Here is a 56,421-nt window from a genome sequence, read left to right on the forward strand (position 1 = left end):
CTGAACGAACCGCTTGGCCGCCTCCAACCGCAACCGCTCACGAAACGCCCGGCGTTCGGCGGTCAGCCCGCCGCCCTGCGCATACCTCATGGAGACGGCATACCGCAGGGATCACCAGCCGTCAGCCTCCAACGACACCACGCATTCAAGGTCAGTAGTGCCTAGCAGCTGGCCGAGTACGCCGAACTGCGGGCCCAAGGGGTGCCCCATGAACAGATCGCGGATCGCTTCGGCGTCAGCCGGTACGGCCTGTATCAGGCGATCACAAGGCATCGCGAGGCGCGGCTGAGGCTGTGTCCGCCATAGAGCTGGGCGGGGCCTGCCGCGATCGACGTCAGCGGTAGCCCTCGCCCTTCCAACTCCCCTGGATCACGCGACCAGGTGGGTGGAGCACCGCTGGGGGGGGGGCACTCCGTCTACGGGTGTGGCGTGTAGGGAGCGGCAACGGACCGTCAACGTTATCGAAGCGGTCCGGCTCTCCGGAGATACCCCCGAGATGCGGAGGGCCGGGCCGCCCATGTACGAACCCATGGCGACCGATTCGGGTCAGGGTCGCAGACAAGAGCATATGGGGCATGCAGCTCGATGTCCGGCCGCTCCGCGCCTTCGGCGGTTCTAACGGACTGGCCGAAGAAGCGGTAGCCGCGTACGTAGCCAAGTACGTCACCAAAGGCGCGGGTGCTGCCGGATCCGCCGGCGGCACCGACCACCGCCTCACCAGTGCCGAGGACATCGACCACGCACCCGTATCCCCGCACGTCCGCACGCTCATGCACACCTGCTGGCGCCTCGGCGGACTCCCCGAACTCGAACCGCTCCACCTGCGCGCCTGGGCTCACAGCCTCGGATACCGCGGCCACATCCTCACCAAGTCGCGCCGCTACTCCACCACGTATGCGGCATTACGAGCAGAGCGCGCGGCGCATGAACGCGCCGGAGCAGTACCCGCTCATGGCCTCGACACCGTCACGGAGGCGCGCTGGCGCTACGTCGGCTCAGGCCACACACGCGGCGCGGCACTCATCGCCGCTGGCATCGCGGATGATCTCGCCCGCAACAGGGAGATCGCGCGTGAGGCTCTCGGCGCGGCGGGTGATGCCACACGATGAGCCGCGATGAGACGAGCGGACCCACAAGCGAGCGGGAGAAAGCGGAGGAGGCTGCCGTACGCGCCTGGATCGAGCGGTACGTACGGGAGTCTCCCCCGCTCTCGGAAGATCAACTGCGCAGCATGGAGCAGATACTGGGGTTGACGCTCACTCGGCGGACCGCCACACCGGCGTGAGGAGGTCGACATCGAACACCTTGTTCCCCTTGCCTCCGGGGAGGGCGACGATTGCGTGAACGGCCTTCTTGATCAGTTCACGTCGCTGAGTGAGGGTCTTCGACTTCCAAGACTTCGCGATGTCCTCCCGAGCAGCCTCGGCTTCGGCCTTTCTTGCCAGGTGCTGTGCCTGGTCGGCACGTAGATCTTTGATTCGTACTTCGAGGGGCGGGAGGTTCCGAAAGAACGTCTCGTCATCCACGTCGCCGTCCTGCCATCGCTTCTCCAGCGCTTTGCGGCTCTGGATCGCGCGTTCCAGGGCGTCGCCCTTGTCCCACTCGGGTACGTCGCGCTGGGCTGCCTCGGCCTCTGCCTTGAGTTTGGCAATCACCAGCCTTTGGATGTACTTGTCCGTCTTGTCGCCGCGCTTGTAGGTCTTGTTGCAACCGCCGTCCACGGTCTTCTTGCACATGTAAGCGTGCTCGTACTTAAGCCAGTCGTTCGCCTTGATCCCGATCATCTTGTGGTTGCACACGGTCCCGTCCTCCAGCACGTTGCCGCATCGGAGGATGCCGGTCAGCAGGTACTTGTGAACCAGGCCTCCACGGGGCAAACCGCTTCCGCGCCCGCGTTCGCGGATCTTGGCTGTCACGGCGTACCACTCCTTGGGAGTGATGATCGGCTCCCACTCCCCGACGATCGGCTGATCGTCGCCGTCGCGGACAAGCTCACCCTTGATCTCCCGGTAGCCACAGAGTCGGGCATTCATCAGGACTTGCTTAACCGTCTGGTATTGGAAGGGATTGCCACGACTGGTGAGGAATCCGGCTTCCTTCCACCTCTTGGTGATCTCCGAGATGGAGGCTCCGGCGAGTACGTCATGCACTGCCTTGCGGATCGCCTCAGCCTCTTTGGGGCGAAGGGCGGTCATGTCGTCGTCCCAACCGAAGGGGCGCCACGCTGACACCGGCTGGCCGCGAATCGCCCTGCTGCGGTGGCTGTTCCGCGATCGGCGCTGCTTCTTGCGTGTCTCGCTGAGCGACATGGCGACTCCGACCAGACCCTTGATCTCGAACCCTTCGGCGTAGAGATCCTGCACCCCGTTTGAGTCGTGATAGACGCGACCCTCGTGGGAGGTGAACGCCTTCAGGTAGCGCTCCCAGTCGCTCGGGCGACGGTAAAGGCGGTCGTCGTTGACGGCCATGACGCCGTGGATCGGATAACCCTCGGGCGTGGTGCCCGTGGTGAGGTCCGTGAGCAGCTGCTCGAAGTCGTCTCGTACGACGGTCTCCTTGGACGCGCTCTTGTCGTTGTCCGTGTAGCGGTACACGACCAACCACCGGAAATTGTCGGCGGTCTCGGTCATGTCGCGGTGTTGGTCTTCGATGCCGTGGGCGTCCTTCACCCGCCCGTCGAAGGAGATCCGCGCGTAGCAGACAACGCACTTCAGGTCGGGGTCCGCCGCGAGCATCGCCCGGACCTCCTCGACCGAGGGCAGACCCTCGGGCACTCCGCGCAGCCTGCTGACGACCTCTTCCCGCTTCTCCATCTGGAGCCCTCCCCTGTCCGGTGGTCATCCGGTACGACCACGGTAGCGGATGGTGCGGTATCTATTGATGCTCTACGGCATGAAGATCTCGCATGACATCCGGCGCGAGCACGGCGGCGCGATGGACGAGGTGGAGGCGGACGCCGAGGCCGGGATGCGGCAGAAGTCGGAGGAGTTCGCGGCGGCGGGGAACCGCGTGTACCTGCCGATCGCGGACTGAGCGCGGCGCGAGCGGGGTCCGGGGCCGCGGCGGTGACGCCGTGCTCCGGGCCCGCTCAGTCGTCGGGGCCCGATCAGTCGTCGAGCGCGCCGAGGGCGTTCTTGGCGGCGGCGAGTGCGCCCTTGCTCATCGCGTCCGCGCCCGGCGCCTTCTTGCTGTCGAAGTCGCTGCCGTTGTAGGTCACCGTGACCAGTGCGTTGGCCTTGCGTACGACCACGACGGCCTCGCGGGTCTGCTGGCCGTCCTCCTTGGTGAGCTTCGTGCCGACGGAGGCCTCGTCCCCGAGGCCGGGCGCGGCCGTGGGCTGCTTCCGGTCGGCGTAGGCCGAGCGGGCCGCCTGGTCGGCCGGGGTGGTCTCGAAGGTCACGTCGAGCCAGCGGTAGTCGAATCCGTCCAGCGCGTGCCAGGAGCAGCCCGTACGGCGCTTGGGGTCGGCGGTGTTGAGCTCCGCGCCTGCCGTCTTCGCGCCCGGGACGAGTTCCTTCACCGTCTCTGCGGGGATGGCGGGGCAGGGGGCGGGCGGCTTGGCGATCGCCGGGGCGACGGCCGTGCTCCGCGGCGGGTTCGGGGCGCCTGCCGGCTCGGAGCCGGAGTCCGCGGCGGGGCGCGACGTCATGGCCCAGCCTGCGGTGGCGAGCACGGCAACCGGCAGCAGGCGGGCGGCCAGCGTGAGAGGGAGAGACGGCACGTCGGCGTTCGCTTCGGTCGTGAGGGGGCGACGGAACGAGACTGCCATATGAATCCGGTCACGAACAGACGCGCCGGGTACGCGTCACCGCACTCGGTGTGCGCGGGGCCCGCCACATCGGTTCGCGGCCGGTCACGTCGGCTCGTGCTCGGGGCCGCCGTAGTCCGGGCTCGTGTAGCCGGGGCTCTTGAAGGACGGGCGCTGTGAGGTCTCCTCCTCGGGGCCGCCCTCCGTGCTGAAGCCGGGGCGCGAATAGCCCAGTTGGGGCGTACGGCTCTGCAGGTCCGGGTCGCCGCCGTACGCGCCCTTGCCCCCGTACGCGCCCTCCCCGCTTCGCTTGGCCGGGGCCGCGGGGCCGGCCAGCGCCTCGCGGAGGAAGGGCAGCACGCCGCGCTCCAGCAGCGCCAGCCGCCATGCATCTCTGGCCCGGTCGAGCTCCACGGAGCGCTCGTCACGCGCCGACGCGCGCACCGAGCTCGAGCCGTTGCGCATGGCGGTGAGCAGCAGCCCGGCCATGGCTATGACGATGCCCGCGGCGGTCAGGGCCACGAAAACCCAGCCCGCGTTGATGAGCGGTCCCGCGGCGGGCTCGTCCGGGGCGACGGCGTGCAGCAGGTAGCCGATCAGCAGGAAGATCACGGCGGCGGTGCCGGCCAGCACCGGGGCGAGCACCGAGAAGATGGCCAGCAGGCCCGCGCCCGGGGCCTCCGCCGTCCCGCCCGCGACCGCGGCCAGCCCCATCCCACCTCTGCCGCCCTGCCCGATGCCGCCCTGGGCCTCCGTACGGGACGAGGTCGCGGGCGGCGCGTCCCGCAGTTCGTCGCGGAGTTTGACGTACTGCTGGTACTCGGCGGCGGCGCAGGCGGAGATGGCGGCGGAGGCGGCCAGCGCCATGGTGCGCAGCTGCTCGATGTTGAGCCGCCGGCCGATTGCGGCCAGATCCGGCCGCTGATTCGCCGTGCGCAGCGCCTCACCGAGGATCCGCTCGAACTCCGGGCGGTCCTCGGGAAGCAGATGCGGAGCGCTGTTCATGTGCATCCCCCGATGCTCCGTAGGCCTGCATGCCGACTCTCACCGGGCAGTTGGGCGGAAACGGAGGAGAGCCTGCTACGGATAAGCCGATGGTAGAGCGCTTCCGGCGCGGGGTGACAGGGTGTTTCCGGAAAATGCCCGAGCCGACGGCGCATTCACCTGCCCGTACGCCTGCCCCGAGATTCCTCAGTCAGCCAGGGGAAGTTGGACGACCAGCAGCTTTCCGGCCATCGTCACGCCGCCGTCCATGGCGATCGCGAGCCCGTCGGCGTACACATGCGGCCCCTGTACGTCGGGTCCCTCGTCGTCCTCGGCGTCCTCCGAGCCGACCTCGCCCAGGAGGTACGGGATGGGGCTGTGGCCGTGGACGATGCGCCGTCCGCCGTACCGCGACAGCAGCTCGTGCACGGCGTGCGGTCCGGCCTCGTCGTCGCGGAAGGCGAAGCGCTTGGTGAACTTGCGGAAGAGGTCCCAGCACTCGTCGGCGTCGTTGCGCTGCAGGATCTCGGTGACCTTGTCGTTGACGGCCTCGATCGAGTCGCCGTACTCGAGGTAGGCGGTGGTGTCGGAGTGCACGAGCAGATGCCCGTCCTCCTCGGCGACGGCGTCGAGCCGCGACATCCACTGCAGGTGGTGGTCCTCGAGGCGCTCCATGTCGGTGCGCTGGCCGCCGTTGAGCAGCCAGGCGGCCTGGAAGGAGGCGGTGCCCGCCCCCGAGTTGACGGGGGTGTCGCCGAACCGCTTGGCGCCGATGATCAGCAGCTCGTGATTGCCCATCAGGGCCTTGCAGTAGCCGCCGGCCGCCGCGGCCTCGGCCGACAGGCGCATGACGAGGTCGATGACGCCGACGCCGTCGGGGCCGCGGTCGGTGAAGTCGCCGAGGAACCAGAGCCGGGTGGTGCCCGCGGCCCAGTGGTCCTCGGCGTCGATCAGGCCCTGGGTGCGCAGCGCCTCGCGCAGCTCGTCGAGGTAGCCGTGGACGTCGCCCACGACGTAGAGCGGTCCGGGGCCGCCCTCGGCAGCGGCGGTGCCGTCCGCCTCGGTCCCGGCGACGGGGCTGAGGGCGAGGGTCGCTCCGTCGTCCGTGCCCTCGCGGCCGATGACCGGGAGGTCGCGCTCGGTCGGTGTGTGCTCGGGCGGGAGGTCCGTCGGGACCGAGGTGCGCGGGGCGGCGGGGGAGGCGTACCGGTGCGTGGGGGAGGCGTGCGGGGGCTCCGGGGATCCGTGCGGGGGCGCGGAAGGCATGCCGTGCGTGGGGGCGGGCGAAACCCCCGCCGTGGCCCCTACCGCGGGTCCCTGACCGGCCCCCTGAGTCATCGACCCCTCCACCTTCGCGCCTGGCGTGCACCGGTCGGACCCCTTCCCCTGCCCGGTGCGGGGGAACCCCGGCGAAACGAGCGGGAGAACCCCTGGTCGACGGGCGGTCCGCAGTGTCGTGCGCCCATCATAGGAATGCTGCTCGCGGGTTGTGACGCACCAGGGGGCTGTCAATCACGGCGGCGTCGGCGATCGCCGGGCTTTTCTCCCGAAATTGCCTGGTAGCGCCCTGTGGAGAGGACGCCCCGAGAAGCCCGGCGAGCGGGTCAGCCGTGTGGGGCCGATCGTGGTGCGCTGACCGTCGTACGCGGCGGGCGGCGCTGGGAGGAGGTCCGCACGATCAGTTCTGTCGGTATCACCTTCTCGACCGTACGGCCGCCGTTCAGGCCCTCGATGGCGTCGATCAGCAGTTGCACGACGGCGGTTCCGATCCGGCGGGGCTTGAGGGAGAGCGTGGTGATGGGCGGTTCGGTGGAGGCGTAGACGGTGGACTCGCTGCAGCAGATCAGCAGCAGGTCGTCGGGGACGCGCAGGCCGTAGCGGCGGGCCGCGGCGAGCAGGTCGGTGCCGTTGGGGTCGAAGAGCCCGTAGACGGCGTCGGGGCGGTCCGGCCGGGCCAGCAGCCGGTCGGCGGCGACGGCACCGGCACACGGGTCGTGGGCCGGGTACTCCTCGTACACAGGGTCCTGGCCGACGCGTTCGCACCAGGCAAGGTACGCCGAGGTGGACAGCCGGGTGTACGTGTCGGTGCTGGTGCCGGTGAGCAGGCCGATGCGGCGGGCGCCGGCCTCGGCGAGGTGGTCGAGGAGGCCGAGAACGGCGGCCTCGTGGTCGTTGTCGACCCATGCGGTGACGGGGAGCGAGCCGGCGGGGCGGCCGTCGGAGACGACGGGGAGGCCCTGGCGGACGAGTTCGGTCACCACCGGGTCGTGGTCGGAGGGGTCGATGACGATGGTGCCGTCGAGGGCGACGTTCGACCAGACGTCGTGGCGGGAGGTGGCGGGCAGGATGACGAGTGCGTAGCCGCGGGCGAGGGCGGCGGAGGTCGCGGCACGCGCCATCTCGGCGAAGTAGGCGAACTCGGTGAAGGTGAAAGGTTCATCCCCGTACGTGGTGACGGTGAGACCGATGAGACCGGATCTCCCGGTCCTGAGGGTGCGGGCCGCTGCGGACGGGCGGTAGCCCAGCCGGTCGGCGACTTCGCGAACGTGGCGCCGTGTGGCGTCGGGGAGCCGGCCCTTGCCGTTGAGGGCGTCGGAGACTGTCGTGATTGAGACACCGGCGGCGGCGGCCACATCCCGGATGCCCGCGCGCCCCAGTCGACGGCCGGGCGACCGGCTCACCTGGTGCTTCCCTGCTGCTGTCATGGCGAGCCGATAGTAGGGCTCGGGTGGTCCATTCGCGGGACCCCTCGAATCGCCGACGACAGGCACGTTTCTGCATGACCATCTTCCCTCAACTGCCTTGAAATACAAGAGAGTTGGGGATTCCTGAGGAGAACTGGGGGGCGTTCTCGGGGGCTCACCTGCGCATTGGTCTTGGTCTCGAAGCGGTCTCAAGTCACCTTCACGAGGGATGCGCGCCAAGGCGTACGCCACGGGCGCGCGCTACGAGAAAGGGCGCTCCCCCCGGCCCTCACGCCCAGCACGGCAATCCTCATAAGGTGTGGAGTATTGCTGTTGTGCCGGACGGTCGAGGAGGACCCGCGGTGACTGAAAAGACCCCGAAGCTGCGCGATGCGCTGAACGGCATCCCGACGTACAAGCCGGGCCGGCCCGCAGCTGCCGCGGGCGGCCGCGTGACGTACAAGCTGTCCTCCAACGAGAACCCGTACCCGCCGCTGCCCGGCGTCATGGAGACCGCGCTGGCCGCGGCGGCCGACTTCAACCGCTACCCGGACATGGCCTGCACCGTGCTGATGGCGGAGCTCGCCGAGCGCTTCGGCGTTCCCGTGGAGCACCTGGCGACGGGCACCGGCTCGGTCGGCATCGCGCAGCAGCTCGTCCAGTCGACCTCGGGACCGGGCGACGAGGTGGTCTACGCCTGGCGGTCCTTCGAGGCGTACCCGATCATCACGCAGATCAGCGGGGCGCGGCCGGTGCAGGTGCCGCTGACCGCGGGCGAGGTGCACGACCTGGACGCCATGGCGGACGCCGTCACCGACAGGACCCGGCTGATCTTCGTCTGCAACCCGAACAACCCGACCGGGACGGCGGTGCGCCGGGCCGAGCTCGAGCGCTTCCTCGACCGGGTGCCGACCGATGTGCTGGTGGTGCTGGACGAGGCGTACAAGGAGTTCATCCGCGACCCCGAGGTGCCGGACGGCCTCGAGATCTACCGGCAGCGGCCCAACGTGTGCGTGCTGCGCACTTTCTCGAAGGCGTACGGCCTGGCCGGGCTGCGGGTCGGCTTCGCGGTGGCGCACGAGCCGGTGGCGGCGGCGCTGCGCAAGACCGCGGTGCCGTTCGGGGTGAGCCAGCTGGCGCAGGACGCGGCGGTCGCCTCGCTGCGCTGCGAGGACGAGCTGCTGGGACGGGTCGGCTCGCTGGTCGGCGAGCGGAAGCGGGTGGAGGAAACGCTGGCCGAGCAGGGCTGGACGGTCCCCGACTCGCAGGCGAACTTCGTATGGCTGCGGCTGGGGGAGCGAACGGTGGACTTCGCGGAGGCGTGCGAGAAGGCCGGCGTGGTCGTACGGCCGTTCCCGGGGGAGGGCGTCCGGGCCACGATCGGGGAGAACGAGGCGAACGACCTGCTGCTGCGGGTGGCGGCGGAGTTCCGGCTGGGGCTGTAGGACCGGCCTGCCGGGGCCGCAGGGCGGCCGGGGACCCCCGGCCGCCGGCGGCGGATTTGTATGTGCCATCATGGCTTGTGAATGTGAACGCGTTCACAAGCTCGCTTTCGAAGGGCAGTGTGCGAGCGTGGCCGCAACGACGTAAGGAGAGGGCGGCATGGACCTGGCTTTGGCGCCAGAAACCCTGGCCCGCTGGCAGTTCGGCATCACCACCGTCTACCACTTCCTCTTCGTTCCCCTGACGATCTCCCTCGCCGCGCTGGTCGCGGGCCTGGAGACGGCCTGGGTGCGGACGGGCAAGGAGAAGTACCTCCGGGCGACGAAGTTCTGGGGCAAGCTCTTCCTGATCAATATCGCCATGGGTGTCGTCACCGGCATCGTGCAGGAGTTCCAGTTCGGCATGAACTGGTCCGACTACTCCCGCTTCGTCGGCGACGTCTTCGGTGCGCCGCTCGCCTTCGAGGCGCTGATCGCGTTCTTCTTCGAGTCCACCTTCATCGGGCTGTGGATCTTCGGCTGGGACAAGCTGCCCAAGAAGATCCACTGTGCGTGCATGTGGACGGTGGCGATCGGCACCATGCTGTCCGCGTACTTCATCCTGGCCGCCAACTCCTGGATGCAGCACCCGGTGGGCTGGCGGTTCAACGAGGCCTCGGGCCGCGCCGAGCTCACCGACTTCTGGCGCGTCATCAGCCAGGACACCACCCTGGTCGTCGTCTTCCACACGCTGACCGCGGCCTTCCTCACCGGTGGCGCCTTCATCGTCGGGATCGCCGCCTATCACCTGATGCGCGGCAGGCACATCCCGGTCATGCGCACCTCGCTCCGCCTCGGCCTGGTCACGCTCGTCGTCGCAGGCCTGCTCACCGCGGTCAGCGGCGACCGGCTCGCCAAGGTCATGTTCGAGCAGCAGCCGATGAAGATGGCCGCGGCCGAAGCCCTGTGGGAGAGCGAGGCGCCGGCACCCTTCTCCCTCTTCGCGTACGGCGATGTCGAGAAGGGCCACAACACGGTCGCCCTCGAGATCCCCACGCTGCTGTCCTTCCTCGCCAACGACGACTTCACCTCCGAGGTCCCGGGCATCAACGACGTGAACAGGGCCGAGCAGGAACGGTTCGGGCCCGGCGACTACCGGCCCAACATCCCCGTCGCGTACTGGGGCTTCCGCTGGATGATCGGCTTCGGCATGACGTCGTTCGCCATCGGCGTCGCCGGTCTCTGGCTCAGCCGCAAGAAGCGCTGGCTCGCGCCCGCGCTGCGCACGGGCGAGGACCAGGTGCCGCGGCTCGCGCTCACCAAGGGCAGGGCGCTCGGACCCAAGCTCACCACCTGGTACTGGCGGATCGCCCTGCTCACCATCACGTTCCCGCTGATCGCCAACTCCTGGGGCTGGATCTTCACCGAGATGGGCCGCCAGCCGTGGGTCGTCTACGGCGTCCTGCGCACCGCCGACGCCGTCTCCCCCGGCGTCTCCCAGGGCGAGGTCCTCACCTCGATGATCGTCTTCACCGCGCTCTACGCGATCCTCGCCGTCGTCGAGGTCAGGCTCCTCCTGAAGTACGTGAAGGCCGGACCGCCCGAGCTCACCGACGCCGACCGCAACCCGCCCACCAGGATCGGCGGCGACGCGGACGCCGACCGCCCGATGGCCTTCTCGTACTGAGGCCCGGAGAACACTGAGAGGAGCGAGGCATGGAACTCCACGACGTATGGTTCGTCGTCATCGCCGTCCTGTGGACCGGCTACTTCTTCCTCGAGGGCTTCGACTTCGGAGTCGGTGTGCTGACCAAGCTGCTGGCCCGGGACCGGAGCGAGCGCCGGGTGCTCATCAACACCATCGGGCCGGTCTGGGACGGGAACGAGGTGTGGCTGATCAGCGCGGGCGCGGCGACCTTCGCCGCCTTCCCCGAGTGGTACGCCACCCTCTTCTCCGGCTTCTACCTGCCGCTTCTGCTGATCCTGGTCTGCCTGATCATCCGCGGTGTCGCCTTCGAGTACCGGGCCAAGCGCAGCGAGGAGCGCTGGCAGACCAACTGGGAACACGCGATCTTCTGGACATCGCTGCTGCCCGCCGTGGCGTGGGGCATCGCCTTCGGCAACATCGTGCGCGGGGTGAAGATCGACGCGGACAAGGAGTACGTCGGGAATCTGCTCGATCTGCTCAATCCGTACGCGCTGCTGGGCGGTCTGGTGACGCTGGCCCTGTTCACCTTCCACGGGGCGGTGTTCACGGCGCTCAAGACGGTCGGTGACATCCGGGGGCGGGCGCGGCGGCTCGCGACCGGGCTGGGTCTTGTGTCGGCAGTGCTCGCGCTCGGCTTCCTCATCTGGACCCAGCTCGACAAGGGGGACGGATCGAGCCTGATCGCGGCCGCCGTCGCGGTGGTGGCGCTGGTCGGAGCCATCGGGTTCAACCTGGCGGGGCGCGAGGGCTGGTCGTTCGCGATGTCCGGCGTGACGATCGTCGCCGCTGTGGCGATGCTCTTCCTGACGCTCTTCCCGAACGTCATGCCGTCGTCGCTGGACCCGCGGTGGAACCTGACGGTCGCCAACGCATCGTCCACCCCGTACACGCTGGAGATCATGACGTGGTGTGCGGGCATCGCCACTCCGCTGGTGATGCTCTACCAGGGCTGGACGTACTGGGTCTTCCGCAAGCGGATCGGTACGCAGCACATCGCGGATGCTTCGCACTGAGCGCGGCGCAGTGAAGGCGGTGGACCGAATGCGGTGGGCTGAGATGCTCTGCATGCTCGACCAGGGATGTTTCACGTGAAACCCATCGACCCGCGACTGCTCCGGCACGCCCGCGCCACCCGCGGTTTCCTGGCCGCGGCCGTGGCGCTCGGGCTGGCCGGGGCAGGGCTGGTCGTCGCCCAGGCGATGCTCATCGCCGAGGTGGTCGTCGGGGCTTTCCAGCGGGACCTGACGGCCGGCGATCTCGGCAGGCCGCTGCTGCTGCTCGCCGCCGTGTCGGTGGGGCGGGGGCTCGTATCGTGGCTCACCGAGCTGGCCGCGCACCGGGCGAGCGCATCGGTCAAGTCGGAGCTGCGGCTCCGGCTGCTGGAGCACGCCGTACGGCTCGGTCCTGCATGGCTGAGCGGGCAGCGGACCGGCGAGCTGACCGCGCTCGCCACGCGCGGCGTCGACGCGCTGGACGACTACTTCGCGCGCTATCTGCCGCAGCTCGGGCTGGCGGTGGTGGTGCCGGTGGCGGTGCTGGCGCGGATAGTGACGGCGGACTGGGTGTCGGCGGCCGTCATCGTCCTGACACTTCCGCTGATCCCGCTCTTCATGGTGCTGATCGGCTGGGCCACGCAGGCCCGGATGGACCGTCAGTGGCGGCTGTTGTCCCGGCTGTCCGGGCACTTCCTCGACGTCGTCGCAGGGCTGCCGACCCTCAAGGTCTTCGGGCGGGCCCGCGCCCAGGCGGAGTCGATCCGCGCGATCACCGGTGACTACCGGCGGGCCACGCTCCGGACCCTTCGGATCGCCTTCCTTTCGTCGTTCGCGCTGGAGCTGCTGTCGACGCTGTCGGTGGCGCTGGTCGCGGTCGGGATCGGTATGCGGCTGGTCCACGGGGACCTGGATCTGTATACGGGCCTCGTCATCCTGGTCCTGGCTCCCGAGGCGTATCTGCCGCTGCGGCAGGTGGGCGCGCAGTACCACGCCGCGGCGGAGGGACTCGCGGCGGCGGACGAGGTGTTCGCGGTGCTGGAGACCCCGCCGCGCGAGGACGGCACCGCGGCCGCGCCGGACGCGCGCGGCGCGGCGATCCGGGTGGAACGCCTGGTCGTACGGCATGCAGGGCGTGCGGAACCGTCGCTTCCCGAGACGTCGTTCGTGGTGGCTCCCGGCGAGACGGTCGCACTCACCGGGGCGAGCGGGGTGGGCAAGTCGACGCTGCTCGGGGCAGTGCTCGGCTTCGCCGAACCGTCGTCGGGGCGGGTGCTCGTCGGCGACGCGGACCTGGCGGGCGTATCCCGCGAGAGCTGGCGGCGGCAGATCGCGTGGCTTCCGCAGCGGCCGTACCTCTTCGCCGGGACGGTCGCCGAGAACGTACGGCTGGCGCGGCCGGACGCGGACGGCGCCGCGGTACGGGACGCCCTGCGAGCCGCGGGTGCGCTGGACTTCGTAGCCGAGCTGCCGGAAGGCCAGGACACCGCACTCGGCGAGGACGGTGCGGGCCTGTCGGCGGGCCAGCGCCAGCGGATCGCCCTGGCCCGCGCCTTCCTGGCGGACCGGCCGGTGCTGCTGCTCGACGAGCCGACGGCGAACCTGGACGGCGAGACGGAGTCCTCGATCCTCGATGCCATCCGCCGCCTCGCCGCCGACCGCACGGTCCTCATGGTCGCCCACCGCCCGGCCCTCCTCCCGCTCGCGGACCGGGTGATCGCCCTGTCCGGGGCAGCGGGCGCGGCTGCGACCGGGACCGCCACCGAGGCGGGCGCGGCCGCTGCCGTCGGCGCCGCTCACCGCACCGCGGCTTCGGCGCGGGCTCTTCCCACCCACCCGCCCCAAGACGGGTGCGAAGCGCCCGTTCAAGCGGGTGGGTGGGGAGGGAACTCCCGCCCGGAGCGCGGGGGTCCGCTGGGGTGGGTGCGCCGGATGGCGCGGACGCGGCGCGGCCGGTTCGGGCTCGCGCTGCTGCTCGGAACCCTCGCGCTCGGCAGTGCCGTCGGCCTCATGTCCGTATCCGGCTGGCTCATCTCGCGGGCCTCCGAACAGCCGCCCGTGCTCTACCTGATGGTCGCCGTGACGGCCACCCGCGCCTTCGGCATCGGCCGCGCCGTCTTCCGCTACGCCGAGCGCCTCGTCGCCCACGATGCCGTCTTCCGCATGCTCGCGGACCTGCGCGTGGCGGTTTACGCGCGCCTGGAGCGCCTCGCCCCCGCCGGTCTGAAGGAGACCCGCCGCGGCGACCTCCTCTCCCGGCTCGTCGCGGACGTCGACTCGCTCCAGGACTACTTCCTCCGCTGGCTCCTCCCCGCAGGAGCCGCCGCACTCGTCGGTGCCGGATCCGTCGGCTTCACCATGTGGCTCCTCCCGGAGGCCGGTGCCGTACTCGCCGCCGGCCTGCTCGCCGCCGGAGTCGGCGTGCCGCTGCTCTCCGGGGCGCTCGCCCGCCGCGCCGAGCGGCAGCTCGCCCCCGCCCGCGGCGCGCTCGCGACCCGGGTCGTCGACCTCCTCACCGGCGCGGCAGAGTTCACCGTCGCAGGCGCGCTCACGGCCCGTACGGACGACGCTCGCGCCGCGGACCGCGCGCTGACCCGGTCCGCGGCGAGGTCCGCGGCCGCCGCCGGGGCGGGCGCCGGGCTGTCCGCGCTGGTCTGCGGCCTGACGGTGGCGGCCGCCGCGTGGACGGGCGTGCAGGCCGTGCACGACGGCCGCCTCTCGGGTGTGGCCCTTGCGGTCGTCGTGCTGACCCCGCTCGCCACGTTCGAGGCGGTCGCGGGTCTCCCCCTCGCCGTTCAGTACCGGCAGCGCAGCCGCCGCGCCGCCGAGCGGGTGCGGGACGTGCTGGACGCGCCGGCGCCCGTACGGGAGCCCGCGCACCCGGCCGAGCCGCCCGCCGGTCCCTTCCCCCTGGCCGTACGGAATCTGACCGCCCGCCACCCCGGGCAGCAGGCCCCCGCGCTGCGCGGCCTCGACCTCGACCTGACCCCCGGCCGCCGTATCGCCGTCGTCGGCCCCTCGGGCTCCGGCAAGACGACGCTCGCGCAGGTACTGCTCCGGTTCCTGGACGCCGAAGCCGGTACGTACACCCTGGCCGGGACCGATGCCTCGGCGCTCGACGGCGACGCTGTACGGCGGCTGGTCGGCCTCTGCGCCCAGGACGCGCACATCTTCGACAGCTCGCTGCGCGAGAACCTGCGGCTGGCCAGGCCGCCCGCGACGGACGCCGACCTGCGGGAAGCCCTCGCCCGGGCCCGGCTGCTCGACTGGGTCGACGGCCTTCCCGACGGCCTCGACACGCTCGTGGGCGAGCACGGCGCCCGCATGTCCGGCGGCCAGCGGCAGCGGCTCGCGCTCGCACGCGCCCTGCTCGCCGACTTCCCCGTCCTCGTCCTGGACGAGCCCGCAGAGCACCTCGACCTGCCGACCGCCGACGCGCTCACCGCGGACCTGCTCGCCGCGACCGAGGGCCGTACGACCCTCCTGATCACCCACCGCCTGGCCGGGCTCGCGTCCGTGGACGAGGTGGTCGTGCTGGAGCGGGGGCGGGTCGCGCAGCGCGGGAGGTACGGGGAGCTGGCCGCGGCGGACGGCCCGTTCCGGCGGATGCTGGACCGGGAGGAGGCGGCGGAGACCCACCTGACCGCCCTGAGTGCCTGACTGCCCTGAGTGCCTGACTGCCCTGAGTGCCTGACCGCCCCGCCCCCTGACCGCGCCGCCCCCCTGACCGCCCGAGGGACTCATCGGGCTCGACGTCAGCCGCAGAGACGACGACCGGAAGCCCTAGGCGCCGTTCTGCTGGGCCGCAACGATCCGCTCGATGACGATCGCGACGCCGTCCTCGTTGTTGGCGACCGTACGGGCCGAGGTCGCGGCCAGCACGTCCGGGTGCGCGTTGGCCATGGCGTACGAGGTCCCGGCCCAGGCCAGCATCTCCACGTCATTGGGCATGTCCCCGAAGGCCACGACCTCCTCGGGCGCGATGCCGCGCGCCGCACAGCACCGCTCGAGGGTGGACGCCTTGCTGACGCCGAGGCCGCTGATCTCCAGCAGGGCGGTGGGGCTGGAGCGGGTGAAGGAGGCGTGCTCGCCGACCACCGTACGGGCCAGCACGAGGAATTCGTCCGGGGCGAGGGCGGGGTGGTGCGCGAGCAGCTTGAGCACGGGCTGGTCCGCGGTCGCCCACTCCGGCGAGAGCAGCTTCTCGGCGGCGGCGACGTCGGAGCCGGGATCGAGGTGGAAGGGCGGGTAGTCCGGCTCGTAGTGGATGCCGTTGGTCAGCTCGACGGCGAAGGAGGTGCCGGGCGCGGCGGCGCGCAGGGCCTCGACGACGGTGAGAGCGTCGGGCCGCTCCAGGGGCCGTACCTCCAGGACGAGACCCTCGCGGTGCAGGTCGACGACCGCGGCGCCGTTGGCGCAGATGGCCAGGCCGTGGCCGTGGACGTGGTCGCTGACGACGCCCATCCAGCGGGCCGGGCGGCCGGTGACGAAGAAGACCTCGATTCCGGCCCGCTCGGCGGCGTCGAGTGCCGCGACCGTGCGGTCGGAGACCGATTTGTCGTCCCGCAGAAGCGTTCCGTCGAGGTCGGTGGCGATCAGCCGTACGCGGCGGGGGAACGGCGCCGAGCGGTCGGATTCCGGCGTCTGCGGCTCAGGCCGCTCGGTAGCTGAAGTCACAGGGCCATCTTCGCGCATATGCGGACACAGCCGTGCGACGGGGTGCCCATAGGAGCGCCTCGGCGAGGCGTGGACGGCCCGCCCTGGGGCCCGCGGCGCCGGGGGCGGGTTCGCCTCGCCCCGGGCGCAGAGCGCCGGGCGGCCGGTCAGCGGGGTGCGGGCGGGTGGTGGCGCTGTCACCGGCGGCGCATACGCTCGTGGGCATGGCGTCTTCTCTGCGACTGAGCACCGTGATCCTGCCCGTCCGCCGCTGGCACGAGGGCGGGCAGGAGGTCTGGCGGCAGGCCGAGGAGCTGGGCTTCCGTACGGCCTTCACATACGACCACCTCTCCTGGCGCGGCAACTTCCGCGACGGCCCGTGGTTCGGCGCCCTGCCGACCCTGACCGCCGCCGCTGCCGTGACCGGACGCCTCCGGCTCGGCACGCTCGTCACCTCCCCGAACTTCCGCCACCCCGTCGCGCTCGCCAAGGAGCTGATGTCCCTCGACGACATCACCGGGGGGCGCGTCACCCTCGGCATCGGGGCCGGGGGCAACGGCTTCGACGCGACCGCGCTGGGGCAGGAGCCCTGGTCGCCGCGTGAGCGTGCCGACCGCTTCGGCGAGTTTGTGCCGCTGCTCGACCGCCTCCTCAGCGAGGACGTCGTGACGTACGACGGCGAGTTCTACTCCGCGCACGAGGTCCGCAACATCCCCGGCTGCGTCCAGCGGCCACGCCTCCCCTTCGCGGTCGCGGCGACCGGCCCGCGCGGGCTGAAGCTCGCCGCGCGCCACGGCCAGGGGTGGGTCACGACCGGTGACCCCAAGACCTCCAAGAGCGGTACGCCCGCGGAGTCCCTGGCCGCCATCGGCCGGCAGCTGGAGCGGCTCTCCGAAGCCTGCGCCGAGATCGGCCGCAGCTCCGACGAGCTGGAGAAGATCCTGCTCACGGGCTTCACCCCGGACCGCCCGCTGGACTCCTTCGACGCCTTCGTGGACTTCGCGGGCGCGCACGCGGAGCTGGGCTTCACGGAAATTGTCCTGCACTGGCCGATCCCGGACTCGATCTTTGCGGCGGACCAGAAGATCTTCGAGCGCGTCGCGACGGAGGGCCTGGCGCAGCTGGGCTGAGCACGCGGGCGGCCTCTCCCCCTCTTTATCCCGCCTATAGGTGCGAAAGGAGCACAATCGAGACGTAGGCGCAGGACGACAGTCGCGTCTGGAGGGTGTCAGATGCCAGGGACCCGGACTCGTTCCCGATACGTCCCCGACCAGGGACTCACCACTCGCATGGTGACGACGATGTTCCTGATCGGGCTGCTCTATGTGGTGTTCGTCGGCGTCCTGATGGCCTTCCTCAGGGGAGCCTGGCCGATCATCCTCATCATCGCGGGCGGGCTGTTCATCGCCCAGTTCTGGTTCAGCGACCGGATCGCGGCCTACAGCATGGGCGCTCGGGAGGTCACGCCCCGGCAGGCACCCGAGCTGCACGGGGCGGTCGACCGCATCTGCGCGCTCGCGGACATGCCCAAGCCGCGCGTCGCGATCTCCGAGAGCGACGTGCCCAACGCCTTCGCCACCGGCCGGAACGAGCGCACCGCCCTCGTGTGCGCCACGACCGGCCTGCTCCGGCGCCTGGAGCCGGAGGAGCTGGAGGGTGTCCTCGCCCACGAGCTGTCGCATGTCGCACACCGCGATGTCGCGGTGATGACCATCGCGTCGTTCCTGGGTGTGCTCGCGGGTGTGATGACCCGTATCGCGCTGTGGGGCGGCTTGAGCCGGGCGGGCGACAGCAGGGACAGCAACACCGCCATCGCCATGATCCTGATACCCCTGGTCAGCGCCGTTGTCTACGTGATCAGCTTCCTGCTCACCCGGCTGCTCTCGCGCTACCGCGAGCTGACCGCCGACCGCGCGGCCGCGCTGCTGACCGGGCGCCCGTCGGCGCTCGCCTCCGCGCTGACGAAGGTGACCGGCCAGATGGCGAAGATCCCCACACAGGATCTGCGGAAGGCGGAGCCGTTCAACGCCTTCTGGTTCGCGCCCGCCTTCTCCTCCAAGGCGAGCCTGAGCCGGCTGCTGTCCTCGCACCCGACGCTGGAGCAGAGGCTGGAGCAACTGGGCCGCATCTCGGCGCAGCTGGGCCGCCCGTGACGACGATGAGGACGACGACGATGAGGGCGATGAGGACGATGAGGACGACTGTGACGGCGACAGACGACACGAGGGGCTGATGTTCCGTGGGTCTTCTCGACACCATCCTCGGCCGCAGCAAGCCGGTGCGCCCGGACCTCGACCAGCTCTTCGGCCTGCCCGCCGCGGCGATCACGCTGCAGGCGGGCGCCGGTTTCACCCCGACGGGTGTCGGCTCGGTGTGCTTCGCCAGCGTCGAGGGCGGCGCCTTCGCCCAACTCCAGCGGGACGTACGGGAACTGCTCGACGCGGATACGGACCGGGGCGGCGTACCGGTCGAGTTCAGCCGGGACGCGTACGGCTACACCTGGCTCCTGGCCCGCCACCCGGCCGACGACACGGCCTCGCTGGTCAACGACCTGCACGCCGTCAACACCATCCTCCAGGACGGCGGCTTCGGCCCCCAGCTGCTCTGCTCGCTGGTCGGCTTCCGCGAGGCCGCGGGCGACCGCGCGCTGGCGCTCGTCTACCTCTACAAGCGCGGCACCTTCTACCCCTTCGCGCCTCTCCCGGGCGTCACCGAGAAGCGCGACAACGCCCTGGAACTGCAGGTCAAGGCGCTTCTCGCGGACGACCTGCGGATGGAGCAGGATCTTGCGCGCTGGTTTCCGGTCTGGGGCGCACCGGGCCTGGGCGGGGGCTGACGCCGGGTAGCCGGGGAGCCAGCCGGGGGAAGCGGAGGAACTCCGGTGGCACGGCGTCCACCAGCCAGACGCCGTTGGCGCTGACCCGGAACTCGTGCCCGGCGCGGCACATCGCACCGGCGTCCACCGGCCGGGGCCGCCTCGGGGCCGACCAGGTCGCGGACGGCCCGGACCGTACCGGCGGGGAGCGGCACAGGCTACGCCGCGGGCTCCGCGGGCACCCCCTCTGGAGTCCGCGGCGACCGCGGCAAACCCCCCAGCTCCGCCGCCCGTTGACTGGCGACTGCTGAGGTCGTCGGTCAACCATCCATCCCTGAGCGCCTGTTCGCCCAATCCGGCGTGTGACGAATGTGACCATGCCGAGCGGCTGAGACAACGGCCGTAGCAGGCCCTGTGGATATCCCGGGTAACTACGAAGGTGTACGAACCCCTACGGGAACGTCACCCTCGAGTCGGATGCCGAACCAGCCTCCAGGTCTGACGAAAGGTGTGGCCCGCGCCACTACCGTCGAAAACGTGACTGTGATCGCGACAGAAAGCCTCAGCAAGCGGTTCCCGCGGGTGACCGCGCTCGACCGGCTCTCCGTGGACATCACGCCGGGCGTCACCGGCCTGGTGGGTGCCAACGGGGCCGGCAAGTCCACCCTGATCAAGATCCTCCTCGGCCTCTCCCCCGCCAGCGAGGGCCGCGCCGCCGTGCTGGGACTCGACGTCGCCACGCACGGCAGCGCCATCCGCGAGCGGGTCGGCTATATGCCCGAGCACGACTGCCTGCCGCCCGACGTCTCGGCCACCGAGTTCGTCGTCCACATGGCGCGCATGTCCGGGCTGCCGCCCGCCGCCGCACGCGAGCGCACCGCCGACACCCTGCGCCACGTCGGCCTCTACGAGGAGCGCTACCGCCCCATCGGGGGCTATTCGACCGGTATGAAACAGCGCGTCAAGCTGGCCCAGGCGCTCGTCCACGACCCGCAGCTGGTCCTCCTCGACGAGCCCACCAACGGCCTCGACCCGGTCGGCCGCGACGAGATGCTGGGCCTGATCCGCCGCGTCCACACCGACTTCGGCATCTCGGTCCTGGTCACCTCCCACCTGCTCGGCGAGCTGGAGCGCACCTGCGACCACGTGGTCGTCATCGACGGCGGGCAGCTGCTCCGCTCCAGCTCCACCAGTGACTTCACGCAGACCACCGCGACGATCGCGCTCGAGGTCACCGACACCGACCGCCACCCCGACGGGACGGCGGCCCTCCGTGAGGCCCTCGCCGCCGCGGGCATCGAGGTGCACGCGGGCGGCCGCGCCCCCGGCGCGGGCCATGTCCTGCTGCTGGACGTCACCGACGACGGCACCTACGACACGGTCCGCGACACCGTCGCCGCACTCGGCATCGGACTGGTGCGCATGGAACAGCGCCGCCACCACATCGCCGAGGTCTTCCGTTCGGAAGACCAGAATGGAGGAGGCCGCGATGCCGCCTGAGACCACCACCCCGGCCGCGGCACCGGCACAGTCCGCGGACCCCACCCGTATCCACAACATCGGGTACCGCACCTATGAAGGATCGCGTCTCGGCCGGGCCTACGCCCGCCGCTCGCTGTTCGCCCAGAGCCTGCGCGGTGCGTACGGCCTCGGCCGCTCCGCCAAGTCCAAGGTGCTGCCGATGCTGCTGTTCGCCGTGATGTGCCTGCCCGCGGGCATCATCGTCGCGGTCGCGGTCTTCACCAAGGCCAAGGACCTGCCTCTGGAGTACACCCGCTACGCGCTCTACCTCCAGGCGGTCATCGGTCTCTACGTCGCCTCCCAGGCACCCCAGTCCGTCTCCCGCGACCTGCGCTTCAGGACCGTACCGCTCTACTTCTCCCGCCCAATCGAGCGCGCCGACTACGTGGCGGCGAAGTTCGCGGCCATGGCATCGGCGCTGTTCATCCTCACCGCGGTGCCGCTCCTCGTCCTGTATGCCGGGGCGCTGCTCGCCAAACTCGATTTCACCGACCAGACCGAGGGATTCGCGCAGGGACTGGTATCCGTGGCCCTGCTGTCCGTCCTCTTCGCCGGCATCGGTCTCGTCATCGCCGCGCTCACCCCGCGCCGCGGCTTCGGCGTCGCCGCTGTCATCGCCGTGCTGACCATCTCCTACGGCGCCGTGACCACCGTCCAGGCCATCGCGCACGATGAGGGCAACTCCGATGCGGTGGGCTGGCTCGGCCTGTTCTCGCCGGTGACCCTCATCGACGGCGTGCAGACGAAGTTCCTCGGCGCGACCTCCGCCTTCCCCGGCGGCTACGGCCCGCCGGGCGCCCTCGCCGGAGCCGTCTACCTGGCCGTCGTCCTCGGCCTGATCGCCGGCTCCTACGCCCTCCTGATGCGCCGTTACCGAAAGGTCGGGCTGTGACCCCCCACCCGTCGCCCGCCACCACCCTTCTAAGGAATGGGCTGCGCCCATGACAACACTTCACATCGATCACGCGTCCCGCTGGTTCGGGAACGTCGTCGCCGTCAACGACATCACCATGACGATCGGGCCCGGCGTGACCGGGCTGCTCGGCCCCAACGGCGCCGGGAAGTCCACCCTCATCAACATGATGGGCGGTTTCCTGGCCCCCTCCACGGGCTCCGTCACCCTCGACGGCACCGCGGTGTGGCGCAACGAGCAGGTGTACCGGGAGATCGGCATCGTCCCCGAGCGGGAGGCGATGTACGACTTCCTGACGGGCCAGGAGTTCGTGCTCGCCAACGCCGAGCTGCACGGCCTTCCCCACCCGGGCTCGGCAGCCCGCAAGGCGCTGGCCACCGTCGAGATGGAATACGCGCAGAAGCGCAAGATCGCCACGTACAGCAAGGGCATGCGGCAGCGCGTGAAGATGGCGTCCGCGCTGGTCCACGAGCCGTCCGTGCTGCTGCTCGACGAGCCGTTCAACGGCATGGACCCGCGGCAGCGGATGCAGCTGATGGATCTGCTGCGGCTGATGGGCGAGGAGGGCCGTACGGTCCTGTTCTCCTCCCACATCCTGGAGGAGGTCGAGCAGCTCGCCTCCCACATCGAGGTCGTCGTGGCGGGGCGGCACGCGGCCTCCGGCGACTTCCGCAGGATCCGCCGCCTGATGACGGACCGGCCGCACCGCTATCTCGTGCGGTCCAGCGACGACCGGGCACTGGCCGCCGCGCTGATCGCGGACCCGTCCACGGCGGGCATCGAGGTCGACGCGGTGGAGAACGCCCTGCATATCCAGGCCGTCGACTTTCCGCGCTTCACCGAGCTGCTGCCGCGGGTCGCCCGCGAGCACGGCATCCGGCTCTTCACGGTCTCGCCCTCCGACGAGTCCCTCGAGAGCGTCTTCTCCTATCTCGTCGCGGCCTGAAGGAGCCTGAACCGATGTACAACCCCACGGTCGCCCGGCTCACCTACCGGGCCGTGCTCGGCCGCCGCCGGGCACTGATCCTCTTCGCGCTGCCCGCCCTGCTGCTGATCATCTCGCTGCTGGTGCGGACGTTGAGCGGCCCCGACGACCAGATCGCGGCCGACGTGCTGGGCGGCTTCGCGCTGGCGACGATGGTGCCGCTGATCGGTGTGATCGCCGGAACGGGTGCGATCGGCCCGGAGATCGACGACGGTTCGATCGTCTATCTGCTCGCCAAGCCCGTGAAGCGACCGACGATCATCGTCACCAAACTCGTCGTCGCCATCGGGGTCACGATCGCCTTCTCGGCGCTCCCCACCCTGCTCGCGGGCTACCTCCTCAACGGCAACGGCCAGCAGATCGCGGTCGCTTACGGGGCCGCGGCGACGGTGGCCTCCATCGCCTATGCCGCACTGTTCCTGCTTCTCGGTACCCTCACCCGGCACGCGGTGGTCTTCGGCCTGGTCTACGCCCTGGTGTGGGAGTCGCTCTTCGGCAGCCTGATGCCGGGCGCGCAGAAACTGAGCGTGCAGCAGTGGGCGCTCGCCCTCGCCCAGAAGATCGCCGACGGAGGCCTGATCACCTCGAACGTCGGTTTCCCGCTCGCGGTGTCCCTGCTGGCCGGAGTCACGCTGGCGGCCACGCTGTACGCGGGCCAGAAGCTGCGGGCGCTCACGCTGGCCGGGGAGGAGTAGGGCGGATCCGTACGGGAAGGGCGCCGCACCACGGCCGGAGCAGGCCAGGACCCGGTCCCGGTGCAGCGCCGACCCGACTCAGGCGGCGGGAAAGAGCCGCTCCAGGACGAGCGCGATGCCGTCCTCCTCGTTGGACGCGGTGACTTCGTCGGCCACAGCCTTCAGCTCGTCGTGCGCGCCCGCCATCGCGACGCCGTACGCGGCCCACCCGAACATGGGGATGTCATTGGGCATGTCCCCGAAGGCGATGGTGTCGGCGCCCGTCAGGCCGAGCCGGCGGGCCGCCAGTGAGAGACCGGTGGCCTTGGTCAGGCCGAGGGGCAGCAGCTCGACGATGCCCTCGCCCGCCATCGTGACGCCCACGAAATGGCCCGCCACTTCCAGCGCGACCCGGGCGAGTTCGTCGTCGCCCAGCTCCGGGTGCTGCAGGTAGATCTTGTTGAGCGGGGCGGACCACAGCTCGGCGGGGTCCTCGAACGGCACCACCGGCAGGGGGCCCTCCTGAACCCGGTAGCCGGGGCCGGCCAGCACCTCGCCCTCCAGCCCGTCCCGGCTCGCGGCCAGCGCGAGCGGGCCGGTCTCCGCCTCGATCTTGGCGAGGGCCAGCCCGGCGAGCTGCCGGTCGAGCGTGACGGACGTCAGGAGCCGGTGCTCGCCCGCGTGGTAGACCTGACCGCCCTGGCCGCACACCGCGAGCCCCCGGTAGCCGAGGTCGTCCAGGATGTGGCGGACCCAGGGCACGGCACGCCCCGTGACGACGATGTGCGAGGCGCCCGCCGCGGTGGCCGCGGCGAGCGCGTCGCGCGAGCGCTGCGAGACCGTCTCGTCGCCGCGCAGCAGCGTGCCGTCGAGGTCGGTCGCGATCAGTTGGTACGGGAGGGAAGGGGAGCCGCCGTCGGAACTCACGCGCCGGCCGGCTCCAGGACCTCACGTCCGCCCAGGTACGGGCGCAGCACCTCGGGGACGCGCACAGAACCGTCGGCCTGCTGGTGGTTCTCCAGCAGCGCGACGATCGTCCGGGGCACCGCGCAGAGCGTGCCGTTCAGCGTGGCCAGCGGGCGTACGTGCTTGCCGTCGCGCATCCGCACCGACAGCCGCCGCGCCTGGTACTCGGTGCAGTTCGAGGCGGACGTCAGCTCGCGGTACTTGCCCTGGGCCGGGATCCAGGCCTCGCAGTCGAACTTGCGCGAGGCGGAGGAGCCCAGGTCGCCCGTGGCCACGTCGATGACCTGGAAGGGCAGCTCGAGGCCGGTCAGCCACTGCTTCTCCCAGTCCAGCAGCCGCTGGTGCTCGGCCTCCGAGTCCTCCGGCGTGACGTAGGAGAACATCTCGACCTTGTCGAACTGGTGCACCCGGAAGATGCCGCGGGTGTCCTTGCCGTACGTGCCGGCCTCGCGGCGGAAGCAGGGCGAGAAGCCCGCGTACCGCAGCGGCAGCCGGTCGGCCTCGATGATCTCGTCCATGTGGTACGCGGCGAGCGGGACCTCGGAGGTGCCGACCAGGTAGAAGTCGTCCTTCTCCAGGTGGTAGACGTTCTCGGCGGCCTGGCCGAGGAAGCCCGTGCCCTCCATGGCGCGAGGCTTGACCAGCGCCGGGGTGAGCATGGGAACGAAGCCCGCGGCCGTGGCCTGCGCGATCGCGGCGTTGACCAGGGCGAGCTCCAGCAGCGCGCCGATTCCGGTCAGGTAGTAGAAGCGGGATCCCGACACCTTGGCGCCGCGCTCGACGTCGATGGCACCGAGGAGCTGGCCGAGCTCGAGGTGGTCCTTCGGCTCGAACCCCTCGGCCGCGAAGTCGCGCGGGGTGCCGACGGTCTCCAGGACGGTGAAGTCCTCCTCGCCGCCCACCGGGACGTCCGGGTGCACGAGGTTGCCCAGCTGGAGCACCAGGCGCTGGGTCTCCTCCGCGGCCTCGTCCTGCTCGGCGTCGGCGGCCTTGACCGCGGCGGACAGCTCGCCCGCCTTCTTCAGCAGCTCGGCCTTCTCGTCACCCGAGGCCTTGGGGATCAGCTTGCCGAGCGCCTTCTGCTCGGCTCGGAGCTTGTCGAAGCGGACGCTGGACGACCTGCGCCGCTCGTCGGCGGAGAGCAGCGCGTCGACGAGCGCGACGTCCTCTCCACGGGCGCGCTGGGACGCGCGGACACGGTCGGGGTCCTCACGGAGCAGACGAAGGTCAATCACCCCACCAGGCTACCGGTGCGCACTGCCGACGCTCGACCCGATATTCCATTACGCACCCTTTTGACCGTTTTGCCGCGATCGCGAAATTCGACTCCGAAGGACGTCAATAATTCGGCCTGCATTCGCTGAAATGGGGCGCGTTCGGCCATCCTGGCTGACCCACTTCCCTTGCGCGGAGCGGGAGTTGAGTGCAGGTTGTCCACAGGCCCGCCGAGGATCAAGGGGTTTATCCACAGGCTGTGAGGAAGATCTGTGGAAATTGGAATTGATCATTCCGTCCGTCGCTGTACTGGGCGATGGATTCCCCTCCGAAACCTCGGCCACACCCTCATTCGGGTGGGAATCGGGTGGAGTGACTCCCTCCAAAGAGTTGACCTGGGAAGTGGGGCTGACGAGGGGTGACCTGATGCCCTGTGGGCAGACCTGAGGTCTGTACGCCGATTTGTCGACCATGTCGTGTGGCCGTGTCGACTTATCCCCAGCCAGAGAACGGCGCCTGTGGATAACTTTCGTGGATAACCACACCCGCAGGTGGAGCGGTGCGGGAGCGGCGCTCAGGCCCGGCCGTCGATGCAGCGGGTCAGCCAGTCCGAGGCGGCACTGAACTCGCTGTCGGACGTCCCGTGTCGCAGCTGCGCCACGTCCGAGGGGTTCACACCGGCACGCGGGTACGAGCCGAGGAAACGGACGTTCGGGCAGATCCGCTTCAGCCCCATCAGGGCCTCGCCCACCCGCCGGTCCGTGATATGGCCTTCGCAGTCCACCGAGAAGCAGTAGCGGCCGATGCCTTCGCCCGTGGGCCGCGACTCGATGCGCATCAGGTTCACCCCGCGCGCCGAGTACTCCTGCAGCAGCTCGAGCAGCGCGCCCGGGTGGTCGTCGCCCAGCCAGATCACCACGGAGGTCTTGTCCGCGCCGGTACGCGCGGCGGGCCTGGCGGGACGGCCGACGAGTACGAACCGGGTCGCCGCGTTGTGTGCGTCGTGAATATCGGTGACCAGCGGCTCGAGGCCGTACGTCGGAGCGGCGAACTCGCCCGCGAAGGCCGCGTCGTACCGCCCCTCCTGCACCAGCCGGGCGCCGTCCGCGTTCGACGCCGCCGACTCCCACTGGGCGTCGGGCAGGTTCGCCGCGAGCCAGTTGCGCACCTGCGGCTGCGCGACCGGGTGGCCGGTCACCGTCTTCACGTCCGACAGCGCGGTCCCGGGCCGTACGAGCAGGGCGAAGGCGATCGGCAGCAGAACCTCGCGGTAGATCATCAGCGGCTCGCCCGTGGCCAGCTCGTCGATGGTCGCGGTGACCCCGCCCTCCACGGAGTTCTCGATCGGTACGAGCGCGGCGGCCGCCTCCCCGGACCGTACGGCGTCCAGCGCGGCCGGGACCGAGACCATCGGCATGAGTTCGCGGGTGGCGGCCTCCGGCAGCGTACGGAGAGCGGCCTCCGTGAAGGTGCCTTCGGGTCCGAGATACGTGTAGCGGCTCGCTGACATGGCGCCCAGCGTAGCCGGGTGGATCGACCCCATGTGTCCCGTCTCATGCATCGAGCAGCCGCTGCCCCACGTACTCGCCCGGCTCGCAGCCGCCCGGCACGGCGAACAGGCCGCTCGCCTCGTGCCGGATGAACGGCGACAGCGCGTCGCCCCGGTCGAGCTTCCGCTGGACCGGCACGAAGCCCGTGAGCGGATCCGCCTGCCAGCAGACGAACAGCAGCCCGGCGTCCGGCGCCCCGTCGGGGCCGAAGCCGTCGTGGAAGGAGAACGGGCGGCGCAGCATCGCGGCCCCGCCGTTCGTCTCCGGCGCCGCGATCCTGGCGTGCGCGTTCGCCGGGATCACGACGTTGCCGGAGGGCTCCCTCTTCTCGAGGTCCATCGGCGTCGTCTCGGTGCCGCCCGACAGCGGAGCGCCGTCGGACTTCCGCCGCCCGATGACCTTCTCCTGCCGCTCGAGCGCCAGCTTCTCCCAGTCGTCGAGCAGCATCCGGATGCGCCGCACGACCGCGTACGAGCCGCCCGCCATCCACGCCGGCTCGCCCCGGGCAGGTACGAAGATCCGCTGCTCGAAGTCCTCGTCCTCGGGCTTGGGGTTTTTGGTGCCGTCGACCTGGCCCATCAGATTCCGGGCCGTCATCCGACCGGAGGTGGCACCGGGCGAGCGGTTGAAGCCGTTCATCTGCCAGCGCAGCCGGGCCGCGTCTCCCGCCGCCTTCTGCAGGGTGCGCAGCGCGTGGAAGGCGACCAGGGCGTCGTCCGCGCCGATCTGCACCCACAGGTCGCCATTGCTGCGCCTCGCGTCCAGCGCGTCGGACGAGAAGTCGGGCAGCGGGTCCAGTGCCGCCGGGCGCTGCGCCGCCAGGCCCGTACGGTCGAAGAAGGTGCGGCCGAAGCCGAAGGTGACCGTCAGGGAGGACGGTCCCGCGTCGAGCGCGACGCCTGTGTCATCGGCCGGGGCGCGGCCCGCCATCAGCTCCTCTGCGATCTTCGACCAGCGGCGCAGCAGCGCGGCAGCTCCCTTGCGGCCGGTACCGGGGGCCAGGTCGAAGGCGACGAGATGTCCGCGGGCCTGCAGCGGGGTGGTGATACCGGCCTGGTGCCTGCCGTGGAAGGCGACGGCGGTGGAACCGACCGTGGCGAGGGCCGTCGCGTCCTCGCCGGTCGCGGCGGCTGTCCCGATCACGCCGCCCGTCGCGCCCGCGGCGAGCCCCGCTGCGCCCGCGGCACCCGCCGTGCCGAGCAGCCGCCGCCGGGAGATGGCCCGCCCGGCCCCGCTGGAGCCGGTGTCCGTGTCCCGGTCCCGGTCCTGGCCCTGGTTCTGGTCCTTGACCTTGTCCGTCATCAGCCGATCTTCATGTTCCTGGTCTCGGTCACCTGGTCGATGTCGGAGGTCCGTACGGTCACGGAGACCTCCCAGTCGCCCGGCATCGGGATCTGCACGCCGCTCGCCGACCAGTGTCCCGTCTCGACCCGCGGGGGCTGCACGGGCAGGGGTCCGAGGTCCTCGGACTGGAGGGTGAAGGCGACCTTCACCTCGGGTACGTCGAGCGGCTTCCCGTTCGGGCGGGTCAGCCGGACTTGGAGGAGGTTGGTGGCAGGGTCCAGGTCGATCTTGGCGGTGCCCTTGCCGTCCTCGCCGCCGGTGTCGAACGGGATTCTGACCGAGACGGGGCGCTGGGACGGCGCGGCCGCCGCGCCGTTCGCCGCCCGCACCGCCTCCTCCGTACGGCCCGGCTCGGTGCTGGTCAGCACGGTGGTCACGGCGAGCAGGACCACGGCGACCGAGGCCTCGGCGAGCACGGAACGGCGCAGCCCGGAGCGCTTCGGATCCGCGTCGCGTACGCGCTTGCGGCGCGCGGTGACCTGGGCGGCGCGCTGGCGGGCGAGCTGCGCGGCGCGCCGCGGATCGGCCGGTACGGTGGCGGGTTCCTCGACCAGCTCCTCGTGCGGGTCCTCGTCCTGTTCCTGCTCCTGGTCCTGCTCCTCGTCCGGGATCTCGTCCAGTTCGTCGCTCCGGTCCTCGGCCTCGGCCTCCGCCTTCGCCCCGGGCGTCCCGTCCGCCGCCGCCGGCAGCCGTGCCGTCCAGCGCCGCGAGATCGAGGCGATGCCCACCAGCACCACCACCAGACCGACCTTGACCAGAAGCAGCTGCCCGTACGAGGTCGAGGTCAGGGCGTCCCACGAGCCGACCTGCCGCCACGACTGGTACAGCCCGGTCGCCGCCAGGACCAGCACGCTCCCGAAGGCCACCCGCGAGAAGCGGTGGACCGCTGTCCGCTCGACGGACGGGTCCCGGTGGAGCGCGACGAGCAGCGCGGTGAGCCCGCCCAGCCAGGCCGCGACCGCCAGCAGGTGGACGACGTCCACGGGCATGGCCACACCCGGCTGGATCCCGCTCGAGGCGTGCTCCGCGAGGGCCCAGGTCGCGGCAAGGCCCGTGGCGACGACCGCCCCGCCGACCCCGACCCCGAAGGCGAGGTCCCTGCGCTCCTTCGGATCCTCGCGCCGCGCGTACGCCCCGAAGAGCACCGCTACGAACAGCGCGGCCGCCGCGAGCAGCAGCAGCCGGGAGACCAGCGCCGCACCCGGCTTGGTCTCCAGCACCGCCCGCAGCCCGGCCAGATCGAAGGCGTCGACGAGCCTGCCCGAGCCGGTGTACGGGCTGCGGAGCAGGAGCAGCACGATGGTGGAGCCGGTCAGCACCGCCCAGCCCTGGACGACCAGCCGCTGCACCGGCCGTACGGTCGCCCCGCGCGGCCAGCAGGCCAGTACGAAGGCGGCGCCCCCCACCAGCAGTACGAACCCCGCGTACGCCGCGTACCGCGCGATCCCGTAGAGCGTGCCGACGACGCCCCCGCCGGTCTGCTGCTGCGGCACCGCGACCGAGGTCTTCGAGGGCTCGCCGACCGAGAAGGTGAACGCCCCCGACACCGGGTGGCTGTCGGCCGAGACCGCCTTCCACGCGACGGTGAACGTGCCGTCGGGTAGCCCGGAGTGCAGCCCGATGCCGTACTTGACGACCTTTCCGCTGCTCAGATCGCGCAGCTTGCCGGTGTCGACCCGCTTGCCCTTCGGGTCGAGCACGCGGATCGCGTCGCCGGACAGGGCGATGCTTTCGGAGAAGGTGAGCGTGACGTCCTTGGGCGCCTCGCCGACCACCGACCCCTGCTTCGGGTCGCTCCCGATCAGCGCGGCGTGCGCCGAGGCGGGAGACGCGCCGGCGAGCAGCGAGCCGAGCAGCGCGGCCGCGAGGAGCAGCAGCGTCAGGGCCGCGGAGCGCGCGGTCGTACGGCGCGTGGTCCGGCGGTGCCCGGCGGACCAGGGACCCGGCGGCACCACGGGGACCGCGCAGGGGGCAGCGGTGGGCATGGCGTCAGTCCCTCACTTCCGCGGTGCGTAGTTGGTCGCCTCGACGGGGACCTCCAGCTTGATCGGCTCCGACCGGGCGAAGTGGAGTTCCAGGGACACCTTCTCGCCCTTCTCCGGCTTGTGCCTGAGCTTCATGAACATCAGGTGGCTGCCGCCGCGCTCGAGTTCGAGATCGCCGCCCGCCGGGATCTCGAAGGAGTTCACCTCCCGCATCGTCGTGCCGACGGTCCTGTGCATCGTCACGTCGTCGGAGAAGTCGCTGGTGACCGAGGTGAGCCGGTCACCGGCCGAACCGCTGTTCCTGACGACCAGATAGCCGCTCGCCACCTCGTCCGTCACCGGCTGCGGCACGTACGCGCCCTCCACCTCGAGCTCGGCGCGCGAGCCCGATCCCGATGCGGAACCGGCCGAGCAACCGGCGAGGGCGAGACCGGCCGTGAGCGCCAGCGCCCCGGCGACGGCAACGGTCCTCACCTGGCTCACGGCGTACGCCCCTTGGCGATCTTCGGCAGGTCCTTGCGGTAGTCCTCGGCGGTGGCGTCCTTGCTGTAGAGGACGTGTGCCTTGTCGTCCTTCGGGAGGAAGGCGAGGACCTGGGTGCCGTGCGAGGAGATCCAGGTGCCGTCCTTCTGCTTCTTCGGCTTGTCCAGATAGATGCCGACGCTGCGGGCGCCCGCCTGGATGGTGTCGAAGTCGCCGGTGAGCCCGATGAAGGCCGGGTTCTGCGCCTTCAGCCACTCACCGAGCTTCTCCGGGCTGTCGTGCTGCGGGTCGGAGGTGACGAAGACGACCCGCAGCTCCTTCCGCTCGGCCTCCGGCAGCTTCCGCATGGCGATGTCGATGTTGCTCATCGTGAACGGGCAGGCGTCGGGGCAGTTGGTGTAGCCGAAGTAGAGCAGGGTCGGGTGGCCCTTGGTCTCCTCGAGCAGGTCGTACTTCTCGCCCTTGGTGTCCTTGAGGACGAGGTCGGGCTTGTCGAAGGGCCGCTCGAGGACGGTCGCGGCCTTGTGCGCGGTCGCGGAGTCCGCGGCGGCGGGTTCGCTGCCGCCGTCGTCGCCTCCGCACGCGGAGAGGGTCAGTGCCGCCGCCGCGGCGAACGCCGCGGCGAACACGCTGGTTTTACGCATGGATGGCTGTCCCTGGGGGGTGGTGGGTTCGGTTACGGACCGTGGCTCGGGCGCGGGCCGGGCGCCCGGGGCCGGCTGACCGGCCCGGGCGCCCGGATCACGCTCCCGGATCAGGCCGAGCGTCGGCGGCCGGCGATGACACCGAAGGCGACGCCCGCCGCGCCGATGACGATGCCCAGAACACCGAGCACGCGCGCGGTGGTGTCGCTGCCGTCGCCCGCGGCGGCTTCGTCCGCCTCGGAGCCGCCGGACGCGCCGTGCTCGTCCGAAGACTGCTCCTGCCCGGACTTGGCGTTCTCCGAGCCGCCGTGGCTGTGCCCGGTCGCCCCGTCCGCGGGCGCGGTGAGCTTGAGGACCGGCGCCGGGCTCTCCGGCTCCTCGCCGCCCTCCTTCGGCGCCTCGATCCAGCGCACGACCTCGTTGTCGTCGTACGTCTGGAGGGCCTTGAACACCAACTGGTCCGCGTCCTCCGGCAGCTGGCCGACGGACAGCGGGAACTGCTGGAAGGTGCCCGGCTCGATCTTGCCGTCGTCCTTCGCGGTCCACGTGACCTTGGTGACGGCCTCGGTGATCTTCTCGCCGTGCATCTCGAGCGGCTTGTCGAGCTTGGACTTGGTGACCTTCACGTCCCAGCCCGGCACCGGCTGCGGCATGACCGAGGCCAGCGGGTGGTCGGTCGGGAGGTTGACCTCGAGCTTCACGGTCGAGGCGCTGTCGCGCTCGTTCGGGACCTTGAAGGCGATGGTGCTGTAGCCGCCCTTCTCGGCCTCGCCGGGCTGCACGGTGACGTGGGCGAAGGCCGGTCCTGCCAGCAGCAGGACGGTTCCGGCGGCGACGCCGCCGACGAGGGGGAGACGGGAGGAGATACGAGAGGAGAACCGAGAAATGGTCATGGTCGGGGACACTCCACGGCAGATGAGTCGGATGGGATGGCGCGCGTGCGGCCGCTGCCGACGCGAGCACTTCCGACGGGATGTCCCGGTTCGTCCGGGCTGGTTCCGGTGGTTGTGCTGGGCCGCGTCTAGGCCGCGAGGCCGAAGCGCGGCGGCCCCCGCCGACTGACGGAGTGCTCCAGGACCGGGGATTGCGGCCCGGTCTTGCCGTGTTCGTACGCGTGAGGGCCGCGCAGCAGGGCAGCGGGCGCTCCGGGCAACCCGGCCCGCAGGGCGCGTACGAGTGTGAGCGCGGCGCGCAACGCCCGTACGAGTGCTCCTTCGGCGACCCCCTCGGCGACCCCTTCCGCGACACCGCGCGCCGACAGCCGTACGAGCCGGAACAGCGCGGCCTCGCCCCGCCTCAGCAGCAGGCCGAGCACGACCGCGGCGAGCAGGTGCCCGAGCAGCATCGGCAGCGAGGGCAGTGCGAGATCGGCGAACGGGGGGACGGGGACGGGCGAGGACGCGACGGCGGCGTCCAGCGCGCCGGATGTCTGGGCAGCGGCCGCATGGGCGGCCGTATGCGCGCCGGCCGCGTGATCGCCAACGCCCGCCGCATGGAGGTCCGCCGCATCACGGCCCGCCCCATGAAGGCCCGCTCCATGGACGCCCGCCGCATGCAGATCTGCCGCCTGGGTGCCGACCCCGTGGGTCCCGTGGGGCAGTCGTCCAGACGGCGCGATGCCGGACGCGGTGACGATCCACCGGGCCTCGGCGAGGGTCAGCCGCGGGGGCACGCCGTTGCCGCCGCACACCAGCCGGACCGCGAGAGCGATCAGCGCATCCGAGGACCGGCCCGCCCGGGGCGCCTGCGTTGCGGCCACGGTGTGCTGCCCGAGCCCGAACAGCGCATGCAGCCCGAGCTGCGCGACCGCGAGCCCCGCGGAGATCCCCGGGAGCGAGCGCTCCCGCCCGGCCAGCGGCGCGGCGGCCGCGAACACCGCGAGGAATCCGGTGGCGAGCGTCCACAGCGGGACCCCGGCGCACGACGCAAGCAAGTGCCCGGCCGCGGACAGCACGACGCAGACCGCGGCGAACAGCGCGGCCCTCAGCAGTCGCAGATCGGCGCCGGCGCGAGGGCCCGACGGGAAGGACGCGCTGCCCTGTGGGGGGCGGTTGCCGGCTGACGGGTGGGCGGACATAGCCGCGCCATCATCCCATCGCGCCCACCCGCTTCATACGGCAGGGGTCTTGGTTCAGGAGGCGCAGCAGCTCACGGGTCCGCGTCGCTCACCCCGCTTTACACCGACGGCAGGAGACCGCGCATCCGCCGAATGAGCGTAGTCACATGAATCCCGCGCTTATGTGCGGGCATGGGCGGCAATACGTAACGGTATGTCGAGCCGCAGCCAGGAGGCTGGAGCATGAGCATCTGGTGGTCTCTCCATCTGCGGCGCGAAGCTGCGAGCGTGCCGCTCGCCAGACGGCTGCTCCTCGGCACGATGGACGCGGCGGGGGTCGATCCTGACATTTCCTACGATCTCTCGCTTGCGCTCACTGAGGCGTGTGCGAACGCCGTGGAGCACGGCGGGGACGCGTCACCGGAAGGCTCGTCCGGGGCGTACCGCGTAACCGCCTTTCTGGACGGCGACAAGTGCCGTATCGAGGTGACCGATTCGGGCCCCGGCTTTCCGCTGGGCCGGGTGCTGCACGGCACGTCCCTGCGCGCGCCGCTCCCGCCGCCCGCCCCCGCGGACCCGCACCGTGAACACGGCCGCGGACTGTGGCTGATCGAGGCACTCGCCGACCACGTCGACTTCCGCAACCGGCCGGGCCGGGGCGCGGTGGTGAGCTTCGACAAGATCCTCAAGTGGCGCGAGGACGCGCTGCTGAAGGCCTCCTGAGCGGTGTCTTCCGACGCCTTCTGATACTTCGGACACCTTTGGACGCCTTCAGCAGCATGGCGCGTTCCGCTCAGCCCTTCAGGCGGGCCATCCAGGACTCGACCTCGTCGGCAGCGCGCGGCAGCGCGGCCGAGAGGTTCCGGTTGCCGTTCTCGGTGACGAGGATGTCGTCCTCGATCCGGACGCCGATGCCGCGGTACTCCTCCGGCACCGTCAGATCGTCCGCCTGGAAGTACAGGCCCGGTTCGACGGTGAGGACCATGCCCGGCTCCAGCACGCCGTCCACGTACGTCTCGGTACGGGCGACCGCGCAGTCGTGCACGTCCAGCCCGAGCATGTGGCCCGTGCCGTGCAGCGTCCAGCGGCGCTGCAGGCCGAGCTCGAGCACCCGCTCCACCGGGCCTTCCACCAGGCCCCACTCCACGAGCTTCCCGGCGAGCACGCGCTGCGCCGCGTCATGGAAGTCGCGGTACTTCGCGCCCGGCCTGACCGCCGCGATGCCCGCCTCCTGCGCCTGGTACACCGCGTCGTAGATCTTGCGCTGCAGCTCGCTGAACCGCCCGTTGATCGGCAGGGTGCGGGTGACGTCGGCGGTGTAGAGGGTGTGGGTCTCCACGCCGGCGTCGAGGAGCAGCAGTTCGCCCGCGCGGACCGGTCCGTCGTTGCGCACCCAGTGCAGGGTGGTGGCGTGCGGGCCCGCGGCGCAGATGGAGCCGTAGCCGACGTCGTTGCCTTCGACGCGGGCGCGCAGGAAGAACGTTCCCTCGATGTACCGCTCGGAGGTGGCCTCGGCCTTGTCGAGGACCTTCACCACGTCCTCGAAGCCGCGGACGGTGGAGTCGACGGCCGCCTGCAGCTGGCCGATCTCGTAGGCGTCCTTGACCAGGCGCAGCTCGCTGAGGAAGACCCGCAGCTCCTCGTCGCGGTCGGCGTCCAGCTTGTCCGCCAGCGCCTCTTCGAGCCCGGCGTCGTGGCCGCGGACGATGCGGACCGGGCCGTCCAGGGCCGTCAGCTCCTCTGCGACCTTGCGGACGTCCCTGCTGGGCAGGCCGAGCAGCTGCCCGGCCTCGGCGAGGCTGTGCCGTCGGCCCACCCACAGCTCACCCTGGCCGTCGAGCCAGAACTCGCCGTTCTCGCGGTTGGAGCGGGGCAGCAGGTAGAGGGTGGCGTCGTGGCCTTCGCCCGACGGCTCCAGGACCAGGACCCCGTCCTCGGTCTGGTCGCCGGTCAGGTGCACATACTCCGTCGCGGCGCGGAAGCTGTACTCGGTGTCGTTCGACCGCGTCTTGAGGTTGCCCGCGGGGATGACCAGGCGCTCGCCGGGGAATCGGGCGGAGAGCGCGGCGCGGCGGCGTGCGGCGTGCGGTGCCTGCTCGACCGGCCGCAGGTCGCGCAGCTCGGTGTCGGCCCAGCCGCTCTTCATGTTCTCGGCAAGCTCGTCGGAGACGCCTGGGTAGAGGCTGTTCTTCCGCTGCTTGATCGGCTCGTCGCCTTCGGGGTTCTCGGGCGCGGGCTGGTCGGTCACGGCTTCCTCCTCGCGTGGAATCCCCACCATGGTATGGGCGGAGGGACGGCCACCGGTGAGCCTGTGGATAACCTCGCCACGCCTCCTCACGCCTCGTCGAAGCGGGCGGCGAGGAGCACCACGTCCTCCGGGTCGTCCACCGCGTCGAGACCGTCGGGCAGGACGGTGTGCAGCACGTGGTCGGCGATCGCGCCCGGGTCGTCGCGTACGGCCGCGGGCACGCTCGCCGCTGCCGCCTGCAGCCGCGCGAAGGCCCGGTCCATCGGCTCGCCGGTACGGTGCAGCAGCCCGTCGCTGTAGAGGAGCAGGGTCTCGCCGGGCGCCGCGTCGAACTCGACGCTCGGAGCCTCCCAGCAGGAGAGCATCCCGAGCGGCGCGGACAGCGAGGTCTCCACGAACTCGGTGCGCCGCTCGCCGATGATCAGCGGTGGGCAGTGCCCGGCCCCGGCCAGCACGAACTGCCTTCCCTGGGCTCCGCCAGAGGTGACCGCGGCGGGCTCGCAGTACACGAACAGCGCCGTGGCAGAGCGGGCCGGCTCGGTCAGCCGCAGCAGCAGTTCGAGGTCGGACAGCACGGCGACCGGGTCCTCGCCTTCCATCACCGCGTACGCCCGCAGCGAGGCGCGCAGCCGTCCCATGGCGGCCACGGCGCTCGGCCCGGAGCCGGTGACGCTGCCGATGGCGAGGCCGAGCGCGCCCTCGGGCAGCGGCAGCGCGTCGTACCAGTCGCCGCCGCCGCGCGGGCCCGTGCGGTGCCGTACGGCGAGGCGCGCTCCGGGGATGCGCGGCAGCCGGCTGGGGAGCAGCTCCTCGCGGAGGGTGTCGGCGGTGGCGCGGGCGCGGGTCAGTTCGAGCTGGCGGGCCAGGTGCTCGGTGGCGTAATCGGTGTAGAGGCCGACGAGGTGGCGCTGTCGTTCGACGGGCTCGGTCGGCTCGTCGTAGAGCCAGACGGCGGCGCCCAGGCGGCCCGCGGCCGCGGTCGCGAGGGGAATCGCGTAGCTGGCGGCGTAGCCGAGGCGGGCGGCGACCTCGCGCTGGCGGGGATCGAGATCGGGCTCGTTGCGAAGATCGGGGTGGGCGACTTCGGTGCGGGCGCCCTCTGCTCCGCCGGACTTCTCCGGGAGCCCGTCGAGGATCCGGCCATAGGAGGCCGCGCTGCGCGGGATGGTCTCGATGGTGCCGAGCTCGGCGGGGCCGAGGCCGAGGCCGACCGTGGTCTCGGGGCCCTGGCCGTCGGCGGGCTCGAGGACGATCATGCCGCGCTGCGCGCCGACGAGGGCGGCTCCGGCGCGCAGCAGTTCGTGCAGCGCCTCATCGAGCGTGCCGGTGCGGGCGAGGCGCTCGGTGAGCTCGTGCAGGGTGGTGAGATCGGAGATCCAGCCGGCGAGGCGGTCCTGGACGGCGGCGAGCTGATCGACGGGGCTGACGTCCTGGGCGGTGGGGGCTGCGCTCTCGGACTGGGGCCGTTCGGATGGGGAGGTGGGGGCGGGATTGTGCGCTGGCGAGGGAAGTGCTGGATCGATTCCAGCCACTTTCGGCAGATGGCGGGAACTCATGGTCTGCAGCTTCCGGTCCTGGCCCGCGACAACACCGGCCACGGAACAATATCCACCTCAGCGAGTGCGCTATATGTCCGGAATAGCGGCGTTTTGTCGACTGGCGTCGCGTAAATGCACCAGCCTTGCATTCCTCGCAATAGCATCGCAAACCCCCATGTCATGCTGCGCCGCTATCAATGCCTCCACATCTACACGTAGGCCTGGGGCGTGTCCAGCACTGTGCCGACGGGCTTGTTGGTGTCTGTGATGATGACAAGTTGGCTGAAAAAAAGCCCTGGTCTCGCTCATTTGCGGTCGACTGGACGCATTCCACAACGCGTCACCTCCACCGTGGTGGGTACGTACTCGGAGAAGGGCAGGGGCAGTTGGGGGCGCCCCGGAACCTCGCGGCGGCCTCGAGCGTCCTACTCGGCAACGGCGCCCGTCCCCGAATGGCGTGGGGGTTCCCCTGCCGAAGGCAAGGGAAACGGTTCGGGACGGCAAGCGCCATGCGGCGCCACCCCTCGCCATGTCCCACGCTCGGCCCGCGACGTGATGCGCTGAGTTGAACGCGCAGTGACTAATGATCCACATGGTGTGAGCGAACTGAACTGAACGTGTTCGCGGAGCGCCACGTACTGCCATGCAGTCGATCGGGTACTCGATCGATACGGAGATCGGTGCACCAGAAAGATCCGGTACATCCGGTAGCAGTACATGAACCGGTACAGCGTGTGTGAGGACGCGATGGATGCTCTCCCTGCCTCCCGCAGGGGGAACCCCACCCTCGGCGTTTAGCGGAAAGGAACGAGCGCTCATGCGCGAGATCCTCGGAAGGCGACGCAGGTTCCTGCCCGGTCGTAGGCGCGGCGGGAAGCCGGCCATGCTCGCTGCGGCGCTCACCTGCGCCACCGAGTGGCATTGGCCAGTGCTCCCAGGCGTGGGGCTCCAGTCCGGCGGCAGCGGCGCGCGCGGTTGCAGCTGTCCGCACCCGGACTGCGTGGTTCCGGGCGCGCACCCCTTCGACCCCGGACTTCTGGCGGCGACGACCGACGCCCGCATGGTGCGGTGGTGGTGGGAGAACCGCCCGACCGCCCCCATCGTGCTGGCCACCGGCGGCCGCGCGCCCTGCGCGCTCAGCCTGCCCGCGGTCGCGGCGGCGCTGGCCCTCGCCGAGCTCGACCGGATGGGCGTCCGGCTCGGGCCCGTCGTGGCGACCCCGACCCGCTGGTCGATCCTGGTGGCGCCCTACTCCCTCGAAGTGCTGGGCGAGCTGCTGCACCGGCAGGACTGGGTGCCCAGCTCGCTGCGCTTCCACGGCGAAGGCGGCTACCTGGTGCTCCCGCCGTCGGCGACCGGCGCCGGACTCGTCCGCTGGGAGCGGGCGCCGCTGCCCGGGTCGGCGGCGCCGTGGCTGCCGGACGTCGAAGCGGTCGTGGACGCGCTGGTCGAGGCGAGCACGAGCGCGCCCGGCGGGGGAAGCCGCCTCGCGTACTGAGCCGGTCGTACGGGACCGGTGCGGATCTGTACGGGAGCCGCACCGGTCCCTACGGGCCCAGCCGGACCCGTACCAGATCCGTGCCGGACCATACGGGGACCGGGATTTCGCGTCGGGCGGTCCCGAACTCCCCGTCGGCCGTGGCCGCGAGGCGCGTTCACTCGTACGGGTATGAGCGGGCCGGAGATATACGGGAAACGGCCCCGGGCGCCTGGAGAACCCCGCTCTGCCCTATATGTTCGGCCTGCCGTCAAGCATTCTCAGCGAGTTGCAGGTGGGTCCTCATGGAGCGGGCGTCCAATGCGCACGGGTCGAACGTCCGCACCGCCGCGCTCGCGGGCGCGGCGGTCCTCGCCCTCGTACTGCCGCTGGCCGCTGCCACAGCAGGCCCTGCGGGACGGGGCAGCGACCGTGGCGACAGGACTGAGGCGCCGCCTGCCGCGCCGTCCATCTCGGTTTCCGCCGCACCGGCCGAGAACGCCGAGGACGCCGAGAACGCCCAGGACGCCGACGGCAGGGCGGTTGGCGGCGCGGGGAGGGGCGGCTCCACCGTCGCGGCCCGTGGCGCGTCCGCTCTGCTGCCGGACCTCGGCCTCACCGGCACCTCCCGCTGCGGTCCCGAACTCACCTCGCCTGAAGGGGTCGAGGCCCAGACCTGCGTCCTGCGCGAGGGCCGCGACACGTGGGGGCGCACGTACTACCGCAACGCGACCGGGCGCACGCTGCAGGCAGTCCTGAGCCTGATGCGCCCCGACGGCAGGACCGTGCAGGTGTACTGCACCCTCGAGGCGAAGGACGACCCGGGGGCGTGCGAGACGCCGCGTGCGCCGGGGTGGGGAGCCGGTGCAACTCCCACCGGGCAACGGGCGGCTGAGCCTGGGGAGACGGCTGGGGACGCTGCTGAGCGCACGACAGAGCGGGGCGAGGGTGAGAGCCAGGCGTACGGGGCAGCGGCGTACGGGGCTGTGGCGGAGATCGCGGCAGCGGACTCGGACCGGCTGTTGCTGCGCTCGGGGAGCAACTCCCCTTACAGCTGAGCGGGTTGACCTGCGGACTCTGGCACCGCGCCAGGGCATCGCACCCGGGCATAGAGACGCCCGGTCGCTGGCGACGGGGGATGCACCAGCGACCGGGCTTCTAGAACGGTAACAAGAGATCCGCCGTTCGCAAATTCGATCGCGGATTTCCGGACGCCGATTTACCGTTCAGTAGGGGTAGATGTGACAGGAGTCACGTCCAGGCGCCCCGAGCGCGGGCCGCCCCGGTTCAACTCAGCGTCACCTGCCGGTTGGTGAGCCCCCCGCGCGCCCGCCGCTCCTCGGCGGTCAGCGGCGCGTCGGAGGACAGCGCCTCGGTGAGCCGCTGGGCGAACTCCTGCGCCGGCTTCTCCACGTCTTCCGCGCCCACCGAGCTCGGCAGGTCCCACACCGGCACCATGAGCCCGTGGGCCCGGAACGAGCCGACGAGACGGGTCCCCTCGCCGAGCGACGACGTCCCCGCGGCGTGCAGCCGCGCGAGGGCGTCGAGCAGCTTCTCCTCGGAGTGCGGCATGACCCAGCGCAGATGGTTCTTGTCCGGGGTCCGGCACCAGTACGCCGCCTCGACGCCGGAGAGCCGGGCGGTGGGGATCGCGGCCTCGTTGGCCCGCTCCAGGGAGGCGGCGACCTCGGGCGTGGTGTTCGCGGCGTCCTCCAGCCAGAACTCGAAGCCGCTGTGCACGACCGGCGTGAACGGGGCCGCCGGGTCGAGCAGATCCTGCAGGCGCGGGCTGTCGGCGGGGACGCGCTCGGCGGCCACGGGGGTGCCCGGCGCGGCCTCGAGCGCCCGCCGCAGCACGTCCGCGAGGTCGCGGCTGATGTCGCCGGAGGCGGTGTCGTTCTGCAGGCCGAGCATCACGGCGCCGTTGTCGCGGCGCAGTGCGGGCCACGCCATCGGCAGCACGGTCGCCAGCGTGACCGACGGGACGTCCTCGGGCAGCCCGCCCTTGAGGCCCAGCTCCACGGTCGCGGCGGGTACGAGCTCCCGCAGGGCGACCCAGTCGCACTCGCCCGGCAGGCCTTCGAGCGGGCGCTGCACGAGCTCGGTCACGGCGTGCGCGGCGGCCCGCCCGTGACATGCCTTGTAGCGGCGGCCGGAACCGCAGGGGCAGGGCTCGCGTGCGCCGACGACCGGAATGTCTCCATCGGAAACCTGGGTGGCAGAGCTCTTCCCGGAAGTCTTGGCCTTCGTCTGAGGGCGCTTCTTGGCCATGGCGTGGGTTTCTCCGTTACGGCGGTGTGTCCTGGCCGCCGAGCCTAGCCCTTCGCTGTGGTCTGCGACGCGCTCCTCCGAACGCGCCTGCCGCCCCGGGTCTCCGGCCGGGTCTCCGGATGAGGTCGGGCCTCCGCCCTGGGCCGGGTTTCTGGCCGCGGTCGCGCCCTGGTCGAGACCGGGCCTCTGGGCGCGGTCGCTCAGTCCACGTCGTTGAAGAGGTCGGCAACGTCCAGCGCGGGGACCCCCACGCGCGTAGAAATGCTCTGGCGCCGCGGCGCCGGGGCGAGGACGGCCCACACGGTGACCTCGCCCGCCGCGTCGTCCCGTACGCCCCAGTCCTGGGCGAGTGCCGTGATGATGTTGAGCCCGCGGCCGCCGCGGGCCGTCACCGAGGGAGTGGCCGGAAGTGGTCGGGTCGGACCCCCGCCGTCCGTCACCTCGACGGTCAGCCGGCCGAATTCGTCCACGCGCCAGGCGGCGCGCACCGCGTCGGGCCCGTCGCCGTTCGTCCCCGTGTGCAGCGGACGACCGTGCCGACATGCGTTGCTGAGGAGTTCGGAGAGGACCAGGACAGCGTCATCGACCACAGAATCCGGCAGTCCGCTTATCCGGAGCCCCTCGCGCATCCTGCGCCGCGCCGCACCCACGCCCGCTGGGCCATGGGGCACGGCCATGATCGACGAAGTCGGCACCTCCTGTGCCACCACCAACGCCACCCCCGAGACCTCCTTTGCCCCACGCCACGGGAACGATGCCCCCTTGGACTGGACCGGAAACCGGCCAACCGCGATCCCGTGGCGCACTCGCAACGATCGAATACGTACCGAACGCGCCGGTGCACTCCCTGTAAGGGGAAGGGGGCTGCGGCGGGCTTCTCCACCTGATCCGCCGGGCACGCCCTATGCGCGGCCGAGCAGGGACAGCACCTGCCGGGGGCGGTTGGTGATCACGGCGTCCACGCCGAGGCGCTCGCAGAGTTCCACGTCAGCCGGGGAGTCGACGGTCCAGACGTGGACACGGTGGCCCGCCCGGTGGGCGCGGTCGACGTAGCCGGGGTGGTTCCTCAGGATCCGGATGCCCGGCCCGGCGATCCGGGTGCCGGCCGGAAGCCGGCCGTCGCGGTAGCGGGGCGAGAGGAACTGCATCAGATAGACGGTCGGAATGTCCGGCGCCCCGAAGTTCACGCGGTGCAGCGAGCGCGCCGAGAAGCTCATGACCCGTACGGCCGAGGGCTCGCCCGCGGGCGGGGTGTCGAGCCCGAAGCGGCGCAGCAGCTCCAGCAGCCTCTCCTCGACCTGGCCCGCCCAGCGGGTCGGGTGCTTGGTCTCGATGGCGAGCTCCACGCGGCGGCCGGCGTCCGTGACGAGTTCGAGGAGCCGCTCGAGGGTGAGGACGGAGGTGCTGTCCCCGCGCGCGGTCTCGTCCCGCTCCGGGGACTCGTCCGTGTTCTTGGTGCCCTTCCAGGAGCCGAAGTCGAGCGCGGCGAGGTCCGAGAGCTCCATGGCGGACACGGAGCCCCGGCCGTTCGAGACGCGGTTGACCCGCCAGTCGTGGACACAGACGAGATGCCCGTCGGCGGTGAGCCGTACGTCGCACTCGAGGGCGTCGGCGCCGTCCTCGATGGCTTTGCGGTACGCAGCCAGCGTGTGCTCCGGGGCGTCCTCGGACGCACCGCGGTGGGCGACCACGGAGATCGTGTGCGGCCCCGGACGGAGGTCGCGGGCCGGGTGCGCATAGGTCATCGCGTTATGGTGCCACCGCCGGGCGGGGCGACGCTCGTACGGCCGCGGCTCGCGCGCCAGCGGATGCGTCCGTTTCGTCCGGGATAAAGGATGGCGGTCCATACCACGGTCACTGCTTACGGTGCTCTGACGCCCTGTGGGAAATGCTGGCGACGAGAGTGGGTTACGTGGGCCGTGACCGATGAATACTGACGTAACCGTCGCGACAGAGCGACTGACGTGCACCTGAGGAGAAAGCTGTGAGCACCGAGAACGAGGGCGCCGCCGTTCCGCCTGGGGTGGAGCCGCCGTCGGCGCCCGAGACGCCGGTCGCCGGGCCCGCGTCCGCGTCCGGCGCACCGACCGCAGACTCCGCGCGCCGTGCCGAGCCGGCGCGGCCGCCCGCGCCGCCCGCTCAGGGACACGCGCGCGTGGAGGCGGACACGGACTATGCGCTGCCGGCGCCGGAGGAGCGGACAGCGCAGCTTCCCACGGTGGGTGCAGGGGGCGGCCGCTCCGACAGCCGCTCCGACGGTGGCTCCGACGGTGGCTTCGACGGCGGGTCCGCCGCCCGTACGGCCGAATTCGCCGAGTACCCGGCGTACGGCGCACGGTCCGCGCATGGCACACCCCCGGGTCAGGAGCCGCAGCAGCCTTCGGGGCCCCACTCGGAACACCCCGGTCAGCCTGGTGCGGCGGGTCAGCCCGGTGCACATGGTCAGCCCGGTGCGCCTGGTCAGCCGGGTCAGGCATACGGGTCTCCGGGGGCCGCGAGCCCGGCCGGGGGTGCCGGCTGGCCGCCCCCGCCACCGCCCGGTAGCGGCTGGGGCAGTGGCCCTGCCCCCGACCCCGTACCGCCGCCGCCCGGCGGCTCGCCGCGCAAGCGGACCGGTATGGTCGTCGCGGCCGTACTCACCGCCGCGCTGGTCGCGGGCGGCGTCGGCGGCGGTATCGGCTACCTGGCCGCCGACCGTGGCGACAGCACCGGCTCGACCACCGTCTCCGCGTCCGGCGACCCCGAGGTGCTCAACCGCTCGCCCAAGTCCGTCTCCGGCATAGCGCAGCGGGCGCTCCCCAGCGTCGTCACGCTCGATGCGCAGGGCAGCCAGGGCGAGGGCGGCACGGGCACCGGCTTCGTCTACGACAAGCAGGGCCACATCCTCACCAACAACCACGTGGTGGCCTCCGCGGCCGACGGCGGCAAGCTGACCGCGACCTTCTCCAACGGCAAGAAGTACGACGCCGAGGTGGTGGGCCGCGCCCAGGGCTACGACGTGGCCGTACTCAGGCTCAAGAACGCATCGGACGCGAAGCTGAACCCGCTGCCGCTCGGCGACTCGGAGAAGAAGGTCGCGGTCGGCGACGCCACGATCGCGATCGGCGCGCCCTTCGGCCTGGCCGGCACGGTCACGACGGGCATCATCAGCGCCAAGAACCGCCCCGTCGCCTCCAGTGACGGCGGCAGCAGCAACGCCTCGTACATGAGCGCCCTCCAGACGGATGCCTCGATCAACCCGGGCAACTCCGGCGGCCCGCTCCTCAACGCCCAGGGCGCGGTCATCGGCATCAACTCCGCCATTCAGTCGGCGGGCAACGGGCTCGGCGGCGAGGCACAGCAGTCCGGCAGCATCGGCCTCGGCTTCGCCATCCCGATCAACCAGGCGAAGCGCGTCGCCGAGACCCTGATCAGGACCAGCGAGCCGGTCTACCCGGTGATCGGCGTCCAGGTGGACATGCGCGAACAGGGCGAAGGCGCCCGTATCTCCCAGACCGGGAACGGCGGCTCCGAGGCGGTCACCCCGGGCGGCCCGGCCGACAAGGCGGGCCTGAAGCCCGGTGACGTCATCACCAAGCTCGACGACACGGTCATCGACAGCGGCCCGACCCTGATCAGCACGATCTGGACCCACCAGCCGGGCGACCAGGTCAAGCTCACGTACGAGCGCGACGGCAAGACGTCAACGGTGGACGTCACCCTGGGCTCCCGCAAGGGCGACAGCTAACCGCTGGGCTGACCCTGCGTCGCCCCAGGTGGGCGACGCGGGGAGGGTTGCCCGATGGTCCAGGTCCCTCGACGAACGGGCCAGGACCACACGTACAGTGACGCACGCGCGGCCCCAAAAAGTTCGGACGGCGATGTCGAGAACCCGTGGTCGGCTCCGTCCCCGAGGTGAACGCGACCACAATGGGTCGCACCAGCACCGAGGAGAAACACCATGGCCAAGTACTTGCTGCTCAAGCACTACCGCGGAGCCCCGGCTGCAGTGAACGACGTGCCCATGGACCAGTGGACGGTGGAGGAGATCTCGGCCCACGTGCAGTACATGCGCGACTTCGCGGCCCGCCTCGAAGGGACCGGCGAGTTCGTCGACGGTCAGGCGCTCGCCCCCGAGGGGGCGTGGGTCCGGTACGACGGCGAGGGGCGCCCGCCGGTGACCGACGGCCCGTTCGCCGAGACCAAGGACCTCATCGCCGGCTGGATGGTGATCGACGTCGACAGCTACGAGCGCGCCATCGAGCTGGCCGGGGAGCTGTCGGCCGCCCCGGGGGCGGGCGGGAAGCCGATCCACGAGTGGCTCGAGGTGCGCCCGTTCCTGGCCGCGCCACCCACCATCACGGACTGTCATCGATGAACGAGGCCCTGCTCCGGAGCCTCACGCCGAGCGTGCTCGGGATCCTCGTCCGCCGCGGAGCCGACTTCGCGGCGGCCGAGGATGCCGTGCAGGACGCGCTGGTCGAGGCGGTCCGCGTCTGGCCGGCCGACCCGCCGCGGGACCCGAAGGGCTGGCTGGTCACCGTGGCCTGGCGCCGGTTCCTCGACGCGACCCGGGCGGACGCCGCCCGCCGCCGGCGTGAGGACCGCCTCGACGAGGAGCCGGCGCCCGGGACCGCGCCCGCGGTCGACGACACGCTCCAGCTCTACTTCCTGTGCGCCCACCCCTCGCTGACGCCGTCGTCCGCGGTCGCGCTCACGCTGCGCGCCGTCGGCGGGCTGACCACCCGCCAGATCGCCCAGGCCTACCTGGTGCCCGAGGCGACCATGGCGCAGCGCATCAGCCGGGCCAAGCGCACCGTCTCCGGCGTGCGGTTCGACCAGCCCGGCGATGTCGCCACCGTGCTGCGCGTCCTCTACTTGGTCTTCAACGAGGGCTACTCCGGCGACGTCGACCTCGCCGCCGAAGCCATCCGGCTCACCCGGCAGCTCGCGGCCGCGATCGACCACCCCGAGGTGGCGGGGCTGCTCGCCCTCATGCTGCTCCACCACGCCCGGCGCACGGCCCGCACCGCGCCCGACGGCAGCCTGGTGCCGCTCGCCGAGCAGGACCGCGGCCGATGGGACACTAAGTCGATCGCCGAGGGCGTCGAGATCCTGCAGGCGGCCCTCGCCCGCGACCGGCTGGGCGAGTTCCAGGCCCAGGCCGCCATCGCTGCACTCCACGCTGACGCACCCACCGCCGAGGAGACTGACTGGGTGCAGATCGTCGAGTGGTACGACGAGCTCACGCGCCTGACCGACAGCCCGGTCGTCCGGCTCAACCGCGCGGTGGCCGTCGGCGAGGCCGACGGACCGCGCGCCGGCCTGGCGGCGCTCGCAGCGCTGGACGACTCCTCCCCAAGCTCTTCGAGCAGGGGATACCCCATACCCCGCCACGCCGCGGTGGCGGCGTACCTCCACGAGCGCGACGGCGACCTGGCGACGGCGGCACGGCTGTACGCCGAGGCGGCCCAAAAGGCACCCAACCTCGCCGAGCGCGACCACCTGACGCGCCAGGCCGCCCGGCTCAACGCCCGCCGGTGCCGCTGACGGGTCGCGCCGACACCCTGTACGACTTGGCGGGCTGCGGATGAGGGCGCAGGGGCCGGTGGTGGAGACGGCAGCACCACCAACGGGGACTGCGGCGGCCTCTTTGGAGGCAAAGCCAGCGAGCCTTGCCCGAGCTCCAGTCCGAGTTCAAATCCGAGCCCCAGCGAGTCGAGCGACAACGGCGGCCTCTTCGGCGGCCCATCCGGCTAGACCAGCACCACTATTTTTCGTCCTTTCGCTGCTATGACGTGCGGAGATCTCGTTGGTAAGCGTTCGCGGACACATTGGGTCACTCAAGGTGACGCGATGCTGCCTTTTTGCCCGGGGTCCGGTCTGGCCCGGATGGGCCCCAGTTCCGGAGTCTGTGGACCAGGAGTGGACCTACCGCCCGAGCGAGGGGCCCGCGGCCGGTAGGCTGTACCCGCTCCGCCGCAGGTAGGCGGGGCAAGGGGAGGGTTGCCCGAGCGGCCTAAGGGAACGGTCTTGAAAACCGTCGTGGTGGCGACACCACCGTGGGTTCAAATCCCACACCCTCCGCAGATGCATGGCCCCTGACCAGGCAATTCGGTCGGGGGCCGTTCTCCTGTGCGCTGTCCGTCAGCCACCGTGGTTCCCGTCGGTTCCCGGTCCATCGGGCACGGCAGGGGCACGGGCCTTCTGATCCGTGGGCGTGGAGCTGCGCAGTGGACAGGTTGCCGACGCGGCCGGGGTGAACATCCAGACCCTGCGCTACTACGAGCGGCGTGGGCTGCTTCCCGCACCGGAGCGCAGCCCCGGTGGTCACTGCCTGATCCGCGCCCGCCTCGGGCTACCAAGGCATTGGCGGCATCCCGAGCGGTCAGGACTCCGAAGAGGTAGCCACCAGCTGTTATCCGGGGCTGACGCGCCCTCGCCAGCCGCCGGTTTCGCGACCGCGCTGTTCGATGTACTCCTTGAAGCGCCGCATGTCGCCCTTGACGCGCCGGTCGATCACGCCGACCGCGGACGCGGTCTTCTCCGCCACCCCGGTCGGTTCGACGTCCATCACGAGCTCCACGCGGGTGTGCGTGTCATCCAGGCGCTGGAAGTGGACCATGCCCATCTGCTTGGTGTCGCCGCTGGTGGTGCGCCAGGCGATCCGTTCGTCAGGGAGCTGGTCGACGATCTCGGTGTCGAATTCCCGCCGTACGCCACCGACCTTCGTGGTCCAGTGGTTATGGGTGTCGTCGAGCTGGGTCACCTCCTCGACCCCCTCCATGAAGTTCGGGAAGTCCTCGAACTGCGTCCACTGGTTGTAGGCGGTGTGGACTGGAACCTCGACCTCCACCGATTCCTTCACCGTGCTCATGACTGCACTTCCTTTCCGTGTCCATCGTGTCGGCAGCGGTTCTGCCGCACATGGTCGGCCAGGTGCGGCGGGTACCCCTGATTGCCCGGATTACGACCCGCGGGCCGTTCCCCGACCACTCGAACAGCGAGAGAACCTGCGCCCGGCAGCGGCCCTGCCGCACCAGGGCGCACCGGTCCGCGGCTACCGCGCGTGGCGGTGGCCTGAGAGGTGTCAGTCAGCGCGAGGCCAGAGGCGCCTCCGGCGGGCCCCCGACGTCCGGTCGCGGGAGCGCCCATCTCTTCAGGTCAGAGCAGCGGTGACGTCCGAAAGCCGCTCGGTTTTTGAAAACTGTCGTGGTGGCGACACCACCGTGGGTTCAGCACGTGGTCGCGGACCCGCGGCCCGTCCGGTCGAACCGCCGTCGTGGCGATGACTCCGATCGGGCGCCGATCCCGCACCATGCATTCGACGGTCGCGACGCCGCCGATGAGTTCATCCGGCTCCCGAGGTCCAACTAGACGCAGAAGTCAACGACTACCTGTCCTGGAGGAGCATCATGAGGAAGATCACTGCCGGCCTGTTCATCTCGCTCGACGGGGTCGTGGAGGCACCCGACCAGTGGCACTTCCCGTACTTCAACGACGAGATGGGCGCCGCCGTCGACGCGACCCTCGGCGCGGCCGACACTCTCCTCTTCGGTCGCAAAACCTACGACAGCTTCGCCGGGGCGTGGCCGGAGCGGGAGGCGGCCGGCGGCGAGGATGCCGACTTCGCCAAGACGCTCGGCGATGCCCGCAAGATCGTCGTGTCGAACCAGGAGCTCGAGTTCACCTGGCGCAACTCCGAGCAACTCGAGGGCGATCTCGTGGACGCCGTTACCGCCTTGAAGAACGAGCCGGGCGGGAACATCGCCCTGAGCGGCTCGGTCTCGGTCGTCCGCCAACTGCTGGCCGCCGGACTGCTGGACGAGTTGCATCTGCTGGTGCACCCGATCGCCGTTCGCAAGGGCATGCGGTTGTTCGACGAGGGCGAAACCCCGATCCCACTGAAGCTGATCTCGTCCGAGACGTTCCGGACCGGCGTTCTGAACCTGGTCTACGCCCCGGCCCAGTCGACCGGCAGCGCCACCTACGACGACGCCAAGATCCACCTGCCCCAGTCCGAGCAGTAGCAACGTCGTGTTGACGGCACCCCGGTGCTCGATTGCTGAGCAGCTCGGTGGGGCCGGCCGCAGCTGATCGTCTTCACTGCCGCGCAGCTGGTCGCGCTCCGGACGCGCCGCGCCCACCCCCCTCCGCTCAGACGGCATAAGGGCAGGTGAGAGGGGGTGTCCGGAGCTTCCGGACACCCCCTCTGTCTCGATCTCTGTCTCGAACTGTCCCGGAACGCCGAGGCCTCGCGCTGCGCTACGTACGGCCGGGCGACCGGTGGCCGGATCAGTGCTGTTGCCCGTCGGTTTCCGGGCCCCTGCTCCGGTCCGGTGTCCGGGTCAGTCCTGCTGGGCACCCGAGGGCAGGCTGCGCAGCTGCATCGTCGACGCCGTGCTGGTGCCGAAGCCGTAGTCCAGCAGCTTCGCGGCGTCGTTGTAGCGGTCCGTGCCGTTCAGGACAACGCCGATGAGGGTCTTGTCGCCGCGTGTGGCGGCGAAGACGAGGCAGGGGCCGGCGGTGGAGCCGGTGCCGGTCTTGATGCCGATGGCGCCGCTGTAGGAGCCGAGCAGCTTGTTGGTGTTGTACCAGGTGTACGTGCGCGTGCCGCCCGTGCTCGTCGTCGCGTAGCGCACGGTCTTCTGCGTCTTGACGACCGTACGGAACGTCGAGTACTTCATGGCGCTCCGACCGAGCTTGGCCAGGTCGCGCGGGGTGGTGTAGTTGTTCCCGGTCGTCGATATGCCGTCGAACGAGTCGAAGCGGGTGTTGGTCATGCCCAGGTCGGCGGCCTTCTTGTTCATCTTGCTGATGAACGACTGCACCCGCGCGGACCGGGTGGTACCGGTGCCGAAGGTGTCGGCGAGGGCGTACGCGGCGTCACAGCCCGAGGGCAGCATCAGCGCGTACAGCAGCTGGCGGACCGTCACGCGGTCGCCCGTCCTGAGGTCCGCGGTGCTCGCGCCGTTGGCGGCCACATAGTCGCGGTAGGTCTGACTGACGGTGACCTTGCGGTCGAGGTCGAGATTGGTCTGGCTGAGGACCACACGGGCGGTCATGATCTTCGTCGTGCTGGCCATCGGCCGCTTGGTGTCGGCGTACTTGCTGTACCGCGTGGCGCCGGTCGCATTGTCCAGCAGGAAGGCGCCCTTGGCGCTCACCGTGGGCGCGGTGGCCGCCTGCGCGGGCGCGGCCATGGGGGAGATTGTCAGGACAGCACCCGCGGTAAGGACCACAGCCGCGGTCTTGCGCATGCGCGTGGTCGCACCAGTTTTGCGTACGCCCGTCCGTTGCCGTACGCGTATGCCCTTGTTGAGGGTTATCAAGTCGAACGCTCCGATATCAGCCTGAAGCGGCGGAAAGACTTCAATCGCAGGCGCTGAAGTGCGCTGCTGCCTCACAGACGCAGGAGACGGGGCAATGGATGTACGGCTGCGGTGTGATTTTGGTCCCCGTACGAGTCCCGGGCGTCGACTCGGAGTCGGGGGCAAGGGCCGTCAGGAGGTCGTACTGCCGCCGACCTGGACACGGATTCTTCCGGTGCGCTCATGCGGCTGAGGACGTCCTGCCCCTCCTGCTAGGTTGGGTGCCATCTCAGCCGGGGCCATACGGGACCGGCTGTCCGCACCCTGGGCGGCCCAGCGTAATAACTGGGGTATCCAGGAAGAGTCCGTGACCACGGTGGGCGACCGGCATCGTGCGACGTGAGTTCGCGGGCTGGTCCCTTGCGGCGGAACAAGGGCCGCCCTGCCACAGGGTCAGCTACAGATTCCGCGCCCCGCTCCACCCCGCTTCACCCTGCTCCACCGGGGCTTCCTGGCCCCGAGCTGAATTTTCTGTGCCGGCGGGAAATCAGTTCGACCATGTTCCCAAAGTGGTCGAACTGTTCCCGCCCCTCGCGAGACCGGTTCGATCGCTCCTCAGAGAGAGAATGTCGGACCGTTGGGCGACACCGTCATCCTCGCGATTCTGGCCATCGCCGGTGTGTGCACGATTCTGCTTTTCGCCGTCAAGGGCGTACTGGACCAGTTGCCCGGCATCTTCGAGTCCTGGCACCGTGCCCGCAGGGCCTGGCGCGGGGACGATGCTGACGACGGCGGCTCCAGCACGCAGTAGCCGCGCGGGTGGGCCGCAGGCGACCACTCACCCCATCCGGACCGGTTCACCGGTCCGGATGCTCCATGCGCTGTCGGCGGCTGCCTCGGGCAGAGCGGAGGGTGTCCGGAAGTCGGACTAACTTTCTGCCGGCGCCGAACGCGCGAGGGCGATCAGGCGGAGCGCCCTCTCAGGCGGCGAACATCTCAGGGCGACGAGGCCGACGATACGAGCGCTTCGAGTTTGTTGAGCGACTGAGTCCAGCCTTCGTCGTGGAGAGCGCGGCGCCGCTCCGTAGCGAAGTCGCCCTGGGTGACCACCAGTTCCGTCGACTCAGTGCCGAGTTCGCGCAGCGACAGGGTCACCACCGTCTCCTGGTCCTCGGGATCTGGATCCTCCCACCGGAACGTGTAGGACAGACGTTCTGGAGGGACGACTTCACGGAATTCCCCTGCCAGGTAGAACCGATCACCTTCGGGAGGCTGCATCCCAATCCGATAACCGCCCCCTGGCCGGAGGTCGATCTCCACACTCGGGATGGTGAATCCGTCAGGGCCCCACCACTTCGCCAGTTCCTGCGGTTCGGTCAGCGCACGGAATACGACCGAGGGCCGTGTGCCGAGCACGCGCCGCAGGCGCAACCTCAGCCCGCCGTTGCGCGTCATCACGGACCTCCTGGATCAAGGTGTCGGCACTTCCCATGTTAGGAAGGCGGCGGGAACTGCAGGGCCCCAGACGCGCCTGCGAGTCATCAGCCCTCAGCCCTCAGCCCTCAGCCCCAAGCCTTCATCAAGAACCGTCCGCAGGCGAGTACACACGTCGGTCACGGCTGCCGCATCGGGCAGAAGCCCGGCATCGAACATGGCCATCTGCAGCGCAGGTCCGTAAGCGCCGTACCGGGCGAGATCGTCTTTGAGTGCAGGCTGCACGATGAAGTGGATGTGCCCTGGCACCGCGCCCGCATGGGACCAGAGACAGATGTACACCTGCTCCGGCTCCATCGCCGTAGTGACCGCAGAGCTGACCCTCTGCAGCAGCGGGCCGAGCTCGCTGGATTCGTCTGCCGTCAGTTCGGCCACATGGATCACGTGCCTGATCGGCTTGACCACCAGCGTCCCCAGGCCCAGCGGCCCCACGCAGTGCTCAACGACCCACCCACCGGTCTTCAAGATCGTCCCGCCCGGCAGGAACTCAGTACCGGCGATGAGCCCGCAAGCCATGCATGCCGGATCGGTACCCGGACCCTCGTCCAACGCTGCCACTCCTCAGCTCGGAAGCGGCCAGCGTTCCCTGTCGTGGCGAGGACATCAACCTTCCAGCCTCGGCCCGAGCCTCCGACGGGGGTGTCCGGAACCTCCGGACACCCCTGCTTCCCGTCACGCCGTCGCCAGCCGCAGGATCAGCGCGACCAGGGCGAGCAAGGCGATCACGAGGGGGGCGGGGAGGTTCTTGGTGTCCTTGGCGCGGATGTGGAAGGTGCAGGCGGTGATGAAGTAAAGGATCAGTCCGATCGCGGCGGCAATGCCGATCGGGGCCCAGATGAGGCCGAGGAGCAGGCCTCCGGCCCCGGCGAGAAGGATGATCGCGAGGTAGTTGAGCTTGTCCTCCTGGACGCCCACCCGGGTGTAGGTCTGGACGACCCGCTCCTCGTGGCTGAGCTTGCGGGTGGCCGAGTACGTCAGGAGCGCGGCGAGGACGAGCGATACGAGGACGGTGGCAACAAACATGGTGCGGCTCCAACAGCTTGTTGACATTCAGGATGATACGTCCTGAATGGTCAGCTGCGGGGGTTCCCGCGGGAGCGGGGCTTGGCGCGGATGTGCATGCGTTCGCCCTGGCGTCCGAAGAGGCTGAGGATCTCGGCGGGGCCCTCTCCGGCGCTGCTGAACCAGTGGGGGAGGCGGGTGTCGAACTCGGCGGCCTCGCCCGGGGTCAGGACCAGATCGTGGTCGGCCAGGACGAGGCGCAGGCGCCCGGAGAGGACGTAGAGCCACTCGTAGCCTTCGTGGGTCCGCAGGTCGGGTTCCTCGTCGCTGGGCCGGGGCGGGATGACCAGTTTGAAGGCCTGGAGTGGGCCGGGCGAGCGGGTCAGCGGGACCACGGTCCTGTCGCCGGCCCGGCGCGGGGCGAGGCGGACGCGGGGGTCGCCGATCTCGGGGGCGCCCACCAGTTCGTCCAGGGGTACGCGGTGCGCCTGGGCAATGGGCAGCAGAAGCTCCAGGCTGGGGCGGCGCTGCCCGGACTCCAGCCGGGACAGGGTGCTCCTGGAGATCCCCGTGGTATCCGACAGCGACGCCAGCGTGACGCCGCGCTGGGTACGGAGGCGCTTCAGGCGCGGGCCGACCCTGGCCAGGACGTCGCTGAGGGCGGGGGCTGCCGCTGGGCCGGCCCCGGGGCCGACCGTGGGGTCGGCGGCGGGGCTGGTGGAATGCGAGTGCTCCATGTCGGCCATTTCAAAACGCGCGTCCCGGAAATGGCAATAAAAGTTGTCGGAACCGGACCAACAGCTGCAGCCTCCAGGGCGGAGTCTTCGCGAAGACAGCGGATAACAGGAGATGACGCCCGTGAGCCGGCATCAGCAGCCCGACGACCACAAGCACCCTGACCACCCCGACCACCACGCCGACTCGATCGACTGGGAGGCCTTCGGCGACCAGCTCGAGCGGGACGGCGAGATTCATCTCCCGGCCCTGGAACAGGCGATGGCCTGGCTGCGGAGCCTCATCCCGGACGAAGGCCACGCCCCCGCCGCCAACCACGCCCCCGCCCCTGCCCCCGAGGTCAGCCGCGTCCTCGACGTGGGCAGCGGCCCCGGTGTCGCCTCGGCCCTGCTCGCCCGGGTGTTCCCCGGTGCCGAGGTCGTCGCGGTCGACGGCGAGCCGAGTCTGCTCGAACGGGCCGGGGCGCGCGCCGTCCGCGAGGGGCTCGCCGACCGGGTCCGCACCCACCAGGCCGACCTGACGTACGGGATCTCCGGTCTCGGTACGGCCGACGTGATCTGGACCCGTCAGGTGATCCACCACCTCGGCGACCAGCAGGCCGCCCTGAGCGATCTCGGCGCGGTACTCCGGCCCGGAGGGCTGCTCGCGGTCGTCGAGCGCGGACTCACCGCGCGCTTCCTGCCCCGCGACATCGGCACCGGACGGCCCGGGCTCCAGGCCAGGCTGGACGCGGCCGCGGAGGACTGGTTCGCCGAGATGCGCACCGCCCTGCCCGGCCACACCCCGGCGGTCGAGGACTGGCCCGCGATGCTCGCCGGCGCCGGCCTCACCCCTGCCGGGACCCGCTCGTTCCTCGTCGACCTTCCGGCCCCCTTGGGCGTGCGGCCGCGCGAGTACCTGCAGGCCCAACTCACTCGTGTGCTCGACAAGATGGGGGACCGCCTCGCGCCCGACGACCTCGACGTGCTGAAGACGCTGACCGACCCCGAGTCGCCCTCCGGCATCCTCGGACGCCCCGATGCCTTCTACCTCGCCGCCATGACCGTCCACACCGCACGGAACAACCACCACCGTCCCGCCTGATCAGAGCCCCGCTTCTCCCGGAGCCGTGTGCCGCGCCGCCGAGGCGATGGTGGCGCGGGCCTCGCGTTCCGTGAGGCCGGTGTGGAGCGCCGCGTCGGTGAGGGCCGCGGCCAGGTCCCGGCCGAGCCCGGTCTCGTACGCCCGGCAGGCGGCCCAGAAGAGCCGGTCGTTCCGCTGCCCGGGCCGGGAGTCCCGTACGAACTGGACGAGCGCGGCGCCGCTCCGGCCGTGCCCACCCGGGCCGTACGCGTACGGGCCCTGTTCGTCCTGCGCCCCCTGACCGGGGCGCGCGGGAGGCGGGGTGAGCAGGCGTACGAGGGGGGCCGGGGCGGGCGCCGGTTCCGTGGGGCCGGGGGCGAGCCGGTAGACGCCGCGGGTGCTGTACGAGCCGGGGCCGACGAGGTAGCCGCCGGTGCCCCGGACGTCGATGCCGGGGGCCAGACGGCCGGCCGAGTTCGGTACCGGCCTGCCGGGCGGGCCCGTCAGCCACAGGTGGCGGCCGCCGCTTGGCGTGAGGACGGTGACCGTGGGCGGAAGGGTGAAACCGTGCTCGCGGGCGAGGCGTCTCAGTGCGGCGAGGCTGTCCGTGCCGTTCTTGACGTCGAGGTCGAGGCCGATGAGGTGGTGCGGGGCGCGGCCGCAGGCGATGCCGTAGCCGGTGGCCCAGGGCGCGGCGGCGAACAGCGCCAGGACCGCCGCAGGGTCGGTCGTCGCGTCGTGAATGCCGTGGCCCGCCCGGCCGCACTCGCCGGTGCACCGTACGGGCTCGGGGTCCGCGTGGTGCGGGGAGCGCACGGCGGGCAGCTTGCCGCGGGTCAGCGGGATGACGAGGAGGCCACGGGCCGCCGCGGCCAGGGCGTGGCGGCGGGCGTCGGCCGAGGGGAACCCGGCCGTCGGGGGAACCTCGGCAGGAGGCCAGGGGATGCCGGAGGAGGCCATACCCCACATTTTCGTGCATGTGTTCGACTCCGGAAAGGGGTACGGCCGCCTTCTTGCCCCGAAAGGGCCTCTGAGGGTGCAGTTGGCCGAAATACGCCGGAACGCCTCTGCTGCGCGACGGCGCCCCCCGGGAGTGTCGTCCCGCAGCCGTTTCCGCGACCTTGACAGGCGGCCTGACCTGACGGACAGTCAGAAACCCTGAACTACCTGAACCACCGGAACTCGACGGCAGAACGAGGTGGGCGTGGACGACGGGCTGTACGAGCGGCTCAAGGCGTACGAAGGGCGCCCCGCGGCGACCGGCGGAGAGGGGAAGGATCCCGTCAACGAGCCCATGATCCGGCACTGGTGCGAGGCGATGGGCGACACCAGCCCCGCCTACCCCGCCGTCGCGCCGCCGACGATGCTCCAGGCGTGGACGATGGGCGGGCTGTCCGGGCACACGGGGCGGACCGAGGCGTACGACGAGCTGCTCGGGCTCCTGGACGCGGCCGGGTTCACCTCGGTCGTGGCGACGGACTGCGAGCAGGAGTATCTGCGGCCCCTGCGCCCCGGCGACCGGATCAGCTTCGACGCGGTGATCGAGTCGGTGTCACCGCGGAAGACGACGAAGCTCGGTACGGGCCACTTCGTCACCACGCGCATGGACGTCCGCGCGGACGGCGAGCCCGCGGGCACTCACCGCTTCCGTATCCTCAAGTACGCGCCCGCGACCAGGAAGCCGCAGCCGCGGACCCAGCAGGAGAAGAGGCCGCAGGAGGAAAGGCCGCAGGAGGAAGGGCCGCAGGAGGAGCGGGGCCCATCGCCCGCCAGGCGCCCCCGGCCGGTCGTCAACCGCGACAACGCGGGCTTCTGGGAGGGCGTCGCGCGGCGCGAACTCCTCATCCAGCGCTGCACCCCCTGCGGGAGCCTCCGCTTCCCCTGGCTCCCCGGCTGCAACAGCTGCGGCTCCGCGGACTGGGACACCGTACGCGCCTCCGGCTCCGGGACCGTCTACTCG

The 56,421-nt window shown here is 71.0% G+C and carries 49 protein-coding genes, 1 tRNA gene and 3 pseudogenes (1 of these 53 only partly in view); 25 read left to right on the top strand and 28 right to left on the bottom strand.

Going from position 1 to position 56,421, the window contains the following annotated elements:
• The first annotated feature begins 575 nt into the window (after positions 1-575).
• Positions 576-1,109, top strand: a complete 534-nt coding sequence (locus ACTWP8_RS22040) for a replication initiator (protein ID WP_443323888.1) — start codon at positions 576-578, stop codon at positions 1,107-1,109.
• Positions 1,110-1,256: 147 nt separating this feature from the next.
• Here the strand turns inward: ACTWP8_RS22040 and ACTWP8_RS22045 are convergent, their stop codons facing one another.
• On the bottom strand, positions 1,257-2,813 hold the full coding sequence (locus ACTWP8_RS22045) for a recombinase family protein (protein WP_443323889.1): 1,557 nt from the start codon (positions 2,811-2,813) through the stop codon (positions 1,257-1,259).
• Positions 2,814-2,892: 79 nt separating this feature from the next.
• Between ACTWP8_RS22045 and ACTWP8_RS22050 the strand changes: the two are divergent.
• Positions 2,893-3,033 (top strand): annotated as a pseudogene (locus ACTWP8_RS22050) (thiamine biosynthesis protein ThiC); the annotation flags it as partial.
• Between the two features lie 73 nt (positions 3,034-3,106).
• Here the strand turns inward: ACTWP8_RS22050 and ACTWP8_RS22055 are convergent.
• The 4 genes from ACTWP8_RS22055 to ACTWP8_RS22070 form a co-directional block, all read right to left on the bottom strand.
• Positions 3,107-3,721 (bottom strand): hypothetical protein, encoded by a 615-nt coding sequence (locus tag ACTWP8_RS22055; RefSeq protein ID WP_443323890.1) that lies wholly within the window; start codon positions 3,719-3,721, stop codon positions 3,107-3,109.
• A gap of 132 nt (positions 3,722-3,853) precedes the next feature.
• Positions 3,854-4,759 carry a hypothetical protein gene (locus ACTWP8_RS22060; protein WP_443323891.1) on the bottom strand — a complete coding sequence of 302 codons (906 nt, stop codon included), beginning with the start codon at positions 4,757-4,759 and terminating at the stop codon, positions 3,854-3,856.
• Positions 4,760-4,939: 180 nt separating this feature from the next.
• A complete protein-coding gene (locus ACTWP8_RS22065; RefSeq protein WP_443323892.1) occupies positions 4,940-5,998 on the bottom strand; it encodes a metallophosphoesterase in 1,059 nt (352 codons plus the stop codon).
• A gap of 338 nt (positions 5,999-6,336) precedes the next feature.
• Positions 6,337-7,437, bottom strand: a complete 1,101-nt coding sequence (locus ACTWP8_RS22070) for a LacI family DNA-binding transcriptional regulator (protein ID WP_443323893.1) — start codon at positions 7,435-7,437, stop codon at positions 6,337-6,339.
• A 341-nt stretch (positions 7,438-7,778) separates the two neighbouring features.
• On the opposite strand from ACTWP8_RS22070, the gene hisC reads away from it, so the two are divergent.
• The 4 genes from hisC to cydD all read left to right on the top strand — a co-directional run bounded on the left by hisC (position 7,779) and on the right by cydD (position 15,197).
• Entirely contained in the window at positions 7,779-8,861 is a 1,083-nt protein-coding gene (hisC, locus tag ACTWP8_RS22075; RefSeq protein ID WP_443323894.1) for a histidinol-phosphate transaminase, read from the top strand.
• Between the two features lie 157 nt (positions 8,862-9,018).
• Positions 9,019-10,524 carry a cytochrome ubiquinol oxidase subunit I gene (locus ACTWP8_RS22080; RefSeq protein WP_443323895.1) on the top strand — a complete coding sequence of 502 codons (1,506 nt, stop codon included), beginning with the start codon at positions 9,019-9,021 and terminating at the stop codon, positions 10,522-10,524.
• Between the two features lie 29 nt (positions 10,525-10,553).
• Positions 10,554-11,558, top strand: coding sequence for a cytochrome d ubiquinol oxidase subunit II (gene cydB, locus ACTWP8_RS22085; RefSeq protein WP_443323896.1), 1,005 nt, complete (start codon positions 10,554-10,556; stop codon positions 11,556-11,558).
• A gap of 75 nt (positions 11,559-11,633) precedes the next feature.
• Complete coding sequence (gene cydD, locus ACTWP8_RS22090) at positions 11,634-15,197, top strand: thiol reductant ABC exporter subunit CydD (protein WP_443323897.1); 3,564 nt, start codon at positions 11,634-11,636, stop codon at positions 15,195-15,197.
• 123 nt (positions 15,198-15,320) lie between these two features.
• On the opposite strand, the gene ACTWP8_RS22095 is transcribed toward cydD, so the two are convergent.
• A complete protein-coding gene (locus ACTWP8_RS22095; protein WP_443323898.1) occupies positions 15,321-16,232 on the bottom strand; it encodes a Cof-type HAD-IIB family hydrolase in 912 nt (303 codons plus the stop codon).
• Between the two features lie 185 nt (positions 16,233-16,417).
• On the opposite strand from ACTWP8_RS22095, the gene ACTWP8_RS22100 reads away from it, so the two are divergent.
• From ACTWP8_RS22100 to pspAB, 3 genes are all read left to right on the top strand, one after another.
• Entirely contained in the window at positions 16,418-17,323 is a 906-nt protein-coding gene (locus tag ACTWP8_RS22100; protein ID WP_443323899.1) for an LLM class flavin-dependent oxidoreductase, read from the top strand.
• A 102-nt stretch (positions 17,324-17,425) separates the two neighbouring features.
• Complete coding sequence (gene htpX / locus ACTWP8_RS22105) at positions 17,426-18,346, top strand: zinc metalloprotease HtpX (RefSeq protein ID WP_443323900.1); 921 nt, start codon at positions 17,426-17,428, stop codon at positions 18,344-18,346.
• A gap of 86 nt (positions 18,347-18,432) precedes the next feature.
• Positions 18,433-19,029, top strand: a complete 597-nt coding sequence (gene pspAB / locus ACTWP8_RS22110; protein ID WP_443323901.1) for a PspA-associated protein PspAB — start codon at positions 18,433-18,435, stop codon at positions 19,027-19,029.
• Between the two features lie 25 nt (positions 19,030-19,054).
• Here pspAB and ACTWP8_RS22115 read toward each other — a convergent pair.
• Positions 19,055-19,156, bottom strand: a pseudogene (locus ACTWP8_RS22115) (RNA 2'-phosphotransferase); the annotation flags it as partial.
• Between the two features lie 329 nt (positions 19,157-19,485).
• On the opposite strand from ACTWP8_RS22115, the gene ACTWP8_RS22120 reads away from it, so the two are divergent.
• Genes ACTWP8_RS22120 through ACTWP8_RS22135 form a run of 4 tightly spaced genes read left to right on the top strand, consistent with a single transcriptional unit; the run spans position 19,486 to position 23,122 of the window.
• Positions 19,486-20,508: an ABC transporter ATP-binding protein gene (locus ACTWP8_RS22120; RefSeq protein WP_443323902.1), complete on the top strand. Its 1,023-nt coding sequence runs from the start codon at positions 19,486-19,488 to the stop codon at positions 20,506-20,508.
• Entirely contained in the window at positions 20,498-21,421 is a 924-nt protein-coding gene (locus ACTWP8_RS22125; RefSeq protein WP_443316275.1) for an ABC transporter permease subunit, read from the top strand. The genes ACTWP8_RS22120 and ACTWP8_RS22125 overlap by 11 nt, the downstream gene beginning before the upstream one ends.
• A 49-nt stretch (positions 21,422-21,470) precedes the next feature.
• Positions 21,471-22,388 carry an ABC transporter ATP-binding protein gene (locus tag ACTWP8_RS22130; protein ID WP_443323903.1) on the top strand — a complete coding sequence of 306 codons (918 nt, stop codon included), beginning with the start codon at positions 21,471-21,473 and terminating at the stop codon, positions 22,386-22,388.
• A gap of 14 nt (positions 22,389-22,402) precedes the next feature.
• Positions 22,403-23,122 carry an ABC transporter permease gene (locus ACTWP8_RS22135; protein WP_443316277.1) on the top strand — a complete coding sequence of 240 codons (720 nt, stop codon included), beginning with the start codon at positions 22,403-22,405 and terminating at the stop codon, positions 23,120-23,122.
• Positions 23,123-23,200: 78 nt separating this feature from the next.
• Here the strand turns inward: ACTWP8_RS22135 and ACTWP8_RS22140 are convergent, their stop codons facing one another.
• The 9 genes from ACTWP8_RS22140 to ACTWP8_RS22180 form a co-directional block, all read right to left on the bottom strand.
• Positions 23,201-24,028 (bottom strand): HAD family hydrolase, encoded by an 828-nt coding sequence (locus tag ACTWP8_RS22140; protein ID WP_443323904.1) that lies wholly within the window; start codon positions 24,026-24,028, stop codon positions 23,201-23,203.
• The gene (serS, locus tag ACTWP8_RS22145; RefSeq protein WP_443323905.1) at positions 24,025-25,302 is read right to left on the bottom strand and encodes a serine--tRNA ligase; all 1,278 of its coding nucleotides are present in this window, start codon (positions 25,300-25,302) and stop codon (positions 24,025-24,027) included. Before serS ends, ACTWP8_RS22140 begins: the two co-directional genes overlap by 4 nt.
• Positions 25,303-25,856: 554 nt before the next feature.
• Positions 25,857-26,792: a prephenate dehydratase gene (gene pheA, locus ACTWP8_RS22150; RefSeq protein ID WP_443323906.1), complete on the bottom strand. Its 936-nt coding sequence runs from the start codon at positions 26,790-26,792 to the stop codon at positions 25,857-25,859.
• Positions 26,793-26,835: 43 nt separating this feature from the next.
• The gene (gene efeB / locus ACTWP8_RS22155) at positions 26,836-28,134 is read right to left on the bottom strand and encodes an iron uptake transporter deferrochelatase/peroxidase subunit (RefSeq protein WP_443323907.1); all 1,299 of its coding nucleotides are present in this window, start codon (positions 28,132-28,134) and stop codon (positions 26,836-26,838) included.
• Positions 28,134-30,161: a copper resistance CopC/CopD family protein gene (locus tag ACTWP8_RS22160; RefSeq protein ID WP_443323908.1), complete on the bottom strand. Its 2,028-nt coding sequence runs from the start codon at positions 30,159-30,161 to the stop codon at positions 28,134-28,136. Before ACTWP8_RS22160 ends, efeB begins: the two co-directional genes overlap by 1 nt.
• A 12-nt stretch (positions 30,162-30,173) precedes the next feature.
• Entirely contained in the window at positions 30,174-30,644 is a 471-nt protein-coding gene (locus ACTWP8_RS22165; protein ID WP_443323909.1) for a copper chaperone PCu(A)C, read from the bottom strand.
• Positions 30,641-31,288, bottom strand: a complete 648-nt coding sequence (locus tag ACTWP8_RS22170) for an SCO family protein (protein WP_443323910.1) — start codon at positions 31,286-31,288, stop codon at positions 30,641-30,643. Before ACTWP8_RS22170 ends, ACTWP8_RS22165 begins: the two co-directional genes overlap by 4 nt.
• A 110-nt stretch (positions 31,289-31,398) precedes the next feature.
• The gene (locus ACTWP8_RS22175; protein ID WP_443323911.1) at positions 31,399-32,181 is read right to left on the bottom strand and encodes a YcnI family copper-binding membrane protein; all 783 of its coding nucleotides are present in this window, start codon (positions 32,179-32,181) and stop codon (positions 31,399-31,401) included.
• A 128-nt stretch (positions 32,182-32,309) separates the two neighbouring features.
• A complete protein-coding gene (locus tag ACTWP8_RS22180) occupies positions 32,310-33,365 on the bottom strand; it encodes a hypothetical protein (RefSeq protein ID WP_443323912.1) in 1,056 nt (351 codons plus the stop codon).
• A 222-nt stretch (positions 33,366-33,587) separates the two neighbouring features.
• Between ACTWP8_RS22180 and ACTWP8_RS22185 the strand changes: the two genes are divergently transcribed.
• Positions 33,588-34,067, top strand: a complete 480-nt coding sequence (locus tag ACTWP8_RS22185; RefSeq protein WP_443323913.1) for an ATP-binding protein — start codon at positions 33,588-33,590, stop codon at positions 34,065-34,067.
• Positions 34,068-34,137: 70 nt separating this feature from the next.
• Here ACTWP8_RS22185 and ACTWP8_RS22190 read toward each other — a convergent pair whose 3' ends face one another.
• The gene (locus ACTWP8_RS22190; protein WP_443323914.1) at positions 34,138-35,622 is read right to left on the bottom strand and encodes an aminopeptidase P family protein; all 1,485 of its coding nucleotides are present in this window, start codon (positions 35,620-35,622) and stop codon (positions 34,138-34,140) included.
• A gap of 56 nt (positions 35,623-35,678) precedes the next feature.
• Positions 35,679-37,148 (bottom strand): PP2C family protein-serine/threonine phosphatase, encoded by a 1,470-nt coding sequence (locus tag ACTWP8_RS22195; protein WP_443324016.1) that lies wholly within the window; start codon positions 37,146-37,148, stop codon positions 35,679-35,681.
• A gap of 799 nt (positions 37,149-37,947) precedes the next feature.
• On the opposite strand from ACTWP8_RS22195, the gene ACTWP8_RS22200 reads away from it, so the two are divergent.
• Together ACTWP8_RS22200 and ACTWP8_RS22205 are read left to right on the top strand one after the other, a co-directional pair.
• A complete protein-coding gene (locus ACTWP8_RS22200) occupies positions 37,948-38,628 on the top strand; it encodes a bifunctional DNA primase/polymerase (RefSeq protein ID WP_443323915.1) in 681 nt (226 codons plus the stop codon).
• Between the two features lie 284 nt (positions 38,629-38,912).
• Positions 38,913-39,665 (top strand): hypothetical protein, encoded by a 753-nt coding sequence (locus tag ACTWP8_RS22205; protein ID WP_443323916.1) that lies wholly within the window; start codon positions 38,913-38,915, stop codon positions 39,663-39,665.
• A 229-nt stretch (positions 39,666-39,894) separates the two neighbouring features.
• Here the strand turns inward: ACTWP8_RS22205 and ACTWP8_RS22210 are convergent, their stop codons facing one another.
• The 3 genes from ACTWP8_RS22210 to ACTWP8_RS22220 all read right to left on the bottom strand — a co-directional run bounded on the left by ACTWP8_RS22210 (position 39,895) and on the right by ACTWP8_RS22220 (position 42,623).
• Complete coding sequence (locus ACTWP8_RS22210; RefSeq protein ID WP_443323917.1) at positions 39,895-40,878, bottom strand: DUF5926 family protein; 984 nt, start codon at positions 40,876-40,878, stop codon at positions 39,895-39,897.
• A gap of 200 nt (positions 40,879-41,078) precedes the next feature.
• Complete coding sequence (locus ACTWP8_RS22215; RefSeq protein WP_443323918.1) at positions 41,079-41,684, bottom strand: ATP-binding protein; 606 nt, start codon at positions 41,682-41,684, stop codon at positions 41,079-41,081.
• Positions 41,685-41,780: 96 nt separating this feature from the next.
• On the bottom strand, positions 41,781-42,623 hold the full coding sequence (locus tag ACTWP8_RS22220) for a glycerophosphodiester phosphodiesterase (protein WP_443323919.1): 843 nt from the start codon (positions 42,621-42,623) through the stop codon (positions 41,781-41,783).
• A 239-nt stretch (positions 42,624-42,862) separates the two neighbouring features.
• Here ACTWP8_RS22220 and ACTWP8_RS22225 point away from each other — a divergent pair, with 239 nt between their 5' ends.
• From ACTWP8_RS22225 to ACTWP8_RS22245, 5 genes and pseudogenes are all read left to right on the top strand, one after another.
• Entirely contained in the window at positions 42,863-44,605 is a 1,743-nt protein-coding gene (locus ACTWP8_RS22225) for a trypsin-like peptidase domain-containing protein (protein WP_443323920.1), read from the top strand.
• Between the two features lie 213 nt (positions 44,606-44,818).
• The gene (locus ACTWP8_RS22230; protein ID WP_443323921.1) at positions 44,819-45,235 is read left to right on the top strand and encodes a YciI family protein; all 417 of its coding nucleotides are present in this window, start codon (positions 44,819-44,821) and stop codon (positions 45,233-45,235) included.
• A complete protein-coding gene (locus tag ACTWP8_RS22235) occupies positions 45,232-46,407 on the top strand; it encodes an RNA polymerase sigma factor (RefSeq protein ID WP_443323922.1) in 1,176 nt (391 codons plus the stop codon). The genes ACTWP8_RS22230 and ACTWP8_RS22235 overlap by 4 nt, the downstream gene beginning before the upstream one ends.
• A gap of 450 nt (positions 46,408-46,857) precedes the next feature.
• A tRNA-Ser gene (locus ACTWP8_RS22240) sits at positions 46,858-46,944 on the top strand.
• A gap of 133 nt (positions 46,945-47,077) precedes the next feature.
• Positions 47,078-47,179, top strand: a pseudogene (locus tag ACTWP8_RS22245) (MerR family DNA-binding transcriptional regulator); the annotation flags it as partial.
• Positions 47,180-47,275: 96 nt separating this feature from the next.
• Here ACTWP8_RS22245 and ACTWP8_RS22250 read toward each other — a convergent pair.
• Positions 47,276-47,734, bottom strand: coding sequence for an SRPBCC family protein (locus ACTWP8_RS22250; protein ID WP_443323923.1), 459 nt, complete (start codon positions 47,732-47,734; stop codon positions 47,276-47,278).
• Positions 47,735-48,272: 538 nt separating this feature from the next.
• Between ACTWP8_RS22250 and ACTWP8_RS22255 the strand changes: the two genes are divergently transcribed.
• A complete protein-coding gene (locus ACTWP8_RS22255) occupies positions 48,273-48,887 on the top strand; it encodes a dihydrofolate reductase family protein (protein WP_443323924.1) in 615 nt (204 codons plus the stop codon).
• Between the two features lie 318 nt (positions 48,888-49,205).
• On the opposite strand, the gene ACTWP8_RS22260 is transcribed toward ACTWP8_RS22255, so the two are convergent.
• Positions 49,206-50,117, bottom strand: a complete 912-nt coding sequence (locus ACTWP8_RS22260; RefSeq protein ID WP_443323925.1) for a D-alanyl-D-alanine carboxypeptidase family protein — start codon at positions 50,115-50,117, stop codon at positions 49,206-49,208.
• Positions 50,118-50,805: 688 nt separating this feature from the next.
• Here ACTWP8_RS22260 and ACTWP8_RS22265 point away from each other — a divergent pair.
• Positions 50,806-50,979 (top strand): hypothetical protein, encoded by a 174-nt coding sequence (locus ACTWP8_RS22265; RefSeq protein WP_443316305.1) that lies wholly within the window; start codon positions 50,806-50,808, stop codon positions 50,977-50,979.
• Between the two features lie 185 nt (positions 50,980-51,164).
• On the opposite strand, the gene ACTWP8_RS22270 is transcribed toward ACTWP8_RS22265, so the two are convergent.
• The 4 genes from ACTWP8_RS22270 to ACTWP8_RS22285 all read right to left on the bottom strand — a co-directional run bounded on the left by ACTWP8_RS22270 (position 51,165) and on the right by ACTWP8_RS22285 (position 53,410).
• Positions 51,165-51,623 (bottom strand): SRPBCC family protein, encoded by a 459-nt coding sequence (locus ACTWP8_RS22270; RefSeq protein WP_443323926.1) that lies wholly within the window; start codon positions 51,621-51,623, stop codon positions 51,165-51,167.
• 93 nt (positions 51,624-51,716) lie between these two features.
• Positions 51,717-52,211, bottom strand: a complete 495-nt coding sequence (locus ACTWP8_RS22275; protein ID WP_443323927.1) for an HIT family protein — start codon at positions 52,209-52,211, stop codon at positions 51,717-51,719.
• Between the two features lie 123 nt (positions 52,212-52,334).
• Positions 52,335-52,685 (bottom strand): DoxX family protein, encoded by a 351-nt coding sequence (locus tag ACTWP8_RS22280; protein ID WP_443323928.1) that lies wholly within the window; start codon positions 52,683-52,685, stop codon positions 52,335-52,337.
• A 50-nt stretch (positions 52,686-52,735) separates the two neighbouring features.
• Positions 52,736-53,410 carry a helix-turn-helix domain-containing protein gene (locus ACTWP8_RS22285; RefSeq protein ID WP_443323929.1) on the bottom strand — a complete coding sequence of 225 codons (675 nt, stop codon included), beginning with the start codon at positions 53,408-53,410 and terminating at the stop codon, positions 52,736-52,738.
• Positions 53,411-53,513: 103 nt separating this feature from the next.
• Between ACTWP8_RS22285 and ACTWP8_RS22290 the strand changes: the two genes are divergently transcribed.
• Positions 53,514-54,482, top strand: a complete 969-nt coding sequence (locus tag ACTWP8_RS22290; RefSeq protein ID WP_443323930.1) for a class I SAM-dependent methyltransferase — start codon at positions 53,514-53,516, stop codon at positions 54,480-54,482.
• On the opposite strand, the gene ACTWP8_RS22295 is transcribed toward ACTWP8_RS22290, so the two are convergent.
• Positions 54,483-55,421, bottom strand: coding sequence for a bifunctional DNA primase/polymerase (locus ACTWP8_RS22295; protein WP_443323931.1), 939 nt, complete (start codon positions 55,419-55,421; stop codon positions 54,483-54,485).
• A gap of 238 nt (positions 55,422-55,659) precedes the next feature.
• On the opposite strand from ACTWP8_RS22295, the gene ACTWP8_RS22300 reads away from it, so the two are divergent.
• Positions 55,660-56,421: the 5' portion of a bifunctional MaoC family dehydratase N-terminal/OB-fold nucleic acid binding domain-containing protein gene (locus ACTWP8_RS22300; RefSeq protein ID WP_443323932.1), read on the top strand. The gene runs 207 nt beyond the window's last position; only the first 762 of its 969 coding nucleotides appear in the window; the start codon lies at positions 55,660-55,662; its stop codon lies beyond the right edge, outside the window.

It is taken from the genome of Streptomyces sp. 7N604 (assembly GCF_052245475.1).
GTDB lineage: Bacteria > Actinomycetota > Actinomycetes > Streptomycetales > Streptomycetaceae > Streptomyces.

Coding starts and splice junctions, on each gene's coding strand:
- cydB (WP_443323896.1), top strand. CDS start 10,554: ATGGAACTCCACGACGTATGGTTCGTCGTCATCGCCGTCCTGTGGACC.
- ACTWP8_RS22270 (WP_443323926.1), bottom strand. CDS start 51,623: ATGACGCGCAACGGCGGGCTGAGGTTGCGCCTGCGGCGCGTGCTCGGC.
- efeB (WP_443323907.1), bottom strand. CDS start 28,134: ATGACGGACAAGGTCAAGGACCAGAACCAGGGCCAGGACCGGGACCGG.
- ACTWP8_RS22205 (WP_443323916.1), top strand. CDS start 38,913: ATGGAGCGGGCGTCCAATGCGCACGGGTCGAACGTCCGCACCGCCGCG.
- ACTWP8_RS22130 (WP_443323903.1), top strand. CDS start 21,471: ATGACAACACTTCACATCGATCACGCGTCCCGCTGGTTCGGGAACGTC.
- ACTWP8_RS22070 (WP_443323893.1), bottom strand. CDS start 7,437: ATGACAGCAGCAGGGAAGCACCAGGTGAGCCGGTCGCCCGGCCGTCGA.
- ACTWP8_RS22170 (WP_443323910.1), bottom strand. CDS start 31,288: ATGCGTAAAACCAGCGTGTTCGCCGCGGCGTTCGCCGCGGCGGCGGCA.
- ACTWP8_RS22290 (WP_443323930.1), top strand. CDS start 53,514: ATGACGCCCGTGAGCCGGCATCAGCAGCCCGACGACCACAAGCACCCT.
- ACTWP8_RS22195 (WP_443324016.1), bottom strand. CDS start 37,148: ATGAGTTCCCGCCATCTGCCGAAAGTGGCTGGAATCGATCCAGCACTT.
- ACTWP8_RS22160 (WP_443323908.1), bottom strand. CDS start 30,161: ATGCCCACCGCTGCCCCCTGCGCGGTCCCCGTGGTGCCGCCGGGTCCC.
- ACTWP8_RS22040 (WP_443323888.1), top strand. CDS start 576: ATGCAGCTCGATGTCCGGCCGCTCCGCGCCTTCGGCGGTTCTAACGGA.
- ACTWP8_RS22210 (WP_443323917.1), bottom strand. CDS start 40,878: ATGGCCAAGAAGCGCCCTCAGACGAAGGCCAAGACTTCCGGGAAGAGC.
- ACTWP8_RS22045 (WP_443323889.1), bottom strand. CDS start 2,813: ATGGAGAAGCGGGAAGAGGTCGTCAGCAGGCTGCGCGGAGTGCCCGAG.
- ACTWP8_RS22100 (WP_443323899.1), top strand. CDS start 16,418: ATGGCGTCTTCTCTGCGACTGAGCACCGTGATCCTGCCCGTCCGCCGC.
- ACTWP8_RS22250 (WP_443323923.1), bottom strand. CDS start 47,734: ATGAGCACGGTGAAGGAATCGGTGGAGGTCGAGGTTCCAGTCCACACC.
- pheA (WP_443323906.1), bottom strand. CDS start 26,792: ATGTCAGCGAGCCGCTACACGTATCTCGGACCCGAAGGCACCTTCACG.
- ACTWP8_RS22060 (WP_443323891.1), bottom strand. CDS start 4,759: ATGCACATGAACAGCGCTCCGCATCTGCTTCCCGAGGACCGCCCGGAG.
- ACTWP8_RS22295 (WP_443323931.1), bottom strand. CDS start 55,421: ATGGCCTCCTCCGGCATCCCCTGGCCTCCTGCCGAGGTTCCCCCGACG.
- ACTWP8_RS22190 (WP_443323914.1), bottom strand. CDS start 35,622: ATGGTGGGGATTCCACGCGAGGAGGAAGCCGTGACCGACCAGCCCGCG.
- ACTWP8_RS22230 (WP_443323921.1), top strand. CDS start 44,819: ATGGCCAAGTACTTGCTGCTCAAGCACTACCGCGGAGCCCCGGCTGCA.
- ACTWP8_RS22125 (WP_443316275.1), top strand. CDS start 20,498: ATGCCGCCTGAGACCACCACCCCGGCCGCGGCACCGGCACAGTCCGCG.
- htpX (WP_443323900.1), top strand. CDS start 17,426: ATGCCAGGGACCCGGACTCGTTCCCGATACGTCCCCGACCAGGGACTC.
- ACTWP8_RS22200 (WP_443323915.1), top strand. CDS start 37,948: ATGCGCGAGATCCTCGGAAGGCGACGCAGGTTCCTGCCCGGTCGTAGG.
- ACTWP8_RS22065 (WP_443323892.1), bottom strand. CDS start 5,998: ATGCCTTCCGCGCCCCCGCACGGATCCCCGGAGCCCCCGCACGCCTCC.
- ACTWP8_RS22280 (WP_443323928.1), bottom strand. CDS start 52,685: ATGTTTGTTGCCACCGTCCTCGTATCGCTCGTCCTCGCCGCGCTCCTG.
- ACTWP8_RS22260 (WP_443323925.1), bottom strand. CDS start 50,117: ATGCGCAAGACCGCGGCTGTGGTCCTTACCGCGGGTGCTGTCCTGACA.
- ACTWP8_RS22135 (WP_443316277.1), top strand. CDS start 22,403: ATGTACAACCCCACGGTCGCCCGGCTCACCTACCGGGCCGTGCTCGGC.
- ACTWP8_RS22175 (WP_443323911.1), bottom strand. CDS start 32,181: ATGACCATTTCTCGGTTCTCCTCTCGTATCTCCTCCCGTCTCCCCCTC.
- ACTWP8_RS22080 (WP_443323895.1), top strand. CDS start 9,019: ATGGACCTGGCTTTGGCGCCAGAAACCCTGGCCCGCTGGCAGTTCGGC.
- ACTWP8_RS22120 (WP_443323902.1), top strand. CDS start 19,486: ATGCCGAACCAGCCTCCAGGTCTGACGAAAGGTGTGGCCCGCGCCACT.
- ACTWP8_RS22095 (WP_443323898.1), bottom strand. CDS start 16,232: ATGCGCGAAGATGGCCCTGTGACTTCAGCTACCGAGCGGCCTGAGCCG.
- ACTWP8_RS22235 (WP_443323922.1), top strand. CDS start 45,232: ATGAACGAGGCCCTGCTCCGGAGCCTCACGCCGAGCGTGCTCGGGATC.
- ACTWP8_RS22255 (WP_443323924.1), top strand. CDS start 48,273: ATGAGGAAGATCACTGCCGGCCTGTTCATCTCGCTCGACGGGGTCGTG.
- ACTWP8_RS22220 (WP_443323919.1), bottom strand. CDS start 42,623: ATGACCTATGCGCACCCGGCCCGCGACCTCCGTCCGGGGCCGCACACG.
- ACTWP8_RS22285 (WP_443323929.1), bottom strand. CDS start 53,410: ATGGCCGACATGGAGCACTCGCATTCCACCAGCCCCGCCGCCGACCCC.
- ACTWP8_RS22180 (WP_443323912.1), bottom strand. CDS start 33,365: ATGTCCGCCCACCCGTCAGCCGGCAACCGCCCCCCACAGGGCAGCGCG.
- ACTWP8_RS22185 (WP_443323913.1), top strand. CDS start 33,588: ATGAGCATCTGGTGGTCTCTCCATCTGCGGCGCGAAGCTGCGAGCGTG.